The following is a 51612-nucleotide window of genomic DNA, read 5'->3' as shown; positions in this document are numbered from 1 at the left end:
AGATTCCAGCTGGCCGCCGCTATGGCCGCAGGCTGGTCTGCTGCCTGCGCCGCGGTGAGCGCACGGTCCGCGACCACCCACGCGAGCTCGGCCGGCGCGACGTACGCCGTGGCCTGCCCCGTCAGCCTGTAGATGTCCGACAGGGCCACCTGCGCGCGGCGCCGCCGCTCGCCGTCGAGAGTCCGCACCGCGTGCTCCCCGTCGCGGATCAGTCCCGGCAACAGCGCGCCGACCTCGGTACGGTTCCGGGCCGAGGTATGCCACAGCCGCCACGTCTGATCCACCCGCCCCTGAAGCGACACCGGGTCCACCGGGCCGGCCGGAACCGCGGTGAGCGAGCGGGTCATGACCGCAGACCAGATGTCCGGCATCCCCGGGTGCGCGAGTCGGCCGAGCGGGGTCGCCGTCGCGGCGGCGGCTGGGGTATCGGTGCCGGTGATGACGGACAGGTCGGCGACCTGGAGGGCGGCGGCGAGCTGGAGCAGCAGCGGGTGGGAGGTGAGGTCGCGCTCGCCGGACTCGATCTTCTTCAGCCAGTCCGGGCCCCTGCCGCACAGCTGGGCGAGGACCGGGCGGGACATGCCGCGCGACTCGCGCAGGGCGCGGATCCGCTCGCCGGTGGTGAGGTCTGTGTCCATCGTGGTGCCCCTCCGTCTGGCTGGTGCCGTGGTCGCCAGGGTACGGCGGGCCGGTGGCCGTGGGGAGGGCGTACGGACGTACGATCCGGCCATGGCTGACATCGACCTTCCTGAGCACCTGATCGCCCTGGAGTCCACCGCGTGGGCGGAGCAGCAGGAAGGGCGGCTGACCGTGGCGACGGCGGCAGCGGTGCAGCAGGCCATCACCGAGCACGCGGCCGCGACCGGGGTGTCGCGGTACGAGGTGGAGAAGGCGGTCAAGCAGATCGTGCGGCACCCCGAGGGGTGATCACTTCGGCGGAGGCTCGAAGGTGAAAACGCTTATCACTTTGTCGGTACCGACAAAGTGATGAACCCGCAGGTCAGGGCATGACGAAGGGCCCCCACCGCCGCGAGGCAGTGAGGGCCGTGGCCGTTCATTGGAGGAGGGCGAGCAGCCCGGTTACAGCACCGCCGAGACCCGCGAGGACACCGATCGTGGGCAACGGCCACCGGGCACGCTCCAGAGCACGGAGCCGGGTCTCATGGTCGGCTACGTCCTTACCGAGATCGGTGAGACCCTGACCGATCCCGTCGAGCTTCGTCTCCATCCTGGTAAGGCTGCTGCTCAGGGATCTCAGCTCCTGATACATCTGCGCCGGCGGGATGTACACCCCCGGGTCCTGCGGTGTCACCACCTACACCCCCCGGCCCGGAGTCACCCGGTCCGGGGTCCGGTTCGGCACGGCGTAGGTGATGCCGAGCGCGCCGAGGACAGCGAGCACCGTGGTGACCGTCTCCCCGGCCGTGAAGACGCTGTCCTGGACGGCGGTGGCGGCGGCGGTCGCACCGGCGGCGACACCGGCGACGACGGCCTTGGCGAAGCTGCTGATCTGCATGGTCAGCCTTCCTTGCTGTTGATGTCGACGTCGACCGTGATGACCGCGTCGGCGATGGCCTTCTCGACGGCGTCGACGACCGCCGCGGTGTTGACGCCCTTGCCGACGAGGCCGGCCAGGGTCTGGATCGCGGCCACCTGGGCGAGCTGGGTCCGCCGGATCAGGCGGACGTTCGTGGTGAGTCCTTCGATGTGGCTGGCGAGGGTCCAGTGGCGGTTCGTGGCGTAGGTCGTCGAGTCCGGCGGCGCCTTGAAGATGCCGTCGGTCGTGGCCAGGGTCTTGATGTCGTCCTTGGTCAGGGGCATGTCGGTCTCCTTTGGTGAGGTGGGGGCTGTTGTGGGTCGTGGGGCGCCCTTCTGTACCCACGCGTACAGCGGACCGCCGGGGCACGCGGTGGCGTAGCCGTCGCGGTGACCCCGGATCTCGCCGCCGGCCCCGTTCTCGCGGAGCAGATCGATGCCGTCGCGGATCGCGGTGAGCATGGCGTCCGGCGGCTCGGTGAGGCCGCTGCTGCCGACGAGCCCGAGGATCGCGAAGTGCGCCCGGTTCAGCGCCTGGCTGCCGTTCGCCCCGGTGCGCCGCCGCAGCCCGCGGCCCTCCAGCAGGTAACCGTGCGGGCAGGCGGCGTAGTTGTACGCGACGTCCGAGTAGTTCTCGGCGGTGTTCGCAAGGTGGCTGCGACGAATGTTCTTCCACTCATCGAGGCACGCGTCGTGGTCGGTGAGCAACCTTGTGCTCACGGCCGTGCCCTCGTAGTGGACCTTCACGCCCCGGGTGGTGGACTGCGACGGTGCGGCCGACGCGGGCCAGCCGAGCTGGGCTCGGGTCACCAGCTTCATGCGGGTCTCCAGACGTGACGAAGCCCCGGGCCTGGTGGCGTCGGGGCGGTGGGTGCGGGGTGGGTCAGGAGGCGAGGTTGTTGCCGGGTACGGTCTTGCCGCCTGCCCAGTCGGTGACCGGCAGGCCGGGCATGGAGAACGCGGTGCCCACGGGCCAGGCGCTGCCGGAGAGGTCGTTGCCGATCACGACTCCGCCGGTCGCGGACGCGGTGACGTCGATACCGAGCGCCATCACGCCACCGCGCAGGATGGTGTTGTGGGTGATGCGGGGCCTGGCGGTCGAGGACGTGGCCCGGATTCCGGAGCCGGTCACGGCGTGGATCCGGTTGCCCTGCACGCTGACATCGGATCCGCCGCCGACGTAGATCCCGTGGCTGCTGCCGCCCTCGATGACGTTGGTGCCGACGTGGCCGCCGGTGCAGGTGTCCAGGCCGATCGATGACCCGCCGGCGGCCAGGCACATGTTCCCCACCACCTGCGGGGTACTGCAGTTCGTCGCGAAGATCGCTGACGTGGTCGCTCCCGAGACCCGGTTGCCGGAGACGGACGGCGCGGTCGCCTGGAAAACGTAGATGCCGGACGCCGGGGAGCCTGCGACGCGGTTGTTCGCGATGTGCAGGCCGGTGACCCGCGCGTTCGCGAAACCCTGGACCTTGATCGGGTTGTCGCCCGCGGGCGCGCGCAGGTCGTTGCCGGTGATGGTGACGCCGTCGCACGAGAGGTTGTATCCGGCGGTGGCCGGGTTGGGCCCGGTGACCGCGATGCACGGCTGCCCGGTCCCGGAGATGATGTTGCCCGCGATGAGCGCGGCCCGCCAGGCGTAGGCGCGGATGCCCTCCTGGGCGGCCGCCTCGATGCGGCACCCGAGGATCTGCACCCCGTCGGTGTGCACCCCGGAAACGGATGTGTGGGAGCCGATCGCCCGCCCGAACGCCGGCAGCCTGGAGGAGGCCCCGAAGGAACAGCCCTGGATGAGTACGTCTCGGCAGGGGGTGCCGTCGTTCTGGCCGACCGCGCCGGAGCCGCTGATGGCGTAGTCGATCTGGATGGCCTCGGAGTACCCGCGGCTGCTGTCGACGGTGTTGTCCCGGAACCCCTCGAAGCGCGAGTCGAGGATGCGGGCCTCGGCGACCGCGGCCAGGTCGATGGCGTGTGCTCCGCTGACGTTCTGGATGATGACGTCGCGGATGGTGATCCGGCGGGCGTGCCCGAAGGTGAACGCGTCGGCCAGGGCGGTGACGGTGCCGGCGGTGCCGTCGGCGGCGTTGGCGTCCCAGGTGCCGCCCTCGATGGTGATGTCGCCGTTCCCGTCGTACCCGGTGAAGCTGTCGCCGGTCCGCCAGTTCCGCAGGATGCCGACGGTGCCGGTCGCCTTGATCGTGGCCCCGTGGGCTTTGATCGTGGTCCGCGCGGGGACGTGCAGGTAGGTGGATACGGCGTAGGTCCGCCGGGCGGGGAAAGCAACGACGCCGCCGCCGGCCGCCGCGGTGGCGTCCAGGGCGGCCTGAATCGCCGCGCTGTCGTCCGTCGTCCCGTCACCGACGGCCCCATAGGCCATGACGGACTGGGCCGCCCCGTCCACCCCGTCCTCGCCCGCCGGCCCCAGCAGGTTGACCTCGGTGCTCCAGTTCGTGCCGTCGTAGGCGAACAGGTCGCCGCTGACGGTGTTGACGTAGAGGTCGCCGGATACCGGTGTCAGCCCGGCGTCGGTGGGCTCGGCGGTGCCGAAGAACCAGTGGGCGCCGGGTGTGCCGGGGGCGCCCTTGCCGCCGGTGTGGGCGTACAGCCAGGCCCGCCCGGTGCCTCCGGCGTCGGCCCACATCCCGAACACGTCGTCGGGCCCGCTGAATCTCGGGATCTGCCCGTACTCGTCGCTGGTCACGCTGCTGACCGGAGTGCCGCCGGCGCTCAGGAGGTCGGTGTACTGATCCCCCTCAACCTGCTCCGTCCAGAACGTGATCGCGACGTTCGGTGCGACTGTCCATATGCCGTCGGCCGGTGCGACGACGAAATCCGCCACACCCTGCCCGAATCCATAACGCGCCATTCAGACCACCCATGAAATTGCGGACGTCAACACTTTGCGTCCTGCCGATATGTCTGGTTTCTGTGTCAGCCACACCTGGCCGGGCTGGCTACTGGCTGCGGATTTGATGGTGATCCGGCCGATGTAGGCGCCCGTGATGTAGCAGATGAGGTACTGGTCCCGGACCGGATGCCGCCACCGGGACGGGATGGCTATCGGCAGGCGCGAGTTCGTCTCGCTGGGGAGGGTCGAGCCCGTCCGTGTGAACGACCCGAGCCGCAGCTGCACGATCCCCTGGCGCGCCTCCAGGACGCTGTCCGTGTCGATCTCCCACCCGCTGATGGGCCAGTTCACGACCACCGGGCCGGAATCCGCGTAGGTCGTTACCCACCGGTCGCCGTCCCACAGGCGGAGTTCCTGCGTGTCGGTCGCCCACGCCATCTCGCCCGTCTCGGGGTAGGGGTTGACGTGGGCGGCCAGCGCCGGCCGGACACGAGCCCCGACGTACAGCTCACCCCTGACGACGGTGACCGCGGTCGCGGCGGCGGGGACGATGACCCCGGCGAGGAGGATCTCCCACAGGCCGGTCGCTCCGGTGTCCCGTGTGAGCGGCGGGGCTGCTGCTCCGGGCGTGCCCTGGCGGATGACCGCGCGCACCGTCCAGGTGGAACGGTCCAGGCGGAGCACCACCCGGTCGATACGCGTGGAGCCGGACGGGTTGGGGGCGATGTCGAGCGTGTCGCCGGTGGTCCCGGACGTCCAGGCGTGCCCCCGCACGGACGCGGTTACGTCGGCCCGGATGGTGACGGTGAGCCCGATTCCCGCGGTGACCACGGCGGCGTCGGCCGGTGATCCGTACACCCCGTCGCCGGAGAATCTGGCGGCGAGCTGTTCGTACTCGGCGTCCGTGATGGTCCTGTTGTCGGCCGGTGCCGGCCAGGAGTCCTGAGCCACGGTTACCCCCTGCTCTCTATTTGTCCGAGCCGGTACGCCAGTTGGCGCACGGTGCCGACCAGTGATGCGCTGGTCGTGGTGTCGCCGGTGCCGATCACGGCGGCGACTTTCTCGCCGGTGTCCGGGGTCTCGGCGGAGAGCTGGATCCTGCGGACGATGTCCAGGACCGTGAGCCCGGTGGGCAGGACCACGGCGACCTTGTCGCCGAGGCCGTAGTCGCGGCCGGCCTGGAGGTCCTCGGTGTCGACGGTCTCCGTCGCCAGGGACGCCTGCGGGTTGTCGTTGCCGAGGGCCAGGACGCCGTCCTGCGTGAGCTCTCCGTCCGCGTTGGTCTTGCCGCTGGACTGCACGAGCTTCTCCACCCGGTACCAGGTGGCCTGGGCCCCCGAGGTGACCTCGGTGTACGCCCGGGCGTTGGCGGGCTCCCCGGCCCCGACCTGCTGGGCCGGGTCGTCACCGCCCATGACGAGCTCCGACGTCGCCGTGGGCGCCGACAGGGAGAACCGCACTTTCCGCAGGTTGCCGAGGCCGGCGGAGAACCGGGCGGTTCCGGTGAGGTCGCGCGGCTGGTGCACGCCGAAAAGGATCTGCGTTCCGGCCTGGCGGGTCCGGAGCCCGAGGCCGTCGGGGACGGCGACGGTGCGGCAGGCGTCGAGGAGGGGTTCCATGCGGGTGGTGAGGGTGCGGGTGGTGCCGACGCCGGCCGCCGTGTCGAGGGCCAGCTGCGGGATGCGCCGGGTGGCGAGCGCGTCCGGCCCGCAGTTCTCGCTGACCAGGGTCCGGATGATCGTCTCGCTGGTCGCCGTCAGCTTGCGGACCACGTCCGCGGTGACGGTCTGGTTGGCCCACGTCTTCGCGGGCTCCGGGTAGGTGAGGTACCCGGCGATCCGGGCGAGGTCGTCGCTGAACATCACGACGACCTCGCCGGGGTCGGCGGCCCCCTCCAGGTCCCACTGGTAGTCCTGCGGGACCTCCAGCGGCCCGGCCATCCAGATCGTCTTGTCGCGGATGACCATGATCCGGTTGCCGGGCTGCAGCTGCGCCATCACCTCCGGGTAGGCGGTCAGCGTCACCGACCCGGCCCCGGGCTCGTTGTGCCGCTGCTCCGCCGTCAGCGCCCGCCACCCGGCGAGCGGGTCGCCCTGCACGATGAGGGCGCTGTTCGTGATCAGGAGCTCGATCGCCACCGCCCGCCCCCTTTCTCATGCTGTTTCGTGCCGGGGATGAAAGCGGAGGTCGACCGCGGAGCCCGGCCCGCTGCCGTCGAGCTGGAAGGTCACGAGGTTCTGCCCGGGGTCCAGGCCCCACAGGACGGCCTCGGGCCAGTCCAGGGCCCGCGACCAGTTCACGCCGTTCGGTGACCCGTCCAGGAGACGCACCTGGGCGGGGTCGGTGCGGACCGTGACCTGCTCTCCGTCGGCCAGGGCGCCGTGCCCGACCTCCGAGGGGTCCAGGGTGAAGGAGTCGCCCGTCTCCTCGTTCGTGAACCGGATCAACGAGGCGGGGCCGGTGATCGTCCAGGTCGGCCAGACCACCGCGTCGCCGGGGTTGTCCACGACGGTCTCGCCGAGGACCTGGGAGGAGGACACCGCGGGGAACGGGTTCAGGAAGTCCACCATCTGCCCGGCCTCGCGGTGCACGGTGACCGGGACGCCGTCCTCCCAGTACGGGTCCTCACACCACAGGGCGAGTGCCACCGAGTCGGAGATAATGCCGCTGCCGCGCTTGCCCTGCCCCTCGAACCCGGCCGAGTAGTGCACCTTGACGCTGCGGGTGGTGCCGTCCGGGCGGGCGATCGTCAGGACCCCCGGCGTACGGCGCCCGTCCCGGCCCCGGCGCAATGTCCTGGTGAACGCGGTGGACAGCGCCCGCCACCGCTCCACGAACTCCAGGTGATCGGTCCCGTAGATGTGCAGGGGCCAGATGATCGTGCGGGGCTGCGGCTGGACGTGCCGCAGCCGTGCGCCTCCTCTCGGCTGTGCGTCGCTGGTGAGCGTGTAGGCGGCGGCCCCGAGCCCGGACACCCCCTCGGCGAGGGTGAACCAGCCGACCGACGACTGCGACAGGGGCCACACCGTCCCGGCCGGGTCGGTGTACCAGGCGGTGGCGTTGCCGACGCCGGGCAGCGGGATCGGTGTGCCCCCGCCGCCCGGCGTGCCCGGGTCCGGTGACTGGACCGGTGCTGTGATCAGGGGCATCTACTTGGCCCTCCCCACCCGGTCCAGGGCGTCCTTGCGACGCTGCAGGGCGTCCAGGTCGTCGGTGGTCATGTCCAGGGTCCGGGGATAGAAGTTGTACGTATCCCCGTCCCGCTGCGGTCCTTGCCCGCGGGGCGCGGTCACGACCGTCCGCCCGCGGGAGGCCGCGGGCGCCTGGGAGGGCAGGGCCCGGGTCATGCCCGCCACCCTGCCCGCGCCCACCTGGGCGGCGATCCCCATGGACGTGGCGTGGTCGATGATCCGGCTGTTGCCGTCGAACACGCGGAGCTCGGGACCTTCCTCGCCGACCCACCCGATCTCCCCCCTGCGGGGCCGGCCGCCGTCGGCGTACCCCTTGGCCTTGAGCCCGTACCGGTGGGTGAACAGGGCCGACTTGTAGGACCGGGCCCGGGAACCGACGATCACGCCGTCGCCGCCCCTGGACTCGACGTTGGTCCCGTTGATGGTGCCCGCGGTGTGCCCCACACCCGCGTTCGTGATCCCGATCTGGAACGGGGAGCGGGCACCCAGGACCCAGCCGGGCGGGGCGGTCGCTCCGGAGAACGAGCCGGTGGCCCACCGGCGGTGGGGCTTCTGCCCGCGGATGACGGACTCGATCGCCGACATGAACCCGGAGCAGTCCCACGACGGGTTGCCGTTGCCGCCCCACTGGTACGGCAGACCGTTCTGCGTGCGCGCCCAGGACAGCGCGCCCTTGAAACCTTTGCCGCCGATGCCGGCGGACTCCATCTTGCCGTCAGCCTTGCCGGAGTAGCCGATGATCTCCTTGACCATCCGCTTCGGGATGCCGGTGATCATGTCCCGGTACAGGGACGCACTGCCGCTGATCTTGTTGATCAGGGGCTTCACGACGGAGTTGAGCCCGGCGACCGCCGACGCCTTCATGCCGTCCTTGAGCCAGCCCACACCCGACTTGGCGAGGTCGACGCCCTTGGACGCGGCGCCCTTCACCCAGTCGAAAATGCCGCCCCGGGCGAACCCCTCGCCCTGGAACGGGCTCAGCGACCGGCCGTGCATCGCCGCGGCGTTGACCGCCAGGAGGCGCTTGCGCTCGTAGGGGTCGCGCATCGCCTCCGAGACGGCAATGCCCTCGCCGCGCCGGAGGGGAACGAGCTGGTCGTCACCGTCGCGGTAGGACGACTGCCCGGCCAGCACACCGCCCCGCGCGAACCCCTTGAAGGCGTCCAGCTTCGGAGCGCCGAACGCCCCGGCAACCGCGTTCCAGACCCCGCGGATCCCCTTGTTGTAGACGGTGTCGATCACGAACGCGACCGGCTTCTTGGCCTTCTCCTTGATCGAGTTCATGGCGTCGCCGACGACTTTCGCCCCGGCGGTGAACGCCGACCCCAGGGACTTGGCCAGGGACTTGGCCTTGTCGAGGGGCGGCTTGATGGCGTTGTTGTAGAGCCACGACGCCCCGGTCCCGATCGACCGGAACGCGGGCTGCAGGGCACTGGACCACAGCCACTTCCCGGCCGCGCCGAGCGCCCGCAGCGTGGCCATGCCACTGTCGATGGGGGGCTTGATCCCGTTGCGGTACAGCCACATGGCGGCCGCCCCGATGCCCCGGAACGCGGGCTGCAGGGCGTTGGACCACAGCCACTTCCCGGCCGCGCCGAGCGCCTTGAAGATCGCGACGGCGGAGGTTCCGGCGGGCTTGATGGCGTTGGTGTAGAGCCACATGGCCCCGGCCCCGATGCCCCGGAACGCGGGCTGCAGGGCGTTGGACCACAGCCACTTCCCGGCCGCGCCGAGCGCCTTGAGCGCGAGGACGGTGGGGAGGACCAGGGCAACCGTGATGATGGTCGCGAGGATCCGGGCGGCCATGCCGATCGCCGAGAACACGGGGGAGAGCACGGTCGTCCACAGCCAGGAGGCGGCCGCGCCGATCGCGCGCAGCCCGACCATCAGGGCGTCGATGCCCGGCTTGAGGAACGACCACAGGGCGGCCCAGCCGGCCTTGATGGCAGCCCAGACGCCGTTGACGATGTTCCGGAACGTCTCGGATTTTTTGTACGCGACGACGAGGGCGGCCCCCAGCGCGATGATCCCGATGATGATCAGGGTGACCGGGTTGAGGGCCATGACCGCGTTGAACGCGGCCTGGGCGATGGCCCACCCGCGGGTGACGGCGGCCGCCGTACGGATCGCGATGGAGTACGCGCCGATGACGCCCATCGTGATCCCGGTGGCGATCGCGTTCGCCGACATGGCCAGGGTGACGCCGCCGATCGCGATGGCCAGCGGCGCGAACCACACCCCGTACTCCTTGACCCAGCCGACCCCGGCCATGAACCCGCCAGTGATCGACTTGACCGCGGGCACGGCCTGGCGGTCGAGGAACTCGATGAAGTCCTCCAGGGGCGGCAGGACGTACTTCGCCGTGACCTCCCCCAGGGCCATCAGCCCGCGGCGTTTGAACGCCTCGAACTTCGCGCCGGCGTTGTTGCGCAGGTCGTCCCCGGCCCGCTTCGCCGCACCGCCGACCTTCCCCAGGTCGCCCACCGCCTTGGACGGATCCAACGCGTACAAGCTGGCTCCGAGGTCCTCGGCCTTGGTTCCGAACAGGCCGACCGCGGCGGCGTTCCGCTCGACGGGGTCCTCCATCCCGCGGAGCTTGTCCAGGACGGTCTGCAGCCCCTTGGCCGCACCCGCGCCGCCCGCCGCGAACAGCGCCGTCGACTTCTTCGCGGACATCCCGAGGAGCTCGAACGCCTCGGCGGACGCCGTGGACCCGTCCGTCGTGCGGATCTGGAATTCCTTCAGGGCGTCGGCAACGGTGTCGGTGTCCCGGGCGCCCGCCTGCATGCCCTGGGAGAACAGGCCCATGGACATCTTCGCGTCCAGGCCCAGCGCCCGGAAGATGGTGCTGTACTCGTTGAAGGTGTCGGCGAGGTCATCGGCTCTCGGGCCCATGGTCTGGAACCCGCGGGTGAGGATGTCGAACGCCTCGGTCGCGTTCTTCGCCAGCCCGGTCTTCACCATCTGGCCGGCGGCGTTCGCACCCTGGGCGAGGTCCACCTCGAACAGCGTGGTCAGGTCCTGCGCCCGGGTCGCGATCGCGGCCAGCTGCTTCGTGGTCGCCTTCTCCGGCGCGAGCCCCGACGCCATGATGGCCCTCACGGCCGCCGCGCCTTCCCCGATCGTCTCGGTCACCGTGCCCGCGAAAAGCTTCCCGGCCGCCGCACCGGCCTTCTTCGCGTCGGCGGCGGACAGGTCCAGCTGACCCTTGAGCATCCCGGTCGCCTTCTGCTTGGCGACGGCCTCCTCGATGCCCTTCATCAGGACGGCCCCGGCGGCGATGCCGACGGCGGCGGCCCCGGCGAGGACCTTGCCCTTCATGCCGGCCATGAGGCTCTCGCCGCCGGCCTGCCCGGCGGCGTTGGAGGCCCGGGCGACCGGTTCCCCGATCTCCCGGTCCAGCTGCTGCCCGAACCGCGACATGTTCGGCAGGACGTCGACCCATACGGCACCCGCGCGGGGCATGGCTCACCCCTTCTCTGCGTGCCTCGGTGTCGCCAGGGCGACGATCCGCTGATATCCGTTGCGGGCCTCGGCAGCCTCGCGGGCCGCCTGCTTCCGCCGCTTCTTCTCGGCGCCGGGCTTCTCCGGCCGCCACACCGGCTCCGGGTAGGGCTGGACCGGCGCGTCCTCGCGCTTGTTGGCGTTGCGGTGGTCGACCACCAGGTGGGCCAGCAGATCGACCACGTCCGCCGTCATGAAGTCGCGGTGTTCCCAGTGGTGCCCGGCCAGCCGACGCGCCAGCGCACCGTTCGGGGGCAGGCCCTCCACCATCACGCGCAGCTGCCGCAGCGTGATCTCTCCGCGCCAGAACTCTTTGATCGGGTCGCGCGGCGCGTAGTGGTGCAGGAGGTCTGCCTCGACGGCCTCGGGGTGGGCCCCGAGGACGTCGACTACCGTGTAGGGCGCTTCTTGATCTGCCCCTGCATGTCCTGCTGCACCGCGAGGAACAGCAGCCCTATGTCACCGTCCGCGTGCCCGGCCGCCCGGTAGGTCTCGTACTGCTCAGGGCCGAGGATCGCGACCGCCTTGTCCTTGGACGTCTCGGCGTCATCGACCGAGGTGGACCAGTCGTCGTCGGCGAACAGCGGGTGCGGGAAGACCAGGACGTCGCCCTTGTCGGTCTCGAACTCGACCTGCTCGCCGCCGACGGCCTCGGTGTACTGGGCCTTGACCTCGGACAGCTTGTAGCGCTTGCGGTTGGGCTTGCTCATGGTGCCTTCTCGTTTCTGCGGGGTGGCCGGTGGGCGATCGGGGTGGGACACCGCGGCGGCGGGGCTCGCCCGCCGCCGCCGTCGCGGTGCTGGTGTGGAGGCCGGGTCGGTCATCAGGGGATGACCGGCGGGGCGTAGTCGCGCCAGCCCGGCCCGTCGATCCAGCTGATGGCGTCCGTGCCGGCGGCGTCATCGATGTACGCCTGGTAGGTGACGCCGCGGGCGATCTCCGACGTGCGGGTCCACTGCTCGTCCTCCCGGCCCGACCGCAGGGCGGAGGGGAAATGCCGGACGATGTAGATGGCGTTGCCGGTGTCCTTGTTGAGGTCCTCGGCGATGAACACCAACCTGCGGTAGCGGGTCGGCGGGGTCTTCGGGCGGGACCAGGTCCACGTCGCCGATCCGAGGTCCGGCAGGGCCCCGGTCCCGGACAGCGGGAGGTTGTCGTACAGGGCGAGCGCCGCGGCGTTCGTCTCCTGCGGTACCCACTGGGCGGTGATGGTGTCCGACTCGACGTCGGAGCGGGTCGGTGAGGACGACTGCCCGGACTGCACGTCGGAGTTGGACAGGTCGCCGGAGAACGTCACCCCGTCGGTGGTGGTGTAGCCGACGGACACGTACCCGGCGGGCAGCTCCTGCAGGATGCCCTCGGCGTCGAACGGTGCGGTGACCAGGTCGGCGTCCGGGTCGGCGGCGAAGATGGCGTAGCGCAGGGCCTTGCGGATGAGCCCCTGGCGGAGCTCGGCGATTTCGGTGAAGTCGGCGGCGACCATGCCGCCCCCTTTCATGACGATGGCCCCGCGCGCGGTGCTGCGGGGCCGGGGTGGTGGTGCTCGGTCAGGTGGCCGCGCGGGTGCGGGTGGACACCGCGTAGGTGGCCACTGCGCGCCGCACCGCCGGGTTTCCGTACGGGACGACCGCCGGGCGCTCCTGGGTGCTCACGTCGTCAATGACGACCTGCTGCCCGGCGTTGTGGGTGGCGGCCAGGGCGTGCATCGCCCGGCGGGTCTGCTCGGCCAGCGCCCACGCCGCCGCCCGGGTCGCGGCGAACGCGGCAACGTCGACCGTCGCCGTGTCGGTGATCTCGTCGTCACCGCCTCCGACGACGAGGACCGAGACGAGCGGGACGCGCGTCTCCAGCCGGTCGGGGAGCTCGTCCACGACCCGCACCCCGGGCAGCATCGGGCGCAGCCCGGTCATCACGAGGAGCTCGACGTCCGCCCACAATCCGACGTCGCCGGGCATCAGGTGATCCCGTCGATGCGGGTGTGCGCGGCCCTCCCCAGGATCCGGCGGCGCGGGGTGGAGCTGGTGCCGTGCTCGTGGTCGGCGGCGTCCTCCCGGTCCGCGACGACGGCGGCGGTCGGCCGGCCCCGCGGGCGGGTCTCCTCCACCACCTCGATCGAGTCGGCGAAGTCGTCCAGGCCCTCGGCCCGGGCGATGGCCCGGGCCACCGGGGCGATCCGGTCGGCCTCCTCCTTGAGCGCCTTGCGCACCGGCGCCGACCGCATGATCTCCCCGAGCGCCCGGGGGTCGAACTCGAAACGAATACCCATCAGCCAGTCACCACCTTCAGAAATGCTTCCGTGTGATCCATCAGCCCGCCGAACGAGCCGTGCTCGCCGACGTCCCCATCGACCTCGTACAGCACGCCCCGGAACCGGACCTGCGACATGTTCGTGAGGCCCATGTCCGGGGGGCCGGCCAGGCGCCACCGGGTGATGACCTGGACCCGGTCGTCGGTGGCCTCGGTGGAGTTGACCGGCTGCATGTTGCAGCGCTCCACCTCGCGCTCCTGGTCCTCGTAAACGTCTTGCCCGCGGTCGTCTACGCCGATCAGGATCCGGTCGATGACGGTCACGGTGTCCCGCCGCAGCGGGTTGTCGATGCTCACGCCTCGTCCCCCCGGTTCAGGCGGTGCGCCTCGACGGCGGACTGCCACTGAGAGGTGACCCCGACCGCCGCCGTCGCCGCGAAACTGACGGACTCGGAGCCGGTGGTGATCTGCTGGATCGCCGGGTCCAGGCGGTAGATCGCCCGGGCCTGGTCGATGACCGCCTCCGCCACCTCGTCCGGGATCGGGTCCAGGCCGTGGTCCCAGACCACCGTGATCTCCGACCACTCCGGCCAGCAGCCGGAAGGGTGGAGCAGGACACCGGCCCGGCGCTTCGCCTTCACCCCGGACAGCAGCACGTCGTCCACGAGGACCTCGCGCAGCTGCACGATCGGGGCGGCCGGCAGATGCAGCATGGCCCGCCCGTTCCCGTCCACGTAGGTGGTGTCCTCGGTGACCAGGCTGACGGGGTGGCGGACCGCGCCGCGGAACCGCCGGGTGGCGGCCCGCAGCGCGGCCAGCAGTTTCAGGTCGTCGGCCGGCTTCTTGAGGAACGTCGCGAGCTCGGCCGGTTCGGCGAGGAACTCAGCCGCCGCCACCGGACGCCCGCTTCTTGGCCTCCTCGAGGAACTCCGCCCGCCGCTCGATCAGCCCCTTGCGCGCCTCGGCGTGGGCCTCGACGTCCAGGACCCGGGCAGTCTCGTCCTCGTCAGCCTCGGCCAGGTGCGCTATGACCTGGACGATGGTGTGCTCCGCCGGGTCGAAGCCGCCCGGACCGCCGCCCTGGTCGGCCGGGTCCCCGTTGCCCTGGTCGCCGGGGTCGGTGTCCTTGCTGCTGCCGGGCAGGCGGGCGTCCGCGACCGTGAGCGCGCCCGCCTGGGCACCCGCCCTCGCGCGCGCCCGCGCTGCGTCCTCGGACCGGTAGCGCACTCCGTCGATGGTGACCATCTTGTGCTCAGGCATGTGCAGCTCCTTACGGGGTGACGGCCGGCTTGACGACGATCAGCCGGTTCGGCTTCCAGATGACCTGCATGGCGCGCAGCTCGGCCCGCACGTAGACGAGGTTCCGCTGCGCGTAGTCCTTGTGCTGGTTGAACGCCAGGATGGACAGGCCCTCAACGTCGAGGAGGGCCATCTGCCGCCAGTCGCCGAGGATGACCGTGCCCGGGGCCAGGCGCTGCGACAGCGCACGCGCGCGGCCCCAGGACGTGTTCGGGCCCTGACCGAACGGGCCCTGACCGAAGAAGCGGTCGTTGGCGTCCTGCATCAGGTCCCACGCCTCGTCGTCCTCCGGGGACATCAGGGCGGCGGTGACGTTCCCGCCCGGCAGCGTGGTGATCTTCGTGATCGCCTGCCGGATCGCCTTGACCTGGGCCATGGCGTCCGCGCCCGGGGTGTAGGTGAGCTCCTGCACCCCCGTCGTGCTCAGGAGGCCCTTGGGCTGGCCGTTGGTGCCGGTGCCGTTGAGGAGCATGTCCTCGACGACCCAGTCCAGCGAGTACTCCAGCTCGTTGTTCATGTACGACGCCAGCGCCGGGGCGTTGGACAGCAGCGCGTTGGTGACGTCGTAGCCGTCCGCGTACGTGTAGGGCTTGGCGTCGGCCAGCGCGGTCTGGATGGTCGACGTCGGCTTGAGCGCCGTGTCCGGGTCGCCGGGCAGGATCTCGTCCTGCACGACGGCGGCGTTACGCGTGACTCCGGTGACCTGGAGGTACTCGAACGGCCCGTCCGACTCACCCCGCGAGATGAGGTCGAGGATGGTCAGGTTGTCGCGGTCGACCTGGTCGACCATCGGCATCCGGGTCGGGGCGACGTGCCCGAGGCCCACCTGCAGCGGGGCGGAGGTCGCCTTGCGGCCGGCCATCCATTCCTTGAGCGACCCGACGCGGGTCCGGCCGATGCTGACCGCCGAGCCCTCGCCGAGCCCGGACGGGTGCTGCTTGCGGAACTCCTCGTACAGGGAAGACTTCACGAACTGCGCGCCGAGCGTGGCGACGTCGCCGTCCTCCTGGCGGTCCTTGACCCCCGATGTCTGCGGCTTCGGCCGGTCGGCGGCCTTGCCCGCCATCGCCGCGGCCGCGGCCTGGGCGTCGTCGGCCGCCTTGACCTTCGCCGCCAGGTCGTCGGTCTCCGACTTGATCTCGTTGATCCGCTTCACCTCGTCCTCGGTGAACTCGCGGCCCTCTCCCTCCTTGGCCTTCGCGACGATGTCCGCCGCTTCTTTCAGCAGCGCCTGCAGCTTCTCGCGCAGCGTCATCCTGTGCTCCTCATGGTCATCAGTTCCTGCGTGGTGACCCATGCGGACACCTGGGCGGGCGTGAGCTCGGGCGACTTCGCGGCGGCCTCGTCGGCGGCGGCGGTCTCCTCGGGCGGCTGCTGGCCGGTCTCCTGCTCGGGTGTGGCCCCGGCCGCGGGCGCGGGCGGGGAAGTCTTCTGGGCCCGGTTCTTCTCCGGGGTGGCGGCGGCGAGGACCTCACCGATCGATGCGTGCGCCGAGGACAGCGCGTCGAAGTTCGCCTGCGACAGGACACGGCCGGCCTTCGCGGTGTGGGCGAGGTCGGCGGCCTTCGCCGCGATCAGGTCGGTCTGCTGGTTCGCGCCGACCAGGCACGGCCCGACCTCGAACAATTTGCTGAACCGCCTGATCTCGTAGAACTCACCCCACGGGTGCTTGACCAGGTCGTCGGTCTCAACCCAGCCGCCCTCGCCCACGTCGTACGCAAAGCTGAACTGCTTGATACGGCGGCCCTTGAGCAGGCCGTGGACGTGCCGGGCGGTGGGGTTGGTGTCCATGTCCTCGATCTGCGCGAGGACCTCCAGGCCGGCCGTCGTCTCCTTCGCTTCCAGGACGACGCCGATGTGGGCGAAGGGGTCGCCCCACTTGTGGGCCCAGACCACCGGGATCGGGTCGCCGGACGCCGTCCACTCGGCGAGGACCTGGGCGAAAGCGCCGGGGGCGATGACGTCGCCCATGCTGTCCTCGTTGCCGAACACCGAGACGACCGCCCGGAACTGACCCTCGGCGAGCCCGTCGGCGGGTCCGGCGGCCTTGATCTTCGCCGTGCATTCCTTCGTACGGGGCACCGGTCAGCCCTCCCTGTCCGTGAAGATCGAGCGGAGGGTGGCCTCGGCCCGGCGGTAGCCGTCGTGGTCTTCGGCCGTGGGGAAGGCGTACGGCTCGCCAGGGGAGACGAGCAGCTGCCAGCCGCGTATCTCGCGGCCCTCCTGGTACAGGCCGAGCGCCAGCCCGCGCGGGTGGAACACCGTGCGGTTGATCAGCCACAGGAGGCCGGACTCGGACAGTTCGATCAGCGGCCGTACGTCGTCGGGAGGCGCGTACCTCCGGGTGTGCAAAGGCATCTCAGCTCTCCTCTCGCTTGCTCGGCTTGGCCTTCGCGGAGGGGGCGGCGGAGGCGGGTGAGCCCGGGTGCGCTTCGGCGTCAGGGTCGGATGCTGTCCGTCCTGGGGCGGCGGGCGGCGGTCCATTCAGGTCCCCCTCTCGTAGTCGAGTCGGCAGTTGCAGTTCGCGGTCTCGGCCGCGTCCCCGTTCGAGTCCCCGGGCCAGCGCAGCCCGTTGCCGAACGTCGTCCCGAGTGGGACGGAGTCGCCATCCAGGCGCACGTGGGAGGCGCGCGGGTTCTTGCCGCCGGTGCGCCACACCTTGTGGGTCAGGCCGGACGCCCCGGCCGCGTCGTGCGACCCGAACGAGCGGGCCTCGGTGGACGCGGTCACCGACCGCACTGCGGCCGCCGTCACCCAGGACGCCAGGCCGGTCTGCAGGTTGTCGCGCCAGTCGCCCTCGTCGGCGACCGCCGCCGTCGCCGCGGTGTACGCCGCCTGTTCGTACTGCACGGCGTGCGACTCGGCGGCCTTCGCGAGCCACGCCTCCATGACCGCCGGATCCCAGCCGTCCGCCTCCGGGTTCCACACCCCGAGGACGTCCCACGCCCCGATCTGCGCGAGGCGGAAGCCGTAGCCGGCCATCAGGGCGGCGAGCTGTGCCTGCCGCTCCGGGGACTGGGCGGCCCACAGGTCATAGAAGTCCGGTGGGCCATCCGCCTTCGCGCCGGCCGCCGACACCAGTGCGTCCGCCTGCTGCTGCGCCCACCCGGTGAGCGCCGCGGTGTAGGCGTCCCGCTCCGCGTCGAACGTGCCCAGGTCCTCCGGCCGCACGGCTTTCATGCCGGGCGGCCCTGACCTTTTGGGAGCGCGGGCGGCGGGGCCGTGTCCGTGGGCGACGCGAGGCCCCCGACCAAAACGTTGAGCGGGGTGACCAGCTCCTCGGTGCCCGGCAGGTATGGCAGGTTCAGCTTGCTGCGGGCCTCCGAGCGGACCATGTACGGGGCGCCGGTCGCGGTCTGCAGGATGCTTGCCTGCTCCGTGAAGCTGCCGCGGAGCTTGGCCTCGACGTTGGCCTCCACATAGAGGTCCGTCCCCGGGGCGATCAGCGGGACGAGCATGGTGTTGATGACGTCCTGCAGCATCGTGATGTCCGGGCCCACCGAGTGCGTGTAGAGCATCTGCCGGAACGCATCCAGGTTGCTGAAGTTGCCTTCGCGCGCGCCCACCAGCTCGGGCGGGATGTGGTAGAAGGACGCGACCTCGGTGTCGGTCAGCCTGCGGCCTTCGATGTCCTGCGTGTCCACCGGCTTGAATGCCTCGACCGGCGCCAGTCTCATGCCGTCTTCCAGCAGGGGTGTCCCGCCGGCCGAGCGACTTCGGCCGATGAACGCGTTGAACCCGGCCAGGAAACGGTCCTTCGCCGTCTTGGACCAGGGCGGCGCGTCCGCCGGCCGCTCGATGACTACGGGCACCCGGGCGCCGTTCTTCCACACCGACCGGCGGTACTCCACCGCCTCGGCCTGCTCGGCGAGCATCTGCTGCATCGTCTCCATGGGCGACGTGCCGTCCGCCCCGACCGTGGCGTATCCGTGGTCGAACAGGTACGGGCCCGGCAGCGGGACCTTCTCGGCGGGGCCGCGCGAGGAAATCAGGTACAGGTAGGCGGGCTGGTCGTCGTCGTCCGCCAGGACGTGCATCCGTCGCGCCGGCTTCCTGCGCAGCTCCCACCCGGATGCCGTGTCGGCACTGGGGAGGACCTGTATGCACCACCGGTCATGGATGAGCCAGTCCACGATGACCGAGTGCCACAGCCTCGACGGCGTCACCGCCGGGGCCGGGTTCGCCAGCAGCAGCGCCAGCGGGTGATCGGTGACCCTGCGCCGGTCAGTGTCCGATACCCGCTCGTAGACGTGCCAGGGGATCGAGCACAACGCGCGGGCGATGTAGTCCACGACCTTGCGGACGGACGGCTGAGTCTCCCAGACGCGCATCGCCGCAGCGGTGCCCGTGTAGTTGGACAGCGGAACGCCCGGGTCCACAACCCGAATCCCGGACGCGGCCAAGTGTGCGCCGAGCTCGGCCAGGTCGCCGAACTGCTCGGCCGCCTTCGCGAGGACGGGCACGCCGTCCTGGTCGATGACCCGGCCCTCCGGGTGGTGCTTGGTCCAGCGGTGCCAGAACGCCATGAGGACGCCCCCTCTCTCTCAGATCGCTTCGAAGTCGCCGTCCTCGTACGCGGACCGGCGCTTGGGAGGCCGGGCCAGGACCTCGGACATGCCGTCGCAGAGCGCGCTGACGCCGTCGATCTTGTCGCCGCCGGAGGACTTGTCCGGCTTGACGTTGCCCGCGCTGTCGATGGCCACGGCCAGGTTGTCGACCATCCACGCCATGACCGGGTTGCCGTCATGCCGGAGCATCGGCCGGCCGCCCTCACGCACCTGCGTCTGGCCCATCATCAGCAGTCGCTGCACAGCCTTCAGGGCAGGACTCATGGACTTGTAGCCCTGGCCGACGCCGACCATCGGGGCCCGGTCGCCTTCCAGCGAGTTCGTCAGCGGGGTGGCCGACCACCGGTCGTAGCCCAGCGCCTTCACGTCGAAGGAGTCCAGGTCCCGACGGATCTGCTGCCCGATGACGTCGTAGTCGGTGACGTTCCCCGGGGTCGTCTTCAGCCACCCCTCACGCACCCACACCGAGGCGTTCCCGGCTGTCCGGCGGTCCAGGTCGGTGATGTTCTCCGCGGGCGTCCAGAACCGCATCAGCAGGTCCAGACTTCCGTCCTCGTCGTCCGGGAACAGCCAGGCGAGCGCGTTCAGGTCGGACACCGCGCCGAGGTCCAGGCCCCCGTACGCCTCGCGGCCGCGGAGCGCGGCCTCCTCGACCAGGGCGCCGTTCGCCGTCCACGATTCCAGGGTGAGGAATTTCGTCGTCTGCTTCGTACGGATGCCCAGGTGCAGGCGCAGGAACGACGCCAGCTGGGCCGGGGACTGCTTCGCCTTGTCCGCGGCCTCCTGCAGGGCGGCGCGCGTCGGGCTGATCCCGTAGCCGGGGTTCGCCTTCTTCCACGTCGACTCGGCGAACGGATCGTCGTCCTTCTCCGCCGCGAACACCACGCCGTACGCGGCGAACGCCGTGAACGCCCCGCGGGCCAGCTGCTCGATGCGTTCGCGCTTGCGGTGGTAGACCGAGGCCCGGTTCCCGGCGTCGGCCGTCGTGATGATGAAGATCAGCGGCTGCCGGCGCGACCCGGTACCGGTCTCGATCGTCTCCACCAGCTCCGGGCTCTTGTGCTCGTGGAGCTCGTCCACGATCCCGCAGTGCAGGTTCAGCCCGTGCTGGGCACCCGCGAGCGACGACACCGGCTTGAAGTACGAGTCCGTCTTGGGATGGAGGATCACCCCGGCGAGCGGCTGCATGACGCGTTTGAGCGCCGGGGACTTCTCCACGATCAGCTTGACCGGCTTGAACAGCAGCCCTGCCTGCTCCTTGGTCACCGCCGCCGTGATGACCTGGGCGCCCCTCTCCCCGTCGCCGCCCATCATGTACAGCGCGATCCCGCCCGCGAGCGTCGTCTTGCCGTTCTTTCGGGGCACGTCGACGTACGCCTCGCGGATGATCCGCACGTACATGTCGGCGTCGTCGTCCCAGTGCACCCACCCGAAGATCGGCGCGAGGATGTACGCGATCTGCCACGGGTCCGGCCGCAGCGGCTGGCCACCCAACTCGCCCTGAGTGTGCCGCAGCTGGTCGAAGGCCCGCAGGACCCGATCGACCCGCCCCGCGTCGAACACCGCTCCGGGTGCGTCCCGGGGCTCCGGCGTCTTCACCAGCGGCGGGCAGTCCGGCAGCGGGATTCCCCGCTCGACCAGATACCACGCCACCTCGGGAGAGAGCTTCAGCCGAGCGAGGAGCTCCTCGTCCAGGTACGCCGCGGGAACAACGTCATCCGAAGGGGTTGTCGGGGTCCGGCTCATTCTCGGCCCCTCTCGACAGGGCCTGCTCCGTGGACGGTGTCAGCCCGAAGTGCCCAGCCCACGCCCGCAGCTCACGCCCCGCCGCCCGCGCGATCCCGACCGCCGGATGCGGCAGCGTTCCCTGCTTCGCCTCGATCGTCAGACCTTCACGGGCCACGGTCTCCGTCGCGTCCCGGAACGTCGCCCACGCCTCGCAGTACGCGGCCAGCGCCGCCCGGTCCTCCGGCTTCAGCAGGTCCAGCCGGGACAGGCCGGGAACGACACGGTCCCATTCGGCGCGGGCCTCGTCGGTCAGCCAGTCCGGGGCCTCGGGCGGCAGGCGCTTGAACGCGGGCCCGGGGTTCACGTCGCGGCCGGCGGAGTCCTTGCCCGGCGCCCGGCCCTTGATCAGCTTCAACGCGGCAGGCTGAGCGGTCCGTCCCATCGGGGAGACCCCCCTTCACGATTCTGTGCACGCACGCGCCGAGCTGACGGCGCCGGGCCCCCAGACGATCACTCCGGAAATCCGGACTCCCCTACCGGGGCGGTCGAGGCCCAGAGGACGTCGGCGCGGCTCTGGTCGCCGAGCCGTGCGAAGAGGTCAGCGAGGTCAGCGAAGCGCGCCAGGGCCTCGTCGGTGGTGATGAACCCTTCGCTGATCACGCTCGGGTACGACGGCGCGCCCGGTTGGCCCTGAGCGCCTCGGCCTTGCTCTTGACGATGTGGCATGGCTCGCAGATCAACCCCAAGTTGTCGAGGTCCTCGATGGCTCCGCCCTCGAACCTCGGTGTGATGTGGTCCAGCTGATGCTGGTGTTCGCCGTCGGGATCGTCCTCGGCGTCGGGCTGGCCGATGCCGCATCGGTAGCAGCATCCGTTGTCACGGTTGGTGACCATGCGTTTCAGCGTGCGCCACCTGCCCGAGCTGATTCCGTAACGGGCGGCCTTGTCGTCCCTGCCTGCCCACGGGGCGGGCTTGTGCTCCTCGCAGCGGCCCTTGGGCACCAGGGTGGTGCACCGGGGCTCGGCGCACCGGGTGGGGGGCCGGGTAGGCACGGGGGGGGCCTCCAAGAGGTGGCGGGGAGGGGTCAAGTCCGCTCAGGGGGCAGGGGCTTGCTCGGCACTCCAGGAGGGGGTGCCTGCTCTGTGCGCACTTGAAGGCCGTCGTGGGCGATGAGCTGGTGGGCTGCGGCCTTGGTCAGTTCGTCAACGACGTCCGGGTGCATGCGCCCGCGCTGCAACTCCCTGCGGTAGGCGAGAAGGATCGCGGCAGTGGTGGCCCCGGCCGGGATTCGGCGGGGGCTTGCGGGCATGCGTGTGGTGCCCAAATCGTGGCGCATGAATCGCTGCTGGTCAAGCTGCTGTGGCGGCGCGCTGGTTGTTGCGGGTCGGCTTGGCGGCGTATCGGGCTGCTTCGACGTCGGCGACGCGGTACAGGGGGCGCTTGGGGGTGCCGCCGCAGCGGGCGAGGAGGCCGCGTCGCACCCAGTCGCGGATGGTCGCGGGGGCGACGTCGGCGGAGAGGGCGGCGAGGCGGGTGGTGAGGGTGCCGATGGGCGGCTGCTGGTACTCCATGGGTCCAGTGTGACGTGGTGAGGCCCCGGTCGTCGTGGTGACGGCCGGGGCCTTGGTCCCGTAGCGCGGCAGCCAGCTCGCGATCCGGATGGGTGATGCGGGTCAGGCTACTGCTCGGGTGTGACAGCGGCGGTCCGGCACGGGCACGGACTCGTGTAGGGCCTGCCGTTGGGGTACGTCGGCGGGCTGGCCTGCCGCCACAGGGCGCCTTCGCAGACGCGGGTGGTGTGGCACGGGCAGTTGGGGCAGTCGTCTGACGGCGGCAGGACGTACTCCGGGCCCCACGGCTCGTAGTAGGCGTCCTCGTCGTAGTAGGAGTCCTGCGCGGTTCGGATGCCGTCGCAGTAGCAGCGGGGGTCGGTCGGGTCGGTGTGCTTCGGGCACTCGTCGTAGTGCCCGGTGGTGTCGTCGTAGGTCGAGTCCTGCGTACCCATGGCGTTGGTCCCTTCTGGTGGTGGTCGCGTACTACCCGCTCTGGTCAAGAGAGAGCACAAGCGGTCAAAGACGTGGCTGGTGTGACTGGTGTGGTGGTCAGTGGCTGTGGGCGGTGCCGTGGCCGATGCGGGTGACGTGCGGTGCGAGGTTCACTGGACGACTCCTGCGTACCAGCCACCGGCCGCGTTCACGGCGGAGGCGAGGGGGACGGCGGCCATTCCGGCGACGCCGTGGGACAGCCCGAGGAGGATCCCGGCGAGGATGCCGAGGAGGGTCTGGAGGCGGGGGAGCTTCTTCGACCAGAGGTACAGGCCGACCATCACGGCCGCCCAGATCGCGAAGACGGCGTAGCCGCCGGGGCTGAGGATGACGGGCGCGGCCCGGGTGACGTCGGGGGAGGTGCCGCCGATGCCGTAGACGAGGTAGAGGGTGCCGATGCTGTCACCGCCCCAGAGGCTGAAGCGGGTGATGAGCCCGAGGGCGCTGGCGGGGCCGGCGGCGAGGACGGCAAGGATGCCGAAGAAGGGCAGGAGCTGCTTCCAGTCGCGGCCGCCGCCGTCGTCGCTCTTCTTGCCTCCTCCCCCGCCCTTCTTGTGCCAGCGGAGGAGGACGAGGACGACGATGATCGTGCCGAAGGTGATGCCGCCCAGGGAGACGGCGGTGGATCCGAGGTTCACGGTGGTCCTCAGTGGAGGATGGCCGCGGCGAGGGCGGCGAGGGTGAGCACGAGGGCGACGGTCCCGGTGGTGCGGGGGATGTCGCGGGTGGCGAGCGCGGCGAGGATGCAGCCGGCGCCGATGGTGGCGAGCGGGAAGAACAGCCGGAGGGCAGTCACAGGAAGCCGCCCTCCATGGGGCGTGGGCGCTCGTCCGACTCGGTCTGCTTCTCGCGGCTGAGGACGGTGCGGACGTACGCGGCCCCGACGGTGATGCGGTTGATGCGCTTGACGCGGTCGACGACGTCGGCGGCCTTGAAGTCGGGGCCGAGAACGGCGGCGGCCTGGAGGATCGCCTGCGCCTTGGTGAGGGCGGGCGAGCTCCCGACCTGCGGCGCATCATCCGCATCATCGGGCGCATCATCCGCGTCACCCCGGTCGACGGTGACCTCGGCGGGCTGCCCGTGGAGGACGAGGGCGACCTGGACGGCGTCGACGATGACTCCGTAGGTGATGAGCATCGAGGCGAGTTCGGCGGGGGGCGCATCAGGGTGCGCATCACGTGCGACACGGATGGCGTCGGCGGGGTCCATCTCGGCGAAGCGGCGCCGCAGGACCTCGGTGGCGGAGTGCCGGACCGGGGTGGCCGGGGTGGGATCGGGCGGGAGCGGCGGTCCGTTCTCGATGTGGTGGACGGCTAGGGCCTTGACGGTGCGTCCGGCGAGGCGGGGGGCGAGGGCCCAGGCCCAGCCGCCGTACGAGGGGAGCCGGTAGGGCTGCTCGGTGCGCGCCGCTCGGGCTTCTGCCCGGGGGCCGGCCCATGACAGCTCGGAGAGGAGCAGCAGGCCGACGGTGGGCATTGCGAAGAGGAGGCTGGCCGGAGTGCCGCCGTTGATGAGGTCGGCGTGGAAGTCGTTGAGGTAGACGCTGACCCCGGCCATGCCGATGGCGGTGATGCGGGCCCCGATAGCGGATCGGCCGGCGGCGGATGCTTCGGACGCGAGGTGGAGGCAGGCGTAGGCGATGCCGTCGAAGACGAGGAACACAGCGACGGCGATGATCTCGGGGGCGTCGTAGTGGCGGGCGACGGCGTAGAGGGACCACCCGGTGGTGGCGAGCGCGGCCAGGGAGACGACGGCCAGGGCGAAGCGCCAGGCGTTCGGTTTCATCGGCCGACCGCCGTACGCGGGGCGAGGGCGCGGCGGAGGGCTTCGTCCATGTCCGTGTCGGAGTCGGTGGCAGCGGGCAGCGCCGAAGCGCCGTACCGTCGCGCGTCCTTCGCTCGCCGGCATGTGCGGCAGTGACGGCTGCCGTTCCGGTCTCTGTCGGTGTTGGCCTCGTCAAAGGGGTGCCCGTGCAGGCACTCCGTCTTGCGGGCGTTCACGGCCGTCGGCGCAAACCGGGACCGGAGGATGTTCTCCCGGTTGGTTACGGGCTCAAGGTGGGCGGGGTTGATGCAGCGGCGGTGAAGGCAGGCGTTGCCGCCTTCGCACGAGGTGCTGGCCGTGTGGCACAAGTGGTCGAGGAGGAGCCCGTCCGCGATGGGCGCCACAAGCAGCGCGTACGCGGCGCGGTGCGGGTACAGCGCGCCTTCTGCTCGGCCGCCGGCCCTGATCCGGCCGTACCCGTTGGCGGTGATGGCTCCGGTCCAGATAACGCAGCCGTCGGGGCCGGGAGTGGTCTTGTCGAGGAGGCGCTTCAGCAGACGCGCCTGCGGGCCGCCAGCGTCGATCAGCCTGCGAACGCGCAGGCTAGAGTGCTCGGTGTCCATGACGAGGTCTCATCTCGTTCGTGGGAAGTGGTGGTCCCCGGCGGGCGGTAGGGTCGCCTTGCCGGGGGCGGCCCGCCAGGCGGGCCCTATTCGGTTGTGGTTGGTGAGCCGGTGGGCCGTAGGGTGGCCGCCCCGTACTCGCGGATGGATCTTCGTACTGCGCTTACGTCGATGCCGACGGCTCGCGCCACGGCGCTCTTCGTTCCGAGTTCCGCCACTCCCTCTTCGAGAGCTGTAGCCCGTCTCCGGGCGCTGGCGGAGATCTCTTCCAGCAGGTCGCGGTGTCGCTGTTGCTCGACCTCGAACCGTTCGCGCCATGTGGTGTCTGGCACGTGTCCCACGCTATAGGACACCACTGTTCCAGTCAAGCCGCATCGGCCGCCATGAGCGTCTTCAGCCCGGCCCACATCGCTGGCGGGAAGGCGCAGGTGCACCACGGGCAGACGATGACCGTCTCCCCGGGCATCAGCCGGAGCACTGCGCCACAGATCGTTCCGCTGGGGTCGATGGCGGGGCAGTGGCCGATGCGCCGGCCGCGGGGTCTCGGGTCGGGGTCGACGACGCTGCTGGCGTTGCGGTGGAGGTCGCCGATCTCCTGTGCGAGGTCTCCGGCGCCGTGCCACCCGGTGGCGATCCACGGCATGTGGGCGAGGAGGCCCGCGACGGCCGTGTGGAGCCGTGTGAGCGTGTCTCCGGCCAGTCGGGGGGTCCTCATGTGTCGGGCGTCGTGTACGGCGCTCAGCCAGCCGCTGACGGCGTCGAACTCCCGGCGCATGTCGACGATGTCGACGCGCAGGGGCAGGGGCGCGGGCCCGCCCTTGCCTGCCCGCCCCTGGCCGCTGCTGCTCCCGGGGGCGAGGTGTCCGCCGAGCGCCTCGTACATGCGGGGCAGGGCGGTGAGCTGGTCGGTGAGGCGGGTGGTGCAGGGGATGCAGAGAGCACTGCCGGTGGGGTCGGGGGTGTGGCAGTGGGTGCAGGTGGTGTCCATCGGCGGTGCTCCTCGCGTGCGGTGGGGCGGTGTGCGGGTGGAGGTCAGGCGGTGGCGGGGCGCGCGGTGGCGAGGCGGGCTACCTCGGTGGCGAGCCGGTCGCGGTCGGCGGCGAGTTCCTCGATGGCGGGGACGAGCCGGGGCCAGGAGTCCCCGCCGTGCGCTTCGTTGATCCCGGCTGCCTCCAGGGCGTCGCGGGCTTCCTCCAGGAGCGCGGACCGTTCGCGGGCGCCGTTCTCCAGGAGGGCGAGGCGGGCTTCGCGCTCGGCGACGAGCTCGGCCAGGGCTTCCCCTTCGGCGGGGCGGATGACGCCGCGTCGGGCCCGGTCGAGGAGGTGGTGGAGGCGCTCGGGCTGGGTGGTCACCGGGCCCCCTCGGTGGTGGTGCGCTCCAGGAGGGTGGTGGCGGCGTCGGGTTCGGGGCAGTCGAGGCGGGCGCAGGTGACGTAGCCGCCGGAGCCGAGGAAGAGGCTGCTGCTGCCGCAGGCGGGGCAGTTGCCTTGGACGGTGGGGAAGCCGGTCTGTACGGGCACGGTCGTGGTCCTTCCAGGTGTCGGGGTGGCCGCCGGGTGGGGCGGCCACCCACAGGGGCAGGGGCGTCAGACGGCGGGGGTCAGGGCGGGCTGGACGACGCGGTCGAAGCCGGCGCGCCAGGCGTCGCAGTCGCAGAACACCGCCCGCTGCGGGTGGTCGAGACACCCCGCGCGGTACCGATCGACGGCGGCGAGCAGCGACGGGTGGGCAGTCCGGGCGAGACCGACACTGCCGGTGGTCTGGGGGTGCCCGCCCCAGGTGCTGGTGACCTCGAACCCGAGGGCTCCGAGATCGGCGGCCAAGGCGGCCAGTTCGCCGGACTCCAACGGATTCGCCGGGGTCTTGAGTTCGTTCGGCCCGTTGTCGATCCACTCGATCGACGCCACGTCCACCGCCACAACGACGCGGCGCCCGTCGTTGGCAGGGATGAAACGGTAGAGCCGGTTGGTAGCGGGCTCCGGTAGCAGCAGGCCGTGGTGCTCCTGCCAGGCGTTGTCGGGCTGTTCGGTCTCGTACAGCCAGCGCAGTCCGGCGGTGAGGACGCTCATGTGTTGCTCCTTGTCGTGCCGCACGGTGGCGGTGTGGTCGGCTGCTGGGGTGCCCACGTGGCGGCTGTGGGGCGGGACGGGGCGGGGAACCGCTCGTCGAGTTCGGCGACGTTCATCGCGGCGTCGAGTTCGCGGCCGGCGACCATGCGGGCGAGTCGTCGAACTTCGTCGGCGTCGGGCTGGGTCACGGTGTCGGCTCCTCGGGTACGGCAGGGGCAGCGGGCGGGGTGGCGACCGGCAGGTCCGGGCGGACGTCCCTCAGGTTGTTGGGCGTGATGCCCCTGTAGTCGCTGCGCGTTGCGGTGAACCGCGCCCCGCAGCCTCCGCCCGGCTTGGGGGCCCACCCGGAGATGTCGGTGTGGTGGGTGCGCTGGGGAAGGGTGGGCTTTCCGCATCGGTCGCAATAGGAGTCGCTGCGGTTGATGACGAGGGTGGCTGTCAGCTCGGTGTCGCTCTCGGTGGGTTGCTGCACCCCGGCGGCAGCCTCACCGGCCAGACGGCGGAGGTGGTCGGCGACTTCCAGTTCCACGGCACAGTTCTGGCAGTCGGACTGGTGCGCCGCAGCCACCTCGGCGGCCTCGGTGAGGATCGCGGCCCGGTCGGCAGGCGCGGGCGGGGCGGCCTCGCTGGCGGCGCGGCGGATCCGCTCGAACTCGGCGTCCTGCTCCCTCAGGCAGGACTCCATGTTCCGCATGTCCCCTCGGAGGCAGTCCAGCTGGCGGTTCAGCTCGGCGCGTTCGGCCCGCAGGCGCGTGATGGTGGTCGCCGCTTTGACGGCCTGCGTGAGCAGGCGCGTGTTCTCGGCGGCGTACTCGCCCAGGAGCGGGGCGCGACGGGTGAGTTCCGCGGACAGCACTGCGGCCCGGTGGCGGGCGCTGCTCCAGGCGGACCGGTACCGGTCGGCAGGCGCGGGCGGGGTGCCGTACACCCGGTGCCGGGACGCGTACACCCCGGCGTGCTCGCCGCCCACCACCAGCTCCAGGCGCGGCCCGTCCTTCCGCCAGCTGTAGTCCGGGCACACCGGCTCGTCGTCCTGCCAGCAGTCGATCGTGCCCTGCCGGGCGTCGCCCTCGGTGGTGTAGTGGGCGTAGATGGGCTCGTCCTCGCGCCACACGGTCCAGACCTCGGCCAGCGGGGCGGGCGGGGCGGCCTCGCCCGCGCCAGTGCCGAGGAGCTGCCGGGCCACCGCCAGGGCGTGCTGGTTCGTCTGCCGCTCCACCCAGGCGTCCCGCTCGCGCTCGTCGCCGGGCTCAGACCAGACCCCGGCCGCGCCGCGCACCGTGGCGTCGTACTCCACGGCCGCACGGCCCAGCCAGTCGGCCAACGCCAGCCCGAGCGCGGGGTCAACGAGTGCCAGGTAGGAGTTGACCCGCTCCAGGCGGGCGGCGTAGGTCTCGATGAGGACGGACGGCTGGTCGGGGTCATCGACGACGACGGGGCTGCGGCTGCCGAGCGTGTGTCCGGTGGACCAGGTGGTGCGGCCCTCGTGGATAGCGGCGGTGGCCTTGTCCCGGAGCAGCGTGGCGGCGGCGCGCAGCTGGTCGGCGGGGGTGGTGTTGGGCATCAGGGGCTCCAGGTGATCGGTACGGTGGTGGGGCGCCCGCCCGGTCACGACCCGGGCGGGCGCACTGCTGGTCACGTCATGCACCAGCCGTTGTCACAGCTGTCGGTCTCGTCGAGCAGCGGTAGCTGCGTCCCGGCCTTGAACAGGTCACGGAGCGGCCGGCCGACGGGGGTCAGGTAGACGGGCTCGCGGCCCATGCGTTCGTTGCGGCCGTTGAGGGTGTCCTCGACTTCACAGGCGTTGGCCCACCGCTCGGGCTCGGCCTCGTACATGGCCTGCCACTCGGGGATCTTCCGGTGGGGGCAGAAGTCGCAGGACGACTTCGGGGGCATGGGCAGCCCAGCGCCGCGGATGATGCCGGGGCAGTCCGCGCGGCGGATGCGGAGGTCCGCGTCGAGGAGCGGGTAGTCCAAGACCTCGTAGGGCATGGCCTTGTTCGGGTTGGCGCGGTGGACTTCGTCGACGCTGATGCCCATGCCGACGGTGGCCTTGTTGTCGGGGGTGGCGCCGTGGTGTTGAAGCCACGCCCCGGTGACCTCGATCTTGAATTCCTTGGTGCAGACCCGGGATCCGGGCTTGCCGTTGGACAGGAAGATCGGGATGGTCTGGCGGCTGCCGTCGCTGTTGATGATCCGCTGGCGGATCGTTTCGGTGCTGCCGTCCTTCCTGTGCCGCTCCAGGGAGATCAAGGTGAGCCCGTTGGCGGCGGCGTAGGGGGCGGCGTACTCGTCGACGTACCGGAGGGTGCCGGGGTTCTCGCTGTCGGCGCCGACGTTGGCCATCAGGAAGGTCTGGTAGTTGATGCGGCCTTGTGCTGCGAGGACGAGGGCGGCGGTGGATTGCCAGCCTCCTCCGAAGCTGAAGGTGCGGAGGGTGTTGGGCATCAGGGGCTCCTCGGGTCGGCGGGAACGGTGACAGCGGGGTGGAGGGTGTAACCGGAGGCGGTCAGGTATTCGGTGATGCGGTCGGCGAGCCCGGCGGGGGTCTGCTGGGTGGCGGGGGTCTCGCACCGGTAGTCGTCGATGGCGGCCTCGATCACCGCCAGCACCCCGCTCACGCCGCGGCCTGCTGTTCGCCGGCCGCCCGCTGCTCGGCCTCGTCGACGATCGCCGCGGTGCGCTTGTTGCCGCCGACGGAACCGGACCACTGCTTGTGGCCGGGGAGGTCGTGCATCTGCTCGTTCAGGTCGGGGTACTGGGCGACGAGCTTCCGGCGGCGGGCGTTGTCGGCGCGGGCCTCGCGGGAGGCGTCCTTGATGTGGCGGAGGAGGTCGCCCTGCTGCCGCATGGCGCGGACGTCGTCCTGCGACAGGGGTGGGGCGATGGCGCGGGACGGGGTGGGCGCCCGCTGCCCGGTGCGGACGGCGTCGCGTTCGGCACGGAGCGCCTGCTGGTAGCCCTTGATGTCGTCGGGGTCCAGGCCGGGGTGCTGGTTGGGTTCGAAGGTCCCGGTGTGCCGGCCCATCCGGTCGGAGACGACGGCCTGCCATCGGGTGCTGATGTCGGACGGCTTGATCGGGAAGGGGGACTTGGCGTAGTGGGCGCCGACGGCCTGCATGGCGAACTCGGCGGGGACATCGGTGAGGACGGCGGCCCAAAGGGCGGCGAGGGCGGCGACCTCCTTCGGGTCGTCGGGGAGGACCCGCGGGTCGGCGTACGACACCTGCTTGAGGAGCTGGGGGATCTGGTCGGGGGTCACTGCTGGCCTCCTGCGCGGAGCTGTTCGGTGAGCTGGTCAAGGACGTCGCGGCTGGCCTGGCGGCGGGCTGCCTGCGGTGTGGCCGGTGCGGTGGGGGCGCCGACGGTGCGGAGCGCGGGCCGGTTGCCGGGTTCGGGCATGGGCGGGAGTTCGGCCCAGCCGTTGAGGAAGTACTTCGCGGACTCCACGGAGGTGCGGGCGGCGACCTTGGTGGCGTGGTCGACCATTGCGGGGATGCCGCGGTCGGCGATGAGGGCAAGCAGGGGGAACCACTCGTTGCCGCGGAAGGGCCAGCGGACGATGACGCCAGCGGCGGTGAGTTGGTCGACGAGGGGTCGGGCCTGGTCGGGGATGCCGGTGGGGGTGTCGAGCTCGCGCGTCCTGCTTGCTTGCTCCTTCTCCGTAGGAGAAGGAGTACGGGACGGGGCGGGACGGGCCGGGACGGGGGCAGCGTCTCCGTGACGCGAGGTAGACGCGTCTACATGACCGTCTACATTCGGGGTATCACCCTCGTTGACCTGCCCGTTCCTCTTGCCCTCGCGCCACTTCTGTTGGCGGTTCGACTTCGCTTTGCGTGCCAACTCGGTGTCAACTCGACTCGGGTTGCGTTCCAAGTACTGATGGATCGCGTACGAGTTGGCTTCGAGTTGGGGGCACGACTCGCAGTCGTGGCCCTTCTGGTGCCACAGCCCGGCGTCGACCAGCGCCTTGATCATCCGAGGTGTGCCGTACATCTTGGCGACGTGCTTGGGGACCACGCCGTCGGTCACCTGCTGTGCCGCCCAGGACCCGCAGCGGACGTACAGGCCGATCGCCGGGGTGCCCGCTGCGAACACCTTGGGGTGGCAGTGGAACCCATCGTCGATCTTGAACCACGACATGTGCGGCTTCTTCCGTTCGCGGTGGTGCGGGTGGTGGTGGCCCGGGGCGCGGCGGCCCCGGGCCGAGGGGGTCAGGCGGCGCGGCCGGTCGTCTCGCGCAGGGTGATCACGGCCATGTCGAACAGGCACCGGATGCCGTCAGCGAGGGCTTGTGCGCCCTCCTCGTCACCCGGCTCGACCAGCGCGCGGAACAGGGCGTACGCCGTGTCCCGGTCGTCGTTGCCCCACGCGGTGCTGAACTGCATCGCGAACCGCACACCGGCCGGGGCCTCACTGATGTCGCCCCGCTCCCCGGTGTCGGCGTCGAGGACGAGGAGACCGAAGTGACCGCCCGCGGGGAGGGTCTTGCGGGCGGGGGCTGCGGACACCTCGGCGAGGGCGGCGCAGAGGCTGACGGCAGTGACGGGGCCACCGGCGAGGAACGGCTCGAAGAGGTCGGCGGCCCTCTCGGGGTGGCCGGTCATGCCGTGGGCGAGCGCGGCGAGGATGGTCTCGGCGGGGTCGTCCTGCGGGGTGGTGGGGATCTCGTGGGTCATCAGGCGGCGCTCCGTTCGGTGTTGTTCTTCACGCGGAGGACGGTGCGGTCGGAGACGCCGAGCTGCGCAGCGATCTCCTTCGGGCCCAGGCCGCACGCGGAGAGGCGGAGGATCTCCGCGTCACGATCGGCGGAACGCGGCCGAGGTCGAGCGCGCTGCCGAGGGGACTGCCCACCCCACATCCCGTGGCGGCCGCCAGACACCGCGTCTCCCTCCAGCTCCGCGGTGTGCTCCCGGCACTCGGCCAGGACGGGGCAGCCGGCGCAGATCCGCTGGGCCGTCCGGGTGCTGCTGCCGGAGCCCTCGGGGAACCACAGCTCGGGGTCGACTCCGGCGCACACGGCGTCGGACATCCAGTCGAGGCTCATGCGGTCACCGCTTTCAGCTGGGCGGCCGCCTGCTCGCCGAGGAACTGGGTGTACGCGGGCGGGATCGCCTCTCGCAGCCCGTCCCGGGTGGCCCACGGCATGCCCATCACCTGCCGGGCCTGCTCGGCTCCGGAGAAGTTGCCGACCACGTGCATGAACTCGCCGGGCTGGGGGCGGCGGCCCATCTTCGCGAGGGGCGCCGTGTGCCGGGGGTGGAGCTTCGTACCGAGCGGCAGCGACGACTCGAACAGTCGGTGCCGGTACGTCTTCAGCCCGAACATGGCCCCGCACAGCAGCAGCGGATCGATGAGGGCGCCGGCCGCACCTTCGACGTTCTCGATGATGTACGGGCGGCCGGTGGCCTTCATCGCCTCCCGGGTAGGGGTGATGAGGTCAGGGTGGTCGTTGCCTTGGATGCGCTGGGCGTTCGTCCACCGGCGGCACGTGGGGGACCCGGCGATCAGGTCGTACTCGTGGCCGTGCTCCCGGATGTACTCGACCGCGTCGCCCTGGATGAACCGGAACGGGTAGTGCGGCTGCGGGTTGATGTCGACGCCGGTGACGTCGAAACCGGCGGCGGCGTACCCGGCGGACGCGCCACCCTGGCAGCAGTAGGTGTCGAGGACGGTGAGGGGCCGGTCGGCGGCGGCGAGTTGGCCGGGGACGGTGGGTGCGGGGGTGTCGAGGAGTTGCCGCACCCGGTCGAGAGCTGTCGTCACTGGTCGGCTCCCTTCACGGTGCCGCAGGTGGTGCACTGGTAGCCGGTGCCGTGGGGGGTGTGGCGGGTGGTGAGGTGGGCGCAGTGGAGGTCGTCGCAGCGGAGCCACCGGGTGCCGGCCACGACACCGACCGGGCTGAACGCCGGAGTCGGGGCCGGGCGGCGGCGGAAGAACCGGAGGAGCTTCACGACTCGTCCCCCGCTCCGGGCTGGACGGCGGCCGGCCACGGCCCCGCCTGCTCAGCCGCCGGGTCCTGCGCCCAGGCGTCCGGCGCGGCGTCGGCGTCCGGTCCGCCGCCGAGGATCTCGGCGGCCGTGACACGCGGCGTCAGGGCGGCGGCCGGGAACTCCTCCGGCCCGGCGTCGGTCAACTCCTCGGCCGCGTACGGCATGGCGTACAGAACGTCCGACGCGATCAGCCGGCAGATCTCGCCCGTCGCGCGGGCGACAAGCATCGTCTTGGGCTGCTTCTTCCACTCGGACTTCCCGGTGAGCACGAGTCCGGCCGCCCGCTGGAGGTCCCACTCCACGGTCTGCCACTCCGTCTCGCCCTTCCGGCGGCCGCGCATGGCGCAGTACTCCGGGGTGGAGTCGACGAGCTGGATGCTGTGCCCGTGGGACTGTACGAGGCCGCGCATGGCGTGGGCCCGGAGGGCGGGTGTGCCCTGGATGACGTCCATGGAGCGGAGCGTGGCCATCGGCTGGAGGCCCAGTTCCTGCCCGGCGAGGATCGCCGCGGTGATGTCCTCCGGCTTGCCCCGCAGGGACGCCGGGACGAAGGAGGTGCGGGCCAGGGACTCGGCGATCAGCCCGGCCTCGCGTGCCTCCCGTGCCCACTGAACGAGGGCGCTGGCGGGGGCGGGGGGCTCAACGACTGCGGGGGTGTGGTTCTCAGTGACGGCGATCTCGGTCACAGGTATGTCTCCGTGTCTCGGATCTCGGCCCACGCGGGGAGCGAGAGGTAGGCGATCTCGTCGGTGTAGCCGGGCCAGTGCCCGGTCTCCATGCAGCGGGCGTACGTCTCGATCGCCGCCCGGTTCTTCGCGGCCCCGATGCGGTACGCGGTCATGTCCGGCTCGAACACCGTCACGAGGTACGGGGCGGTCTTTTCCTGGCAGACGAAGACGAACGCCGTGTCCTCGCCCCCGAGCCCTTCCGCGCGGGCGGCGGCCCGGTACCAGTCGGCTTGCTGGTGGTAGCCGTACTCGTGCGTGGCCTTGGCCAGCGCGCCCGGCTCGGCGCTGCGGCAGGTCTTGTAGTCGGGGATGATCAGCCGCCCGGTGGACGGGTTCGGCAGCCAGTCGAACCGGGCCCGCCGACGGACACCGGTCGGACGGTCGTCCCAGAACACCGACACCTCCGGCCGGCCACCGCCCGGCGCGAACAGGGCGGACGCAACGGGGTGGCGGCGGATCGCGTCGGCCATCGCGTGGACCTGGTCGTACTCGGCGGCGAGGAGAGCGACACCACCAGCGGCCGCCACCTCGTCCCGCTCCTCGCGGGCCGCCTTCGTGCGCCAGTCGTCCGCCTCGATGGCGACGAGCTCGGGGCCGTCTCCGAGGACGACGCGGTGAGCGGCGGTCCCGAAGTCGAACGCGGCCTTGCGGGGCCGGGGGTGGTCCTGCTCGTACCGGAACCGGGCCGGGCACGACGGGGCCAGCAGGCTCCGGGCGCCGGACGAGGAGAGCGACGTGCGGTCGCCGTGGTAGGTGTCGATCGGGAGGTTGGGGTACAGGCCGGGAGCGATCCCGGCGGCCGGGGCCGAAGCCCCAGCCAGCGCGGTTTCGGTCATCGGCGGGCCAGCTCTCGCACGATGTCGTTGGCGAGGGAGGTCGCGTCCTCGATCTTCTCGGTGAGCGCCTCGTTCTCCCGGGTCAGGTCGTCCCGCTCCTCGGTGAGGGCCTTGACCTGGTCCGAGAGGGTGTCCCGCTCCTCTTTCAGTTCGGCAACGAGGTCTTCGAGGTCGGCACTCATGCGATGGCTCCGATCAGGGCGTGTGCTCCGGTGAGGAGTCCGGCCCACATGGCGAGGCTGATGGGGAGGGCGATGAGGAGGCAGGACACTCCGGCGCGGGGGGCGCAGTCGTACGACGCCCTCTCGCCCAGCTCTCGCTGGGAGTGGCCGACGCCGTCGGCGCGGGGGCGGCGGTGCTCGCCGCCGAACGTGTCAGCCACGGGAAGCCTCCGGTGCGGGGATGGCACGGTTCATGGAGCAGGGGCCGCAGACGGAGACACCGCAGTCGAGGCCGAGGGCGTGTTCGGTGTGCGCGGTCCACGCGTAGCCGTGGTGCAGGACCACCGCGTACATGACCGGGTCGAGATCGCTGGTGGAGTTGAACCGCAACTGCGCGAAGGTGGCGTTCAACTCGTTCGCCAGGTTCAGCGCGCCGCCGAGGGTCTCGCGGTCGTGGATGTCGTCCATACCGGAGACCCAGACGGACCACTCCTGCTCCTCGTAGCCGAGGCGAGCGCGGTCAGGGCCGAAGAGAGTGGTCATCGGGTGCCTCCGTGGGCGTGGTTCAGGCGGTGGACTCGGCGGGCGGGGTCGGTGTCGTCGCAGATCAGCAGGCCCTCACCGGTCAACTGCGCGAGGTCCTGCCTCGCCTTGCCGCGCCAGTCCCCGGGGCCGAACCGCTGGACGTACAGCTGCTGGACCATGCGGGTCGTGATGTCGCCCATGTAGTCCCGGGCCAGCTCACGCAGCACGACCAGGCGGGCGTCAGTCGGGGACCGCATCAGTGGCCTCCGAGGTGGCGCAGGATCTCCAGCAGGTGGGCGAGCGGGTGGTGCCCGTCGATGACGAGCACGAGGCCGATGGCGCACAGGGCGTACCCGGCGGTCGAACCGGCGACGATCTGCCAGCCGCTCATGCCGCACCGCCGAACGGGACCAGACGGCCCACCACGGCGAGCAGCTCGTCCTCATGCGCCCACACCAGACGCGGCGTCGACTCCGGATCCACCCCGTCAAGCACGAACCGGCGTCCGCCGTCCGGGTCCACCCCGGCCAGCCGCCACGCCTTGCCCAGCTCGTCAACGAACAGGGTCGGGTCCGACGGGATCGGGATCGTCACGTCCACGTGGACCGTGCGCCGGTGACCGGCAGGCAAGTCCGTGGGACGGGTATGGTTGATCGTCAAGGTGTTCCACTCCTTCAACGGGTGTGTGGGGTACCGAGGGGCCGCATCCGGATGGCCGTCCGGGGCGGCCCCGAGTCATGTGGTGAATCAGGCGATTCGTGCGGGCGATCCGCGACGCGGCAGCGGGCGCAGCATGGTCAGCGCCTCAGAACCCGAAGCCGCCACCTGCTTCGCCACCGACGGCTCGTGGTGGTGCATCGCGTCGATGCGGTCCAAGTCCTCAGCCGAGAAGGTCACGACGCGCCCCTTCTTGCTGTGCGGCAGGGCCTTGATGTGCCGGCGCAGCCACGACTCATCGACGCGCAGTTCTTCGGCGGCCTCCGGGTACGTGAAGCGGCGGCTCATGCGGACTCCGTCTCGGGCACGGCGGTGAGTGTGACGCTCCGGCCGACAGGCGCGAAGAGGATCAGGAGATCCACCCCGAGGGCGTCGACTATGGCGTGAGCGGCGTATTCCTGAACGGTCTGCTGAACGCCTGTCAGCAGGGCTCCGATGGTGCTGCGGGGCACTCCGGCCAGCGCGGCAAGCTCTCGCACACTTACGGATGCGCCGCTTCCCGTGCGCTTCATCAGCGTTCGGAGGAGACCTCGGTCGAGGAGCTTGTACTGGGGGGCGTGAGTAGCCACATCCACCTCGTGCAGTAGGTCGTTGCTTTGCTTGGATGATTAGAGCATTGCACAGCTTGGACGAAGCGTCCAGTGTCTTGGTCGGTGAGGTGTTCTTTCCGTCAAAATGCCGATGCGCCCTGGCGCACTCCGTGCCATTGCATGGACACTCTGTCCAGCGCATGGGATGGGAGACTGTGCGCCACCAGGGGGGACACGTCTCGCTTCTCGCTGGTCACATGGACACCCCACGGCCCATGACATGACACGGAGTGGCAGGATGAGCCTCATGGCTGCAGAAGAACGCACGCCCCAGCGCGACGCGCGGACCGACCTATCGGACCTTGTGCTTGCCCGAAAGGCGAAGCTGGGCGTCGGCTACGAAAAGCTCGCAGCGCGCTGCGTCGACCCCGAGACCGGCGTGCAGACCGTAAAAGGCTCCTGGTTGCACCGGCTCGCGACTTACCTACCTGTCCAGGCGCCGGAACTGCCGGCCCTGCGTGGCCTGGCTGCCGGCCTACAGGTGCCCCTTGGGCGCGTGCAGGACGCGGCCGGTGCCCAGTTCTTCGGGATCGACGTGGTGTGGGCGGCCTCCGGTGAGGCGCGCGCCCTTGTGGAGCGGGCTGACCGGATGACGCCAGAACAGCGGGAGCAGCTGATGCGCCTGCTCGACACTTTCACGCCGCCGTCTTCGTAGGCGGCTGGCATATGCCATGCCTGGAGCCGCACGGATAGTGATATTTGCGTGCAGGCAGTAGTCAAAAAGTGAGCACGGTGGCACCATTGGCGATCCGCCTGGGGGGCGTGTGAGTCCGGTAGCCTGCATATGCCGTAGCGGTCGAACTGACGATCGAATACGGGTGGGCCTCGCCAATGGGGGTTAGATGGCTGGAAATGAACAATCGCAGTCGAACGCGCGCCTCGCCGCCGGAGCGCGCATCCAATTCAGTGATCTTGTTCCCGACGGCAGACAGATGGTCGAGGTCGAGGTCGAGGGAGAGACGGTCTTCTGTGTCCGCACCGGAGCGATGGAGCCAGCTCTTGCCGACGAGTTGAACCACCACTGGGCACACGCCACCCGCTCCGGCAAATGGCTACGCGCGGAAACGGACGAGCGCCCCGAAGGCCACCCGCCCGTCTGACCGCTCACGCGGACCGGATCGAGCGCAACCCCCCACGCTGCTCAGGTACACCCATAGCGGCCTCGACGGCGGCCATGATGTCGTCGTCGAGGCCGCGCACTAGATGTCCGTACCGGTCCACCGTCGTCTGAATTGACTCGTGCCCCAGCCGCAGCTGGATCGCAGGTAGCGGTACGTTCGCCCCGATCAGCCACGCCACGTGCGTATGCCGCAGGTCGTGAATCCGCGGCGTCTTTGGCAGCCCCTTCTTTACGGCCGCCGCCACCGCAGGCTTCCACTTCCGGTTGTAGAAGTTCGCGTGCCGCCACTCGCCGCCCATTGCCGCCCGGAATACGAAGTCCGTCGGCGTGCGGCCCGATACCTGCTCCCGCGCCATGGTCACCTGCACCGGGCTGAGTGCGATCAGGCGCCGGGCCTTCTTCGTCTTCGGCGGGCCGAGGTAGAACGCTCCGCCCGCGCTGCCCTTCTCCGCCTTCTTCCAAGCGCGCTGGACGTTCGCGACTGGGCGGTCGGAGTTCAGGGTCAGATCCTGTACCTGGAGGGCGGTGGCCTCGCCCCAGCGCATGCCCGTACCGACGAGCCAGTCGGCCAGCGCGCGGGCGCCCGGGTCGGTGATCTCGGCGGCGATGCGCTGGTATTCCTCCCGTTCGAGGAACGTCATGTCCTCGGTGGTGTGGTCGTCCGTGCGGGGGAGGCTGGTCTTTTTGCAGCAGTTCGTGGTGCGCAGCTGCGGCGTGCTGTCGATGGCGGCCTGGACGATGCAGTAGAGGAGGCCGTGCCGGTTCGCGATCGACTTGGGGTCGGCCGGCCGTCGGAGCCACTTTCCCTCGGCCGCCGGGTCGGGCTCGCCCTTCTCCTCGGCACGCACCCAGTCCGTCACGTCGTCCTGGCTGAGGTTCCCGATCGTGGCGGGCACGGACCGGGCCTGAAGGGTGGTGTGCCGCAGCAGCGAGAAGTGGATGCGGAGATCCCGGCGGTAGTCCTCACGGGTCCGCTCTTCGATCCCGGTCAGCCGGTCGATGTACCGGGCGGCCCACGCCTCGAACGGCATGTCGCCGGGCGCGGTCGGTTCCTCGACGAACCCCTCGCCCCGGACCCAGCCGTGCGGCCACCGGTTGCCGTGCGCCTCGACCAGCTTTTTGAACTGCTCGGCCGAGGGCTCGTCGCCGAAGCGCTCGATCTGCCAGTCGCCGGCCTCGCGCCACTTCACCTGGTAGGTGACGCTACCGTCCTTCTTGGGTCGTCCCACGATGCTCGCCATGAGGGGACGATAAGGCGAATTCGGGGGTCTGTGTTCCCGCCGCGTTCCCAAAGTTTCGGGCATGAAGAAGGCCCGACCTGTTTTCGCAGGTCGGGCCTTGATCAATCAGGGTGAGTAACGGGACTTGAACCCGCGACATCCTGGACCACAACCAGGTGCTCTGCCAGCTGAGCTATACCCACCATGTCGCCCGGGCGTTTCCGACCGGCCGAGAAAAAGTGTACAGGGTCCGGGAGGGTGCTCGCGCCCCCGTTTCCCGGGGCCGGTCCACGGGCGCGGCTGCGCCCGTGACCAGCGGGTTCCTACGGTGCGGCCGGGGCCGCCAGGCGCGCCGCGATCTCCTTGGCGCGCTCCGAGTCCGGTCCGGGCTGCGGGACGAAGACCGCCTCCCGGTAGTAGCGGAGCTCCGTGATGGAGTCACGGATGTCCGCCAGGGCCCGGTGGTTGCCGTTCTTGGCGGGGCTGTTGAAGTACGCCCGGGGATACCAGCGCCGGGCCAGCTCCTTGACCGAGGACACGTCCACGATCCGGTAGTGGAGGTAGCCCTCCAGCTTCTCCATGTCCCGCGCCAGGAACCCGCGGTCGGTGGAGATCGAGTTTCCGCAGAGCGGGGCCTTCCCGGGCTCCTTCACATGCTCCCGGACGTAGGCCAGGACCCGCTCCTCGGCGTCGGCCAGGGTGGTGCCCCCGGCCAGCTCGTCGAGCAGGCCCGAGGCGGTGTGCATCTGCCGCACCACCTCGGGCATGGTCTCCAGGGCCGCGTCCGGCGGGCGGATCACGATGTCCACCCCTTCGCCGAGCACGTTCAGCTCCGAGTCGGTGACCAGGGCGGCCACCTCGATGAGTGCGTCGTCCGTCAACGAGAGCCCGGTCATCTCGCAGTCGATCCACACCATGCGGTCGTTCATGGGCCCCACCCTACGGGGCGCTCCGCTGTCCCGGCAGGGCCGGGCGTCCGGGAACGTACGCGTCGGAGCCCGACAGGGAGGGCTCCCCGTGTCCCACCGACGCCGCCACGGCGACGGGCGCGGAGGGCAGGGAGGAGCCCCGGCGTCCGGACGGTGGCCCCTGGCTGGGCACCATCGTCTCGACCACCGTCGCGGCGCTCTCCGCCATCCCCTGCGGACGCCGGGCCCGGTAGGCGGCCCGGTACGCGGCGGGGGAGGAGCCGAGCTGGCGGCGGAAGTGCCCGCGCAGCGCGACCGGGGAGCGGAAGCCGCAGCGGCCGGCGACCTCGTCGACCGAGTAGTCGGAGGTCTCCAGCAGCCGCTGTGCCTGAAGCACCCGCTGGGTGATCAGCCACTGCAGCGGTGCGCTGCCGGTGAGCGAACGGAACCTGCGGTCGAAGGTCCGCCTGCTCATGTAGGCGCGCGCGGCGAGCGTCTCCACGTCGAACTGCTCGTGCAGATGCTCCAGGGCCCAGGCCACGACCTCGGCGAGCGGGTCGGAGCCGATCTCCTCGGGTAAAGACCTGTCCAGGTAGCGCTCCTGCCCGCCACTGCGCCGCGGCGGCACGACGAGCCGTCGGGCGAGTGCCCCGGCGGCCTCCGTGCCGTGGTCGGTGCGGACTATATGGAGGCAGAGATCGATCCCGGCGGCCGTGCCGGCGGAGGTGAGCACATCGCCGTCGTCCACGAACAGCTCGCGTGGATCGACGTGCACCGACGGGTAGCGCTTGGCCAGCGTCGGTGCGTACATCCAGTGTGTGGTGGCCGGCCGTCCGTCCAGCAGGCCCGCGGCCGCGAGCACGAAGGCCCCCGTGCACAGGCCGACGATGCGGGCGCCCTCCTCATGGGCGCGCCGCAGCGCGTCCAGTGCCTCGGCGGGCGGCGGCGAGGTGATCGACCGCCAGGCGGGCACCACCACGGTGCCTGCCCTGCTGATCGCCTCCAGGCCGTACGGCGCGGTGAGTTCGAGCCCCCCGGTGGTGCGCAGCGGTCCTTCCTCGCCGCCGCAGACCAGCAGGCGGTAGCGAGGAACTCCCGCGTCCTGCCGGTCGATTCCGAAAACGGAGAGCGGGATGGAGCTCTCGAAGATAGGGCCGCCGCTGAACAGCAGCACGGCAACGACTTCCCGGCGTCGCCGCCCGGTCAGCTTGCGTGCGGCCTCGGTCGCGGCGGCGGAGTCCTGGCTCATGACGCTAAGCCCCCCTCGGTGTTCGCGTCTCCCTGGTCCTTACGGGCCTGTCGCTCCTGCACGTTTCCCCTCGGTGTCGCACGTGTCCCCAGTCTCCGATTTCCAAGATCGAATCTACTGCGTCGCGTGGTCCCGCCGTGACACCTTCCCCCACCAGCTCAATGTCGATAAGGAAACGTGGCGTGAAGCGTTCGATCACGAAGCGTTTCACCCGCGAAGCGCACAGGGAAGTGCCCTTCGGCGACGTGGCCCGTCCGCGTCGGGTGAAAGCGTACCGCGCGGTCCGTTCCTGCCTGGTGGGCGGTAGGGAGTCCGGCCATTCCGCGACGCTTCCGGCACCCGGGTGAAGTTGGCCGAAAACCGTCGGTTGTGTGCGTGGGATTCGGTCACGCCGGGCGCACAACCATCGCTGAGCGACCGCCCCGGTGCGCTCCCTCTTCCCCGCGAAGCATGGCGCGTTCGGACCGCCCCGGGCCGCTGTGAAGGGCCGCCGCGACGTGCGCGGGGCAGGGTCCGCGCACGTCCGCATTACCGACCGATGCGCCGTGGGACACGAGAACCGCGGGTGCCGGCGGGCGGGCCGGGGCGGCTCGGCGGGCCCCCGTGCCCGCCGGTCCGGACGTCGTCGCCGGGCTCCGGTCGAACGAGGGTCGCGCCATGTTCGGTGCGGCGTCATCTCCCGGGTGACGGCCCGGTGACGGCGTGGCCAACGGAGACCGGGTGCGGGCGTCGCCGAGGGGTTCGCGGGAGGGCCGCGGGCCGTCGCGAAAAACAGGACGACCGACCCTGTTCGGCGCCTTCGAGGCCCGTGTACGACACAACAGGCATTGCCATCCCGGACATGCTCGGGCATGCTCCCTCAAGCGTCGCGCACGCTTTTGCGGGGGTCTGGGCGATGGAGGAGTGACGCCGTACCCTTAGGGGTATGGGGTTGGGAAGATGATTCCCGGACAGAGCTTCACCATCAGCTGATGCACCTCTCGAAACCGTTCCCTCCTCATGAGGACTCTCTTCGCCGAGACACCGATGGCCGGTCACGAAATCCCTGAACCCAAAGACCGCAAGCCGGTAGCCGACCCCCGGTCGGAGCCGCGGACGGTCGAAGAAGCGCGCCCCGCGTGCGATCCCGCCTTCCGGCACGGAGTGGTGGTCGGTTTCGACGGCTCCACGTCCAGTGAGCGGGCACTCGCCTACGCCATCGGCATGGCCGGCCGCTCGGGCTCCGGTCTGATCATCGTCCATGTCGCCAACCGGCTGCCGACCACGGTCTGGGCGGGTTGCGAGCCCCCCGTCTTCGTCGACGTCCCCGATCACCGCACCGAGGTCCTCGGCCTGGAACTGGCCTGCGCGGACTACCTCTCCGAGGTGCCCTGGGTGCTCGTCGAGCGCGGCGGCGACATCTGCCACGAGCTGGAGGAGGTCGGCCGGGAGTACGCCGCCGACGCCATCGTCGTGGGCTCCACGCACGGCATCGTCGGCCGGATCTTCGGGTCCGTGGCCGGCCGTCTCGCCCGCCGCGCGCAACGCCCCGTCGTCGTCATCCCCTGAGCGGCCCGACCGGACCCGACGCGACCCGGGAGTCGGCCCCACGGGCCGTCAGAAGCCCCCGTGACCGCACGCGTCGGGCCCCGTATCGTCATCGCGACGGTACGGGGCCCAGGTGTCGCGCGCGACCGCCTACTCGACCGTCACGGACTTCGCCAGGTTGCGCGGCTTGTCGATGTCGCGGCCCATCGCGAGGGCCGTGTGGTACGCGAAGAGCTGGAGCGGGATGCCCATGAGGATCGGGTCCAGCTCGTTCTCGTTCTTCGGCACGACGATGGTGTGGTCGGCCTTCTCCTGCACCTGGTGGGCGACGGCGAGGATGCGGCCGCTGCGGGCCTTGATCTCCTCCATCGCGGCGCGGTTCTTCTCCAGCAGGTCGTCGTCCGGCACGATCGCCACGGTCGGCATCGCGGGCTCGATCAGGGCGAGCGGGCCGTGCTTCAGCTCCGAGGCCGGGTACGCCTCGGCGTGGATGTACGAGACCTCCTTCAGCTTCAGCGACGCCTCGCGGGCCACCGGGTAGCCGCGCACCCGGCCGATGAACATCATCGACTTGGCGTCCGCGTACTCCGCCGCGAGCCGCTTGATCTCGTCCTCGTTTCGCAGGATCTCGCTGATCTGCTCCGGCAGCCTGCGCAGCCCGTCGATGATCCGCTTGCCGTCCGCGACCGACAGGTCACGGATCCGGCCCAGGTGCAGCGCGAGCAGGGCGAAGGCGACCACGGTGTTGGTGAAGCACTTGGTGGAGACCACGCAGACCTCGGGGCCCGCGTGGACGTACATACCGCCGTCGGCCTCCCGCGCGATGGCCGAGCCGACCACGTTGACCACGCCGAGGACGCGGGCGCCCTTGCGCTTCAGCTCCTGGACGGCGGCCAGCACGTCGTACGTCTCGCCGGACTGGGAGACCGCGACGTACAGGGTGTCGGGGTCCACGACGGGGTTGCGGTAGCGGAACTCGGAGGCCGGCTCGGCGTCGGCGGGGATACGGGCCAGCTCCTCGATCAGCTGGGCGCCGATCTGGCCCGCGTGGTACGAGGTGCCGCAGCCGAGGATCTTGATCCGGCGCACCCCGCGCGCCTCGCGGGCGTCCAGGTTGAGGCCGCCCAGGTGCACGGTGGAGAACCGGTCGTCGATCCGGCCGCGCAGCACGCGGTCCACGGCGTCGGCCTGCTCGGAGATCTCCTTGTGCATGTACGTGTCGTGGCCGCCCATGTCGTACGACTCGGCCTCCCACTCCACGGTGGTCGGCGTGGCCGTCGTGGTCGAGCCCTCCGTCGTGTACGTACGGAAGTCGTCGGCCTTCAGGGTGGCCATCTCGCCGTCGTCCAGCGTGACGACCTGGCGGGTGTGGGCGACCAGGGCGGCGACGTCGGAGGCGACGAACATCTCCTTCTCGCCGATGCCGAGGACGACGGGGGAGCCGTTGCGGGCGACCACGATGCGGTCGTTGAAGTCGGCGTGCAGCACGGCGATGCCGTAGGTGCCCTCGACCGAGCGCAGCGCCTCGCGGACCTTCTCCTCCAGGGTGTCGGCCTGGGCGCGGGCGATCAGGTGGACCAGCACCTCGGTGTCGGTCTCCGAGAGGAAGACGATCCCGTCGGCGGTGAGCTTGGCGCGCAGCTCGGAGGCGTTGTCGATGATCCCGTTGTGGACGACGGCGACCTTGTTCTCCGCGTCCAGGTGCGGGTGGGCGTTCTCGTCGCTCGGCGCGCCGTGGGTGGCCCAGCGGGTGTGGGCGATGCCGGTGGTGCCGGCGAACCGCTTGGGGACCTTGGCCTCCAGCTCGCGGACCCGGCCCTTGGCCTTGACCATCTTCAGCGCCCCGGGCCTGCCCGCCGCGGCCTTGCCGGTGATCACGATCCCCGCGGAGTCGTACCCCCGGTACTCCAGCCGCTGCAGGCCCTCCAGCAGCAGCGGAGCGACGTCACGCCTTCCGATGTATCCGACGATCCCGCACATGAGTTCTCTGCCCCTCCATCGACGTACACGTTTCCGTTCGGCGCCCCGCACGGGCGCCCGGCCGGTCAGCCGTAGACGATGCGGCGCAGCTGGCGGAGCGAGAGCTCCGGCGGCGCCACGGCGCGGTGCGGCAGCTCGGCCGCGATCCGCTCGAAGATCTCCGTGTTGACCAGGCCGCCGGACTGCAGTTCGCGGTGGCGGCGCCGGACGAAGTCGTCGGTGCTCTCGTCGAAGTACGCCAGCACGTCGAGGATCACCCGGGCCGCCTCGCCGCGCTGGAGCGCGGTGGAGCGTACGAGGTGGTCGATGAGGTCGTCGTGCGACGAGCGGCGTTCAAGCACCCGTTGATATTGCTTGCCCGGGCGCGCTTATGCAAGAAATCTGCCCGATTTCGGGCAGGGGGGCGGAGTGGGAGTGCTTGATCGGGTCACATGCTGCGCAGCACGGCCTGTTTCGCGGTGCTGAACTCCTCGTCGGTGAGCACTCCGGCCCGGTGCAGCTCGCCCAGCTCCCGCAGCCGCCGCAGCAGCGCGTCGTGGTCGCCCGCGGGCGGGGCGACGGGCTCGGCCGCCTTGGTCAGGGCCGCGGGCGCCTCCGGTTCGTCCGGCGCCGCACGAACCCCGGGCAGCCGCATCAGCACCGCCGCCGCGACCAGGACCGCGGTGTGCTCCTTCTTGGAGATCCCCCACAGCGCCAGGGAGTACGTGTCGTACTTCGGCGGGGCGGAGACGGTCCCCTCCACCGGCTCGAAGCGCAGATAGCCGTACTCCAGCCCGATCGAGGGCAGCCACCGCACGTCGGCGATCCGTGACAGCGGGAGGACGGACGGGCCCCCGGCGGTCTTGGACTCCTCGGCCTTCCAGTTCCAGGTCAGCCGGACGCTCTCGCCGTCGAAGGACGCCGTGCCGTCGCCGCCCCCGCCGGAGACCGGCAGCGAGGGGCCGGGCAGCAGGAAGCGGTCCACGGGGCCGTCCGGGACCTGCTCGATCAGCAGTGCGTTGCGGACCTCGTCGACGAAGTACTCCGCGGCCCCCGTGCGATCCTTCTCCACGGTCAGCGCATAGGGGTCGGCGGCGTCCTTCAGCCGGCCGTCGGCCGCCCGCAGCACCGGGCAGGCGCCGCCGCGCAGTCGCAGCCGCAGCCGCCCGCCCTTGCGGTCGGCTTCGAACGAGATGCCCGCCACCGCCTGGACGGGTACGGCTATCTCCCCCAGCTCCTGCCGGACCGGGTGCGCCTTTCCCCCCGGCACGATGCGTACCGAGTCCCCGTCGAACGTCCACGTGCCGTCGCGCTGGATGATTTCTGCCATGGCGCCGATTCTGCCAGCCCGTCGTCCGCCCACGAGGAAGCCGGCCGCGGCGGACGAAGGCGAGCGCCCGAGGGACCGTCCTCGGGCGCTCACCGGTACGGGGGCCGCCGGCGGCCGGGGCTCAGAACCCGGCGATCGGGTTCTTCAGACGCCCCGCCAACTGCAGTGCGCCGGCGGGGTCGGTGAGGTCGACCATCTGCTGGTTGTCGCGCAGCTGGAGGCGGTTGAGGCAGGACAGCGCGAACTCAGCCTCGAACAGGTCGTACTGCTCGAACTTGTCCGCGAGGTAGGGGGCCGACTCCTGGTAGTCGCGCGCACAGGCGGCGACCGTCCGCCAGAAGGACTCCTCGTCCAGGACCCCCTCGGCGGCCAGGCCCGCGCCCAGGAAGCGGAAGAAGCAGTCGAAGACGTCGGTGAAGACCGAAAGCAGCTTCATGTCCTCGGGGACCTCGGCCCGGATCCGCTCGACCTGCGGCGGCAGCACCGCGTCCGGGTCCATCACCGCGATCTCCTCGGCGATGTCCTTGAAGATCGTGCGGGTGACGACACCGTCCTCCACGACCAGGATCACGTTCTCGCCGTGCGGCATGTAGACCAGGTCGTAGGCGTAGAAGCTGTGCAGCACCGGCACCAGGTAGGCGTCCAGGTAGTGCCGCAGCCACACCTGCGGGTCCAGGCCCGACTCGGCGATCAGCGCCGCGGCCACCGAGGCGCCCTCGTGGTCGGTGTGCAGCAGGGAGGCCATCGTCGCGACCCGCTCGCCCGGCTGGAGGCCCGGTACGGGGCTCTCCCGCCACAGGGCGGCGAGCATCTTCCGATAGGGGGAGCCCTTGGCGGTGGCCGCCTCGTAGGACCGGTGGTGGTAGCCGATCGCGGCCCGCTCCCGGATGATCGAGAACCGGGCCCCGCGCAGCAGGTCGTCGCGCTCGATGAGGCCGGCCAGCCAGTCGTTGATCGCGGGCGTGGCCTCCATGTACGCGGCGGACAGCCCGCGCATGAAGCCCATGTTCAGCACCGACAGGGCCGTTTTGACGTAGTGCTTCGCGGGGTGGTCGGTGTTGAAGAAGGTCCGGATCGACTGCTGGGCGAGATAGCCGTCCTCGCTCTCCCCGAGCACCACCAGACGGCGTGCCGCCAGCTCCCCGGCGAAGGTGACCGCGAGCTTGTTCCACCACTGCCAGGGGTGGACGGGCAGCAGGAAGTAGTCCTCCGGGTCGAGTCCGAGCCCGCGCAGGGCACCGGCGAACCGTTCCCGGGCCGCTTCGCTCAGCTCGCCCTTCACCAGCGCGTCGTAGTCGAGACCGGCGCCCGCGGTGAACGTGGCCCGCTCCCGGCGGGCGGCCAGCCAGACGAGCCGGATCTCCGAGGCCGCCTCGGGGGCGTAGGCCCGGTATTCGTCCACACCGAAGCCGAGCCGCCCGTTGTTGGCCACGAAGCACGGGTGGCCCTCGGTCATCCCGGTCTCGATGGCCTGGAAACCGGCGGCGACGAGCTGATGCGAGGTGGCCGGTTCCTTGGTGAGCTTGTAGGCGGTTCCGGCCAGCGTGGAGGAGACCTCCTCCAAGTAGACCGGCAGGACCTCCTCGGAGATCCCGAGGGTGTTCCGCAGCTCGATGAAGAACTCCAGTGTGTCCAGCGGGAGTTCGGAGCCGTGGCGGTGCCGGGTGATGGTCTCCGCCTCGACCTGCCAGTGGTCCAGGGCGAAGAGCCGGGCGCTGAACCGGTACTCGGTGGAGGCGTCGTCGCTACGGACGGTGTAGCGGCCCTCGCCGAGCGGCGTGGGGGTCAGCAGCCGCTCATGGCTGAATTCCGCCAGTGCTTTCCGTACGAGCAGTCGGTTTGCGGCGGCCCAGCGTTCCGGGGTGAGGTGGGCGACGCTGTCGGTGAGGGGGGTCGTCATCGGTCGTTGCCTCCGGTTGCTGCTTCGAACTGCTCACGGGTGCAGGCGCTGAGCAGCGCGTCCTTCTCCGGTTTGGCGATCTCCCGGAGCACCTCGAATCCGACGGCCTTGTTGAGGGCCTGTACGGCGCTGTTGGTCACGTCGGGCTCCACGACGACCCGGCGCACGGACGGGTCGGCGAAGAGGAAATCCATCACGGCGGTGATCACGGCCCGGGTGAAGCCGTGCACCGGGGTGTCGGTGGGGGCGACCAGGAAGTGCATCCCGACGTCGCCGGGCTCCGCCTCGTACAGCCCCTTCAGCTCGACCTCGGTGGGGTCGTAGCGCTCGATCAGGAAGGCCGGTTCGCCGTTGTGCAGTCCGATGAACGCGTCGTGGTGCGGGTGGGCGGCGATCTCCCGGTACTCCCGCTCCACGTCCGGGAGCCCGGCCTCACCCATCAGCCAGAAGGCGGCCTTGGGGTGGGTCACCCAGCCGTGCACCAGCTCGGCGTCGGCGCCGGGGTCCAGCGGGCGGACGGTGAACGTGCCGAGTGTGTCGGGGCGGGTCATACGGCGAACTCCTGGAAGGCGATGGACTTCTCGACCGGGTAGTACTCGCGCCCGAGCAGCTCGCCGATGATGTACGCGTTGCGGTAGGCGCCCATGCCGAGGTCGGGCGAGGTGATCGAGTGGGTGTGCACCGAGGCGTTCTGGAGGAAGACCCCGCGCCCGGTGGTGTCGATGCTGTAGTTGCGGGCCACGTCGAAGCGGCCCCGGCTGTCGTGGCGCAGCCGCCCGGTGACGGGGGCGAGGAAGGCCGGAGTCTCGTACCGGTAGCCGGTGGCGAGGATCAGTCCCTCGGTGGTCAGGGAGTAGTCCCTGCCCTGCTCCTCCTGGCGCAGCCCCAGGCTGTACGAGCCGCCCTCCTCGTCGTAACGAGCGCTGACCAGCGCCGAGTTGGTCAACAGTCGGGTCGGCGCGGGCCCGGCGATGTTCTTCTGGTAGAGCAGGTCGAAGATCGCGTCGATCAGCTCCCCGTCGATGCCCTTGAACAGTCCCTTCTGGCCGGTCTCCAGCCGGTAGCGGGTCTCCTCGGGCAATGCGTGGAAGTAGTCGATGTACTCCGGGGAGGTCATCTCCAGCGTCAGCTTGGTGTACTCCAGCGGGAAGAACCGCGGGGAGCGGGTGACCCAGGTGAGCCGGTAGCCGTACGTGTCGATCTCGGAGAGCAGGTCGTAGTAGATCTCCGCCGCGCTCTGCCCGCTGCCGACCAGCGTGATCGACTTCTTCTTCTGGAGACGGGCCTTCCCGTCCAGATAACGGGAGTTGTGCAGGAAGTCGCCGCCGAGACCCTGGCAGGCGTCCGGTATGTGCGGCGGGGTCCCGGTGCCGAGTACCAGGTGCCGGGACCGGAACAGCTCGCCGGACGCGGTGCGTACGGTGTAGAGCTCCTCGCCCTCGTCGTACGTCACCGTCTCGACGGTCTCGTTGAACCGGATGCTGCTCAGTTGCGCGGCCGCCCACCGGCAGTAGTCGTTGTACTCGGTCCGCAGCGGGTAGAAGTTCTCCCGGATGTAGAAGGAGTAGAGCCGGCCGCGCTGCTTGAGGTAGTTCAGGAACGAGTACGGCGAGGTCGGGTCGGCCATGGTGACCAGGTCCGACATGAACGGCGTCTGGAGATGGGCTCCTTCGAGGAACATTCCGGAATGCCACTCGAAGTCCGGCTTGGACTCCAGGAAGACGCCGTTCAGCTCGTCGATCGGCTCGGTCAGGCAGGCCAGTCCGAGGTTGAACGGTCCGAGCCCGATCCCGATGAAGTCGTGGGGTTCAGGAAGCGCGGTCAAGGGAGTCTCCCAGGTACTTCTCGGCGTGGCCGGAGATCAGGTCGAGGACCGCGGCGATGTCCCGCACGGTCGTTTCGGGGTTGAGCAGGGTGAACTTGAGGTACTGGCGGTCGCCGACCTTGGTGCCCGCGACGATCGCCTCGCCGGAGGCGAACAGCGCCTTGCGGGCATGGAGGTTGGCGCGGTCGACACGGTCCGGCGATGTGACACCGGACGGGACGTAGCGGAAGACGAGCGTGGAGAGCCGCGGCTCGACGACCACGTCGAAGCGCGGATCGGCGGCGAGCAGCCGCCAGCCCTCGGCGGCCAGGTCGCAGACCTCGTCGAACAGCTCGCCGATGCCGTCGGCGCCCATGACGCGCAGCGTCATCCACAGCTTGAGCGCGTCGAACCGGCGGGTCGTCTGGAGGGACTTGTCCACCTGGTTGGGTATCCGCTCCTCGGCCATCCGGCGCGGGTTCAGATACTCCGCGTGGTACGTGGCGTGGCGCAGGGTCGCCCGGTCGCGCACCAGCACGGCGGAGGAACTCACGGGCTGGAAGAAGGACTTGTGGTAGTCCACGGTGACGGAGTCGGCGCGCGCGATGCCCTCCAGGAGCCCGCGCCGCGCACGGGAGGCGAGCAGTCCGCAGCCGTACGCGGCGTCCACGTGCATCCAGACGGCGAACTGCTCGCAGAGCGCGGCTATCTCGGGCAGCGGGTCGATGGAACCGAAGTCCGTGGTTCCGGCGGTGGCGACCACGGCCATCGGGACGGCCCCCTCGGCGACGCAGCTCTCCAGGGCACGGGCGAGGGCCACGGTCCGCATGCGCTTGTCGTGGTCCACGGGCACGGCGACGACGGCGTCGGGACCGAGGCCGAGGAGTTTGGCGGACTTCTGCACGCTGAAGTGGCTGCACTCGGAGGTGAAGATCCGCAGCCGGGTGAAGTGCTCCGGCCGGATCTTCGCCTCCTCCCGCGCCAGCAGCAGGGCCTGGAGGTTGGACTGGGTGCCGCCGCTGGTGAAGATCCCGTCGGCGGCCGGGCCGAGCCCGATCCGCTCGGTGGTCCAGTCGATCAGCCGGCGCTCTATGAGGGTGCCGCCGGCGCTCTGGTCCCAGGTGTCCAGGGAGGAGTTGATCGCGGAGAGCACGGCCTCGCCGAGCACGGCGGGTATGACGACCGGGCAGTTGAGGTGGCCCAGGTAGCGGGGGTGGTGGAAGTAGACGGCGTCGCGGAGGTAGACCTCGCCGAGCTCGTCGAGGGCGGCGGCGGCGTCGCCCAGCGGCCGGTCGAGGTCGATCGCGTCGACGACGGGGGAGAGTTCGTCGACACCGATGCCGCTGAAGGGGCGCTCGGTGGCGGCGAGGGTGGCCGCGACCCGTTCCACTCCTGCGGAGACGGTGCTCCGGTAGTGCTCCGCAGTCGTGTTGTTGAGCAGGTGCGAACGCATGTAAGGGGTCCTCCCGGGTGAGGGGAACTTCATCGCGGCCCTCCGGGCAGGAAGGGGGGACGAGGGCGCGATGCCAAAGTAAGGGGAGCCTAACCTAAGCCAGGAGTGATCGCGCTCCTCGCCCCCTGGGGGTGTGCCGGTTGTCCGCTTTCTCCCTGCTTTTCCCTGGC

General features: G+C 70.7%; 70 protein-coding genes and 1 tRNA gene (1 of these 71 cut by a window edge). 4 read left to right on the top strand and 67 right to left on the bottom strand.

All coding sequences use genetic code 11. The annotated features are described in order from the left end of the window. A protein-coding gene (locus tag ACIQMU_RS07170) for a multiprotein-bridging factor 1 family protein (protein ID WP_402688401.1) crosses the window boundary here: on the bottom strand, positions 1-638 show its 5' portion. 592 nt of this gene lie to the left of the window's left edge; the window shows 638 of its 1230 coding nt (coding positions 1-638); it begins with the start codon at positions 636-638; its stop codon lies beyond the left edge, outside the window. Between the two features lie 91 nt (positions 639-729). Between ACIQMU_RS07170 and ACIQMU_RS07165 the strand changes: the two genes are divergently transcribed. Beyond that, the gene (locus ACIQMU_RS07165; protein WP_402688400.1) at positions 730-927 is read left to right on the top strand and encodes a hypothetical protein; all 198 of its coding nucleotides are present in this window, start codon (positions 730-732) and stop codon (positions 925-927) included. Positions 928-1054: 127 nt separating this feature from the next. Here the strand turns inward: ACIQMU_RS07165 and ACIQMU_RS07160 are convergent, their stop codons facing one another. The 55 genes from ACIQMU_RS07160 to ACIQMU_RS06890 all read right to left on the bottom strand — a co-directional run bounded on the left by ACIQMU_RS07160 (position 1055) and on the right by ACIQMU_RS06890 (position 36951). Continuing rightward, complete coding sequence (locus ACIQMU_RS07160) at positions 1055-1228, bottom strand: hypothetical protein (protein ID WP_352239063.1); 174 nt, start codon at positions 1226-1228, stop codon at positions 1055-1057. A gap of 87 nt (positions 1229-1315) precedes the next feature. Next, positions 1316-1516, bottom strand: a complete 201-nt coding sequence (locus tag ACIQMU_RS07155; protein WP_352239064.1) for a hypothetical protein — start codon at positions 1514-1516, stop codon at positions 1316-1318. A 2-nt stretch (positions 1517-1518) separates the two neighbouring features. Continuing rightward, positions 1519-2355, bottom strand: a complete 837-nt coding sequence (locus ACIQMU_RS07150) for a peptidoglycan recognition family protein (protein WP_402688399.1) — start codon at positions 2353-2355, stop codon at positions 1519-1521. A 64-nt stretch (positions 2356-2419) separates the two neighbouring features. Further along, entirely contained in the window at positions 2420-4402 is a 1983-nt protein-coding gene (locus ACIQMU_RS07145; RefSeq protein WP_402688398.1) for a right-handed parallel beta-helix repeat-containing protein, read from the bottom strand. After that, a complete protein-coding gene (locus tag ACIQMU_RS07140) occupies positions 4403-5335 on the bottom strand; it encodes a hypothetical protein (protein WP_402688397.1) in 933 nt (310 codons plus the stop codon). 2 nt (positions 5336-5337) lie between these two features. After that, positions 5338-6522 (bottom strand): siphovirus ReqiPepy6 Gp37-like family protein, encoded by a 1185-nt coding sequence (locus ACIQMU_RS07135; protein WP_402688396.1) that lies wholly within the window; start codon positions 6520-6522, stop codon positions 5338-5340. Between the two features lie 15 nt (positions 6523-6537). After that, positions 6538-7533 carry a phage tail protein gene (locus ACIQMU_RS07130; RefSeq protein WP_402688395.1) on the bottom strand — a complete coding sequence of 332 codons (996 nt, stop codon included), beginning with the start codon at positions 7531-7533 and terminating at the stop codon, positions 6538-6540. Then, on the bottom strand, positions 7534-11040 hold the full coding sequence (locus ACIQMU_RS07125) for a phage tail tape measure protein (protein WP_402688394.1): 3507 nt from the start codon (positions 11038-11040) through the stop codon (positions 7534-7536). It lies immediately after the preceding gene. A 3-nt stretch (positions 11041-11043) separates the two neighbouring features. After that, positions 11044-11349: a hypothetical protein gene (locus tag ACIQMU_RS07120; RefSeq protein ID WP_402688424.1), complete on the bottom strand. Its 306-nt coding sequence runs from the start codon at positions 11347-11349 to the stop codon at positions 11044-11046. 119 nt (positions 11350-11468) lie between these two features. Beyond that, a complete protein-coding gene (locus ACIQMU_RS07115; protein WP_352239071.1) occupies positions 11469-11789 on the bottom strand; it encodes a hypothetical protein in 321 nt (106 codons plus the stop codon). Positions 11790-11902: 113 nt separating this feature from the next. Then, the gene (locus ACIQMU_RS07110) at positions 11903-12562 is read right to left on the bottom strand and encodes a phage tail protein (protein WP_352239072.1); all 660 of its coding nucleotides are present in this window, start codon (positions 12560-12562) and stop codon (positions 11903-11905) included. Between the two features lie 64 nt (positions 12563-12626). Then, positions 12627-13034 carry a hypothetical protein gene (locus tag ACIQMU_RS07105; protein ID WP_402688393.1) on the bottom strand — a complete coding sequence of 136 codons (408 nt, stop codon included), beginning with the start codon at positions 13032-13034 and terminating at the stop codon, positions 12627-12629. Then, entirely contained in the window at positions 13034-13345 is a 312-nt protein-coding gene (locus tag ACIQMU_RS07100) for a hypothetical protein (protein ID WP_402688392.1), read from the bottom strand. The genes ACIQMU_RS07105 and ACIQMU_RS07100 overlap by 1 nt, the downstream gene beginning before the upstream one ends. Next, positions 13345-13683, bottom strand: coding sequence for a hypothetical protein (locus tag ACIQMU_RS07095; RefSeq protein ID WP_402688391.1), 339 nt, complete (start codon positions 13681-13683; stop codon positions 13345-13347). Before ACIQMU_RS07095 ends, ACIQMU_RS07100 begins: the two co-directional genes overlap by 1 nt. Next, positions 13680-14222, bottom strand: coding sequence for a mobile element protein (locus tag ACIQMU_RS07090; RefSeq protein WP_352239076.1), 543 nt, complete (start codon positions 14220-14222; stop codon positions 13680-13682). The genes ACIQMU_RS07095 and ACIQMU_RS07090 overlap by 4 nt, the downstream gene beginning before the upstream one ends. Beyond that, positions 14209-14586: a hypothetical protein gene (locus tag ACIQMU_RS07085; protein ID WP_402688390.1), complete on the bottom strand. Its 378-nt coding sequence runs from the start codon at positions 14584-14586 to the stop codon at positions 14209-14211. The genes ACIQMU_RS07090 and ACIQMU_RS07085 overlap by 14 nt, the downstream gene beginning before the upstream one ends. A gap of 10 nt (positions 14587-14596) precedes the next feature. Then, the gene (locus ACIQMU_RS07080; protein WP_402688389.1) at positions 14597-15880 is read right to left on the bottom strand and encodes a phage major capsid protein; all 1284 of its coding nucleotides are present in this window, start codon (positions 15878-15880) and stop codon (positions 14597-14599) included. After that, positions 15877-16707: an HK97 family phage prohead protease gene (locus ACIQMU_RS07075; protein WP_402688388.1), complete on the bottom strand. Its 831-nt coding sequence runs from the start codon at positions 16705-16707 to the stop codon at positions 15877-15879. Before ACIQMU_RS07075 ends, ACIQMU_RS07080 begins: the two co-directional genes overlap by 4 nt. Positions 16708-16710: 3 nt before the next feature. Beyond that, positions 16711-16983, bottom strand: coding sequence for a hypothetical protein (locus ACIQMU_RS07070; protein WP_402688387.1), 273 nt, complete (start codon positions 16981-16983; stop codon positions 16711-16713). A gap of 126 nt (positions 16984-17109) precedes the next feature. Continuing rightward, on the bottom strand, positions 17110-17805 hold the full coding sequence (locus tag ACIQMU_RS07065) for a hypothetical protein (RefSeq protein ID WP_402688386.1): 696 nt from the start codon (positions 17803-17805) through the stop codon (positions 17110-17112). Beyond that, positions 17802-19151 carry a phage portal protein gene (locus tag ACIQMU_RS07060; RefSeq protein ID WP_402688385.1) on the bottom strand — a complete coding sequence of 450 codons (1350 nt, stop codon included), beginning with the start codon at positions 19149-19151 and terminating at the stop codon, positions 17802-17804. The genes ACIQMU_RS07065 and ACIQMU_RS07060 overlap by 4 nt, the downstream gene beginning before the upstream one ends. An 18-nt stretch (positions 19152-19169) precedes the next feature. Continuing rightward, a complete protein-coding gene (locus ACIQMU_RS07055) occupies positions 19170-20939 on the bottom strand; it encodes a terminase large subunit (RefSeq protein WP_402688384.1) in 1770 nt (589 codons plus the stop codon). Next, on the bottom strand, positions 20908-21363 hold the full coding sequence (locus ACIQMU_RS07050; protein WP_352239084.1) for a phage terminase small subunit P27 family: 456 nt from the start codon (positions 21361-21363) through the stop codon (positions 20908-20910). The genes ACIQMU_RS07055 and ACIQMU_RS07050 overlap by 32 nt, the downstream gene beginning before the upstream one ends. Before the next feature lie 68 nt (positions 21364-21431). After that, positions 21432-21581 (bottom strand): hypothetical protein, encoded by a 150-nt coding sequence (locus ACIQMU_RS07045; protein WP_402688383.1) that lies wholly within the window; start codon positions 21579-21581, stop codon positions 21432-21434. Continuing rightward, positions 21578-21973: an HNH endonuclease gene (locus tag ACIQMU_RS07040; RefSeq protein ID WP_402688382.1), complete on the bottom strand. Its 396-nt coding sequence runs from the start codon at positions 21971-21973 to the stop codon at positions 21578-21580. Before ACIQMU_RS07040 ends, ACIQMU_RS07045 begins: the two co-directional genes overlap by 4 nt. A gap of 297 nt (positions 21974-22270) precedes the next feature. Then, a complete protein-coding gene (locus ACIQMU_RS07035) occupies positions 22271-22492 on the bottom strand; it encodes a hypothetical protein (RefSeq protein WP_402688381.1) in 222 nt (73 codons plus the stop codon). 107 nt (positions 22493-22599) lie between these two features. Beyond that, positions 22600-22926 carry a hypothetical protein gene (locus ACIQMU_RS07030; RefSeq protein WP_402688380.1) on the bottom strand — a complete coding sequence of 109 codons (327 nt, stop codon included), beginning with the start codon at positions 22924-22926 and terminating at the stop codon, positions 22600-22602. Positions 22927-23076: 150 nt separating this feature from the next. Then, on the bottom strand, positions 23077-23604 hold the full coding sequence (locus ACIQMU_RS07025; protein ID WP_402688379.1) for a hypothetical protein: 528 nt from the start codon (positions 23602-23604) through the stop codon (positions 23077-23079). Between the two features lie 8 nt (positions 23605-23612). Continuing rightward, a complete protein-coding gene (locus tag ACIQMU_RS07020) occupies positions 23613-23762 on the bottom strand; it encodes a hypothetical protein (protein ID WP_402688378.1) in 150 nt (49 codons plus the stop codon). After that, positions 23759-24751 carry a hypothetical protein gene (locus ACIQMU_RS07015; RefSeq protein WP_402688377.1) on the bottom strand — a complete coding sequence of 331 codons (993 nt, stop codon included), beginning with the start codon at positions 24749-24751 and terminating at the stop codon, positions 23759-23761. The genes ACIQMU_RS07020 and ACIQMU_RS07015 overlap by 4 nt, the downstream gene beginning before the upstream one ends. After that, positions 24748-25353 (bottom strand): hypothetical protein, encoded by a 606-nt coding sequence (locus tag ACIQMU_RS07010; RefSeq protein ID WP_402688376.1) that lies wholly within the window; start codon positions 25351-25353, stop codon positions 24748-24750. The genes ACIQMU_RS07015 and ACIQMU_RS07010 overlap by 4 nt, the downstream gene beginning before the upstream one ends. Before the next feature lie 364 nt (positions 25354-25717). Then, a complete protein-coding gene (locus ACIQMU_RS07005; RefSeq protein ID WP_402688375.1) occupies positions 25718-26341 on the bottom strand; it encodes a hypothetical protein in 624 nt (207 codons plus the stop codon). Positions 26342-26385: 44 nt separating this feature from the next. Then, positions 26386-26706 carry a hypothetical protein gene (locus ACIQMU_RS07000; protein WP_402688374.1) on the bottom strand — a complete coding sequence of 107 codons (321 nt, stop codon included), beginning with the start codon at positions 26704-26706 and terminating at the stop codon, positions 26386-26388. Next, positions 26703-26873: a DUF6085 family protein gene (locus tag ACIQMU_RS06995; protein ID WP_402688373.1), complete on the bottom strand. Its 171-nt coding sequence runs from the start codon at positions 26871-26873 to the stop codon at positions 26703-26705. Before ACIQMU_RS06995 ends, ACIQMU_RS07000 begins: the two co-directional genes overlap by 4 nt. Positions 26874-26939: 66 nt before the next feature. After that, positions 26940-27422 (bottom strand): hypothetical protein, encoded by a 483-nt coding sequence (locus ACIQMU_RS06990; RefSeq protein WP_402688372.1) that lies wholly within the window; start codon positions 27420-27422, stop codon positions 26940-26942. Continuing rightward, on the bottom strand, positions 27419-27610 hold the full coding sequence (locus ACIQMU_RS06985) for a hypothetical protein (RefSeq protein WP_402688371.1): 192 nt from the start codon (positions 27608-27610) through the stop codon (positions 27419-27421). Before ACIQMU_RS06985 ends, ACIQMU_RS06990 begins: the two co-directional genes overlap by 4 nt. Continuing rightward, complete coding sequence (locus ACIQMU_RS06980; protein ID WP_402688370.1) at positions 27607-29061, bottom strand: hypothetical protein; 1455 nt, start codon at positions 29059-29061, stop codon at positions 27607-27609. Before ACIQMU_RS06980 ends, ACIQMU_RS06985 begins: the two co-directional genes overlap by 4 nt. After that, entirely contained in the window at positions 29058-29870 is an 813-nt protein-coding gene (locus tag ACIQMU_RS06975) for a phosphoadenosine phosphosulfate reductase (protein ID WP_402688369.1), read from the bottom strand. The genes ACIQMU_RS06980 and ACIQMU_RS06975 overlap by 4 nt, the downstream gene beginning before the upstream one ends. Beyond that, the gene (locus ACIQMU_RS06970; RefSeq protein WP_402688368.1) at positions 29870-30043 is read right to left on the bottom strand and encodes a hypothetical protein; all 174 of its coding nucleotides are present in this window, start codon (positions 30041-30043) and stop codon (positions 29870-29872) included. The genes ACIQMU_RS06975 and ACIQMU_RS06970 overlap by 1 nt, the downstream gene beginning before the upstream one ends. After that, complete coding sequence (locus tag ACIQMU_RS06965; protein ID WP_402688367.1) at positions 30040-30684, bottom strand: hypothetical protein; 645 nt, start codon at positions 30682-30684, stop codon at positions 30040-30042. The genes ACIQMU_RS06970 and ACIQMU_RS06965 overlap by 4 nt, the downstream gene beginning before the upstream one ends. Next, complete coding sequence (locus ACIQMU_RS06960; protein WP_402688366.1) at positions 30681-31565, bottom strand: hypothetical protein; 885 nt, start codon at positions 31563-31565, stop codon at positions 30681-30683. Before ACIQMU_RS06960 ends, ACIQMU_RS06965 begins: the two co-directional genes overlap by 4 nt. Before the next feature lie 71 nt (positions 31566-31636). After that, positions 31637-32101 (bottom strand): hypothetical protein, encoded by a 465-nt coding sequence (locus tag ACIQMU_RS06955; RefSeq protein WP_402688365.1) that lies wholly within the window; start codon positions 32099-32101, stop codon positions 31637-31639. Further along, complete coding sequence (locus ACIQMU_RS06950) at positions 32101-32469, bottom strand: WhiB family transcriptional regulator (RefSeq protein WP_402688364.1); 369 nt, start codon at positions 32467-32469, stop codon at positions 32101-32103. Before ACIQMU_RS06950 ends, ACIQMU_RS06955 begins: the two co-directional genes overlap by 1 nt. Continuing rightward, positions 32466-33188, bottom strand: a complete 723-nt coding sequence (locus ACIQMU_RS06945) for an SAM-dependent methyltransferase (RefSeq protein WP_402688363.1) — start codon at positions 33186-33188, stop codon at positions 32466-32468. Before ACIQMU_RS06945 ends, ACIQMU_RS06950 begins: the two co-directional genes overlap by 4 nt. Continuing rightward, complete coding sequence (locus tag ACIQMU_RS06940) at positions 33185-33376, bottom strand: hypothetical protein (protein WP_402688362.1); 192 nt, start codon at positions 33374-33376, stop codon at positions 33185-33187. Before ACIQMU_RS06940 ends, ACIQMU_RS06945 begins: the two co-directional genes overlap by 4 nt. Beyond that, entirely contained in the window at positions 33373-34101 is a 729-nt protein-coding gene (locus ACIQMU_RS06935; protein ID WP_402688361.1) for a hypothetical protein, read from the bottom strand. The genes ACIQMU_RS06940 and ACIQMU_RS06935 overlap by 4 nt, the downstream gene beginning before the upstream one ends. After that, the gene (locus tag ACIQMU_RS06930; RefSeq protein ID WP_402688360.1) at positions 34098-34979 is read right to left on the bottom strand and encodes a PD-(D/E)XK nuclease-like domain-containing protein; all 882 of its coding nucleotides are present in this window, start codon (positions 34977-34979) and stop codon (positions 34098-34100) included. The genes ACIQMU_RS06935 and ACIQMU_RS06930 overlap by 4 nt, the downstream gene beginning before the upstream one ends. Continuing rightward, positions 34976-35161 (bottom strand): hypothetical protein, encoded by a 186-nt coding sequence (locus ACIQMU_RS06925; RefSeq protein WP_402688359.1) that lies wholly within the window; start codon positions 35159-35161, stop codon positions 34976-34978. Before ACIQMU_RS06925 ends, ACIQMU_RS06930 begins: the two co-directional genes overlap by 4 nt. After that, positions 35158-35361: a hypothetical protein gene (locus ACIQMU_RS06920; RefSeq protein ID WP_402688358.1), complete on the bottom strand. Its 204-nt coding sequence runs from the start codon at positions 35359-35361 to the stop codon at positions 35158-35160. The genes ACIQMU_RS06925 and ACIQMU_RS06920 overlap by 4 nt, the downstream gene beginning before the upstream one ends. Then, positions 35354-35683: a hypothetical protein gene (locus ACIQMU_RS06915; RefSeq protein WP_402688357.1), complete on the bottom strand. Its 330-nt coding sequence runs from the start codon at positions 35681-35683 to the stop codon at positions 35354-35356. Before ACIQMU_RS06915 ends, ACIQMU_RS06920 begins: the two co-directional genes overlap by 8 nt. After that, the gene (locus tag ACIQMU_RS06910; RefSeq protein ID WP_402688356.1) at positions 35680-35922 is read right to left on the bottom strand and encodes a hypothetical protein; all 243 of its coding nucleotides are present in this window, start codon (positions 35920-35922) and stop codon (positions 35680-35682) included. The genes ACIQMU_RS06915 and ACIQMU_RS06910 overlap by 4 nt, the downstream gene beginning before the upstream one ends. Next, entirely contained in the window at positions 35922-36056 is a 135-nt protein-coding gene (locus ACIQMU_RS06905; RefSeq protein ID WP_402688355.1) for a hypothetical protein, read from the bottom strand. The genes ACIQMU_RS06910 and ACIQMU_RS06905 overlap by 1 nt, the downstream gene beginning before the upstream one ends. Continuing rightward, positions 36053-36325: a hypothetical protein gene (locus ACIQMU_RS06900; RefSeq protein ID WP_402688354.1), complete on the bottom strand. Its 273-nt coding sequence runs from the start codon at positions 36323-36325 to the stop codon at positions 36053-36055. Before ACIQMU_RS06900 ends, ACIQMU_RS06905 begins: the two co-directional genes overlap by 4 nt. Positions 36326-36412: 87 nt before the next feature. After that, the gene (locus ACIQMU_RS06895; protein ID WP_402688353.1) at positions 36413-36670 is read right to left on the bottom strand and encodes a helix-turn-helix domain-containing protein; all 258 of its coding nucleotides are present in this window, start codon (positions 36668-36670) and stop codon (positions 36413-36415) included. Further along, positions 36667-36951 (bottom strand): helix-turn-helix domain-containing protein, encoded by a 285-nt coding sequence (locus ACIQMU_RS06890; RefSeq protein WP_402688352.1) that lies wholly within the window; start codon positions 36949-36951, stop codon positions 36667-36669. The genes ACIQMU_RS06895 and ACIQMU_RS06890 overlap by 4 nt, the downstream gene beginning before the upstream one ends. A gap of 268 nt (positions 36952-37219) precedes the next feature. Here ACIQMU_RS06890 and ACIQMU_RS06885 point away from each other — a divergent pair, with 268 nt between their 5' ends. Both ACIQMU_RS06885 and ACIQMU_RS06880 read left to right on the top strand, forming a co-directional pair. Continuing rightward, the gene (locus tag ACIQMU_RS06885; RefSeq protein ID WP_402688351.1) at positions 37220-37627 is read left to right on the top strand and encodes an XRE family transcriptional regulator; all 408 of its coding nucleotides are present in this window, start codon (positions 37220-37222) and stop codon (positions 37625-37627) included. Between the two features lie 187 nt (positions 37628-37814). Beyond that, positions 37815-38072, top strand: coding sequence for a hypothetical protein (locus tag ACIQMU_RS06880; RefSeq protein ID WP_402688350.1), 258 nt, complete (start codon positions 37815-37817; stop codon positions 38070-38072). A 4-nt stretch (positions 38073-38076) separates the two neighbouring features. Here the strand turns inward: ACIQMU_RS06880 and ACIQMU_RS06875 are convergent, their stop codons facing one another. The 4 genes from ACIQMU_RS06875 to ACIQMU_RS06860 form a co-directional block, all read right to left on the bottom strand. Further along, a complete protein-coding gene (locus ACIQMU_RS06875) occupies positions 38077-39333 on the bottom strand; it encodes a tyrosine-type recombinase/integrase (protein ID WP_402688349.1) in 1257 nt (418 codons plus the stop codon). A 109-nt stretch (positions 39334-39442) separates the two neighbouring features. Beyond that, a tRNA-His gene (locus ACIQMU_RS06870) sits at positions 39443-39515 on the bottom strand. 120 nt (positions 39516-39635) lie between these two features. Beyond that, positions 39636-40241, bottom strand: coding sequence for an oligoribonuclease (orn, locus tag ACIQMU_RS06865; RefSeq protein WP_352241734.1), 606 nt, complete (start codon positions 40239-40241; stop codon positions 39636-39638). Between the two features lie 10 nt (positions 40242-40251). Beyond that, on the bottom strand, positions 40252-41469 hold the full coding sequence (locus ACIQMU_RS06860; protein WP_352241735.1) for a helix-turn-helix domain-containing protein: 1218 nt from the start codon (positions 41467-41469) through the stop codon (positions 40252-40254). 1026 nt (positions 41470-42495) lie between these two features. Between ACIQMU_RS06860 and ACIQMU_RS06855 the strand changes: the two genes are divergently transcribed. Then, a complete protein-coding gene (locus ACIQMU_RS06855) occupies positions 42496-43017 on the top strand; it encodes a universal stress protein (RefSeq protein WP_352241861.1) in 522 nt (173 codons plus the stop codon). Between the two features lie 129 nt (positions 43018-43146). On the opposite strand, the gene glmS is transcribed toward ACIQMU_RS06855, so the two are convergent. The 7 genes from glmS to ACIQMU_RS06820 form a co-directional block, all read right to left on the bottom strand. Continuing rightward, on the bottom strand, positions 43147-44976 hold the full coding sequence (gene glmS / locus ACIQMU_RS06850) for a glutamine--fructose-6-phosphate transaminase (isomerizing) (protein ID WP_352241736.1): 1830 nt from the start codon (positions 44974-44976) through the stop codon (positions 43147-43149). 65 nt (positions 44977-45041) lie between these two features. Beyond that, positions 45042-45317 (bottom strand): hypothetical protein, encoded by a 276-nt coding sequence (locus ACIQMU_RS06845; protein ID WP_003968990.1) that lies wholly within the window; start codon positions 45315-45317, stop codon positions 45042-45044. Positions 45318-45403: 86 nt separating this feature from the next. Continuing rightward, positions 45404-46285, bottom strand: coding sequence for a DUF4429 domain-containing protein (locus tag ACIQMU_RS06840; protein ID WP_352241737.1), 882 nt, complete (start codon positions 46283-46285; stop codon positions 45404-45406). A gap of 121 nt (positions 46286-46406) precedes the next feature. Next, positions 46407-48185: an IucA/IucC family protein gene (locus tag ACIQMU_RS06835; protein ID WP_402688348.1), complete on the bottom strand. Its 1779-nt coding sequence runs from the start codon at positions 48183-48185 to the stop codon at positions 46407-46409. Beyond that, complete coding sequence (locus ACIQMU_RS06830; RefSeq protein WP_402688347.1) at positions 48182-48736, bottom strand: GNAT family N-acetyltransferase; 555 nt, start codon at positions 48734-48736, stop codon at positions 48182-48184. Before ACIQMU_RS06830 ends, ACIQMU_RS06835 begins: the two co-directional genes overlap by 4 nt. Beyond that, on the bottom strand, positions 48733-50010 hold the full coding sequence (locus tag ACIQMU_RS06825; RefSeq protein WP_352241740.1) for a lysine N(6)-hydroxylase/L-ornithine N(5)-oxygenase family protein: 1278 nt from the start codon (positions 50008-50010) through the stop codon (positions 48733-48735). Before ACIQMU_RS06825 ends, ACIQMU_RS06830 begins: the two co-directional genes overlap by 4 nt. Next, complete coding sequence (locus ACIQMU_RS06820) at positions 49994-51442, bottom strand: aspartate aminotransferase family protein (protein WP_352241741.1); 1449 nt, start codon at positions 51440-51442, stop codon at positions 49994-49996. The genes ACIQMU_RS06825 and ACIQMU_RS06820 overlap by 17 nt, the downstream gene beginning before the upstream one ends. Positions 51443-51612 lie beyond the last annotated feature (170 nt).

This window comes from Streptomyces sp. NPDC091649, from assembly GCF_044756785.1.
Classification (GTDB): Bacteria; Actinomycetota; Actinomycetes; order Streptomycetales; family Streptomycetaceae; genus Streptomyces.
The sequence above is the reverse complement of the archived record's forward strand: the minus strand, read 5'-3'. Positions and strand labels throughout refer to the sequence as shown.

What these genes read in the sequence shown, in the direction of transcription:
- ACIQMU_RS07165 (WP_402688400.1), top strand. Translation starts at nt 730, where the DNA reads ATGGCTGACATCGACCTTCCTGAGCACCTGATCGCCCTGGAGTCCACC.
- ACIQMU_RS07160 (WP_352239063.1), bottom strand. Translation starts at nt 1,228, where the DNA reads ATGGAGACGAAGCTCGACGGGATCGGTCAGGGTCTCACCGATCTCGGT.
- ACIQMU_RS07155 (WP_352239064.1), bottom strand. Translation starts at nt 1,516, where the DNA reads ATGCAGATCAGCAGCTTCGCCAAGGCCGTCGTCGCCGGTGTCGCCGCC.
- ACIQMU_RS07150 (WP_402688399.1), bottom strand. Translation starts at nt 2,355, where the DNA reads ATGAAGCTGGTGACCCGAGCCCAGCTCGGCTGGCCCGCGTCGGCCGCA.
- ACIQMU_RS07145 (WP_402688398.1), bottom strand. Translation starts at nt 4,402, where the DNA reads ATGGCGCGTTATGGATTCGGGCAGGGTGTGGCGGATTTCGTCGTCGCA.
- ACIQMU_RS07130 (WP_402688395.1), bottom strand. Translation starts at nt 7,533, where the DNA reads ATGCCCCTGATCACAGCACCGGTCCAGTCACCGGACCCGGGCACGCCG.
- ACIQMU_RS07125 (WP_402688394.1), bottom strand. Translation starts at nt 11,040, where the DNA reads ATGCCCCGCGCGGGTGCCGTATGGGTCGACGTCCTGCCGAACATGTCG.
- ACIQMU_RS07120 (WP_402688424.1), bottom strand. Translation starts at nt 11,349, where the DNA reads ATGGTGGAGGGCCTGCCCCCGAACGGTGCGCTGGCGCGTCGGCTGGCC.
- ACIQMU_RS07115 (WP_352239071.1), bottom strand. Translation starts at nt 11,789, where the DNA reads ATGAGCAAGCCCAACCGCAAGCGCTACAAGCTGTCCGAGGTCAAGGCC.
- ACIQMU_RS07110 (WP_352239072.1), bottom strand. Translation starts at nt 12,562, where the DNA reads ATGGTCGCCGCCGACTTCACCGAAATCGCCGAGCTCCGCCAGGGGCTC.
- ACIQMU_RS07105 (WP_402688393.1), bottom strand. Translation starts at nt 13,034, where the DNA reads ATGCCCGGCGACGTCGGATTGTGGGCGGACGTCGAGCTCCTCGTGATG.
- ACIQMU_RS07100 (WP_402688392.1), bottom strand. Translation starts at nt 13,345, where the DNA reads ATGGGTATTCGTTTCGAGTTCGACCCCCGGGCGCTCGGGGAGATCATG.
- ACIQMU_RS07085 (WP_402688390.1), bottom strand. Translation starts at nt 14,586, where the DNA reads ATGCCTGAGCACAAGATGGTCACCATCGACGGAGTGCGCTACCGGTCC.
- ACIQMU_RS07080 (WP_402688389.1), bottom strand. Translation starts at nt 15,880, where the DNA reads ATGACGCTGCGCGAGAAGCTGCAGGCGCTGCTGAAAGAAGCGGCGGAC.
- ACIQMU_RS07070 (WP_402688387.1), bottom strand. Translation starts at nt 16,983, where the DNA reads ATGCCTTTGCACACCCGGAGGTACGCGCCTCCCGACGACGTACGGCCG.
- ACIQMU_RS07065 (WP_402688386.1), bottom strand. Translation starts at nt 17,805, where the DNA reads ATGAAAGCCGTGCGGCCGGAGGACCTGGGCACGTTCGACGCGGAGCGG.
- ACIQMU_RS07060 (WP_402688385.1), bottom strand. Translation starts at nt 19,151, where the DNA reads ATGGCGTTCTGGCACCGCTGGACCAAGCACCACCCGGAGGGCCGGGTC.
- ACIQMU_RS07055 (WP_402688384.1), bottom strand. Translation starts at nt 20,939, where the DNA reads ATGAGCCGGACCCCGACAACCCCTTCGGATGACGTTGTTCCCGCGGCG.
- ACIQMU_RS07050 (WP_352239084.1), bottom strand. Translation starts at nt 21,363, where the DNA reads ATGGGACGGACCGCTCAGCCTGCCGCGTTGAAGCTGATCAAGGGCCGG.
- ACIQMU_RS07035 (WP_402688381.1), bottom strand. Translation starts at nt 22,492, where the DNA reads ATGGAGTACCAGCAGCCGCCCATCGGCACCCTCACCACCCGCCTCGCC.
- ACIQMU_RS07030 (WP_402688380.1), bottom strand. Translation starts at nt 22,926, where the DNA reads ATGGGTACGCAGGACTCGACCTACGACGACACCACCGGGCACTACGAC.
- ACIQMU_RS07015 (WP_402688377.1), bottom strand. Translation starts at nt 24,751, where the DNA reads ATGAAACCGAACGCCTGGCGCTTCGCCCTGGCCGTCGTCTCCCTGGCC.
- ACIQMU_RS07010 (WP_402688376.1), bottom strand. Translation starts at nt 25,353, where the DNA reads ATGGACACCGAGCACTCTAGCCTGCGCGTTCGCAGGCTGATCGACGCT.
- ACIQMU_RS07005 (WP_402688375.1), bottom strand. Translation starts at nt 26,341, where the DNA reads ATGGACACCACCTGCACCCACTGCCACACCCCCGACCCCACCGGCAGT.
- ACIQMU_RS06990 (WP_402688372.1), bottom strand. Translation starts at nt 27,422, where the DNA reads ATGAGCGTCCTCACCGCCGGACTGCGCTGGCTGTACGAGACCGAACAG.
- ACIQMU_RS06975 (WP_402688369.1), bottom strand. Translation starts at nt 29,870, where the DNA reads ATGCCCAACACCCTCCGCACCTTCAGCTTCGGAGGAGGCTGGCAATCC.
- ACIQMU_RS06960 (WP_402688366.1), bottom strand. Translation starts at nt 31,565, where the DNA reads ATGTCGTGGTTCAAGATCGACGATGGGTTCCACTGCCACCCCAAGGTG.
- ACIQMU_RS06955 (WP_402688365.1), bottom strand. Translation starts at nt 32,101, where the DNA reads ATGACCCACGAGATCCCCACCACCCCGCAGGACGACCCCGCCGAGACC.
- ACIQMU_RS06950 (WP_402688364.1), bottom strand. Translation starts at nt 32,469, where the DNA reads ATGAGCCTCGACTGGATGTCCGACGCCGTGTGCGCCGGAGTCGACCCC.
- ACIQMU_RS06930 (WP_402688360.1), bottom strand. Translation starts at nt 34,979, where the DNA reads ATGACCGAAACCGCGCTGGCTGGGGCTTCGGCCCCGGCCGCCGGGATC.
- ACIQMU_RS06925 (WP_402688359.1), bottom strand. Translation starts at nt 35,161, where the DNA reads ATGAGTGCCGACCTCGAAGACCTCGTTGCCGAACTGAAAGAGGAGCGG.
- ACIQMU_RS06915 (WP_402688357.1), bottom strand. Translation starts at nt 35,683, where the DNA reads ATGACCACTCTCTTCGGCCCTGACCGCGCTCGCCTCGGCTACGAGGAG.
- ACIQMU_RS06910 (WP_402688356.1), bottom strand. Translation starts at nt 35,922, where the DNA reads ATGCGGTCCCCGACTGACGCCCGCCTGGTCGTGCTGCGTGAGCTGGCC.
- ACIQMU_RS06905 (WP_402688355.1), bottom strand. Translation starts at nt 36,056, where the DNA reads ATGAGCGGCTGGCAGATCGTCGCCGGTTCGACCGCCGGGTACGCCCTG.
- ACIQMU_RS06895 (WP_402688353.1), bottom strand. Translation starts at nt 36,670, where the DNA reads ATGAGCCGCCGCTTCACGTACCCGGAGGCCGCCGAAGAACTGCGCGTC.
- ACIQMU_RS06885 (WP_402688351.1), top strand. Translation starts at nt 37,220, where the DNA reads ATGGCTGCAGAAGAACGCACGCCCCAGCGCGACGCGCGGACCGACCTA.
- ACIQMU_RS06880 (WP_402688350.1), top strand. Translation starts at nt 37,815, where the DNA reads ATGGCTGGAAATGAACAATCGCAGTCGAACGCGCGCCTCGCCGCCGGA.
- ACIQMU_RS06875 (WP_402688349.1), bottom strand. Translation starts at nt 39,333, where the DNA reads ATGGCGAGCATCGTGGGACGACCCAAGAAGGACGGTAGCGTCACCTAC.
- orn (WP_352241734.1), bottom strand. Translation starts at nt 40,241, where the DNA reads ATGAACGACCGCATGGTGTGGATCGACTGCGAGATGACCGGGCTCTCG.
- ACIQMU_RS06860 (WP_352241735.1), bottom strand. Translation starts at nt 41,469, where the DNA reads ATGAGCCAGGACTCCGCCGCCGCGACCGAGGCCGCACGCAAGCTGACC.
- ACIQMU_RS06855 (WP_352241861.1), top strand. Translation starts at nt 42,496, where the DNA reads ATGGCCGGTCACGAAATCCCTGAACCCAAAGACCGCAAGCCGGTAGCC.
- glmS (WP_352241736.1), bottom strand. Translation starts at nt 44,976, where the DNA reads ATGTGCGGGATCGTCGGATACATCGGAAGGCGTGACGTCGCTCCGCTG.
- ACIQMU_RS06840 (WP_352241737.1), bottom strand. Translation starts at nt 46,285, where the DNA reads ATGGCAGAAATCATCCAGCGCGACGGCACGTGGACGTTCGACGGGGAC.
- ACIQMU_RS06835 (WP_402688348.1), bottom strand. Translation starts at nt 48,185, where the DNA reads ATGACGACCCCCCTCACCGACAGCGTCGCCCACCTCACCCCGGAACGC.
- ACIQMU_RS06830 (WP_402688347.1), bottom strand. Translation starts at nt 48,736, where the DNA reads ATGACCCGCCCCGACACACTCGGCACGTTCACCGTCCGCCCGCTGGAC.
- ACIQMU_RS06820 (WP_352241741.1), bottom strand. Translation starts at nt 51,442, where the DNA reads ATGCGTTCGCACCTGCTCAACAACACGACTGCGGAGCACTACCGGAGC.